The following is a 57671-nucleotide window of genomic DNA, read 5'->3' on the forward strand; positions in this document are numbered from 1 at the left end:
TTGTTCAGAGTATCAACAACTGTGATTTTTTACAAATGATTTAGGATTGCTATAGGTGAGATTCCTAATAGCTGGGAAGTTAGTAAATTTTCTAGCCTAGTTGATATTGTACATGGACAAGTTAATCCCAAAGAAGAACCTTACTCTTCTATGATTCATATTGGCCCAGAAAATATTGAATCAGACACAGGCAGGCTGTTGCTTAGTAAGACAGCTAAAGAGTTAGGTTTGAGAAGTGGAAAATATTTATTTCATGATAGACATATTTTGTACTCAAAAATTCGACCATATTTAAATAAAGTTACCCTACCAAGCTTTTCAGGCATATGTAGTGCTGATATGTATCCTCTCCAATCAAAAAGTGATGATTTGATACGTGAATTTATTTTCTACTTCCTGCTTAGTGAAAAATTTGTATCGCAAGCAGTATCTTTTCAGACTAGGACAGGAATCCCTAAAATCAATCGTCAACAACTTGGCTCTACTCTTTTGCCAATACCTCCAAAAGACGAACAGCAGCAAATATCAAAGATTTTAAGTGTCTGCGATCGCAAAATTCAAGCCCTAGAAAAAGAAATCGCCCTTACTGACGAACTATTCCACGCCATGCTAGAACAACTGATGACAGGTAAAATTTCTACCCAACCCTTAACTGAGACTTACGTATGAGCGAAGCTTCCGCCGTGCAAAGACCGATGCTGAAATATGCCTATGATATAGGCTGGGAATACCTAACTTCAAAAGAGGCATTACAACGGCGGGAAGGCAAAGAAGACGACAAGCGAAAAGAACGCTACTTTGCCGATGTTCTTCGCAGTCAACTAATTAAACTAAATCCTGGCGTTGTCACCGATAACAACGTTGATGAAATTCTGCGCCGCCTGCGAAACATTGACAGCACCATCGAAGGCAACCGCGAAGCTTTAAACTGGTTGCAAGGCAAACAATCTATTTTTGTCGCCCAAGAAAACCGCGACAGAAACATTACCCTCATCGACTTTAATAACCCGGAAAATAACATCTTCCAAGTCACAGATGAATGGTCGCAAAAAGGCGTAAAATTTCCCAACCGCGCCGATATTATTTTTCTAATTAACGGTATTCCCGTTGCCATTGCTGAAACCAAGGGAGAAAAGAAAACTGATGGTTTAGCACTAGGCATTGACCAAATTCGCCGCTACCACAACCAAACCCCAGAATTGCTAGCCTTTCCCCAAGTTTTTGAAGTCACAGAATTGTGGAATTTCTGGTATGGCTTAACCTGGAATACCAACCGCAAAAACTTGTTTGAATGGAAACTGACCTCTCCCCTAACCCCTCCCCTACAAGGGGAGGGGAACAACAATATTACTCCCCCTTCCCTTGTAGGGAAGGGGGCTGGGGGGTTAGGTTCGATTATCCAAGAAGGCGACTACGAAGAGAAAATCAAAACCTTCTTCGACCATCAACACTTTTTAGAAATTCTCAGATATTACATTGTTTTCCTCGAACGCGATGACGGCTTAACCAAAGTAATTTTACGCCAACACCAAACCCGTGCAGTCAAAAAAATCCTGCAACGCATCCAAGACCCGAATAAAAAACGCGGACTGGTTTGGCATACCCAAGGCAGTGGTAAAACCCTCACCATGATTACAGTTGCCGCCCAACTCCGCAACATTAGCGGCGATAATACTGTAATCATGATTGTTGACCGCAACGAACTAGAAAACCAACTAGACAAAAACCTCAAAGCATACAGCATCAAAAGCTATGAAGTCGCAACCAGTAAAGCTGACTTAGAAAAACTCATCCAAGATGATTATCGCGGCTTAATCGTTGCCATGATTCACAAATTTGACAAGATGAAAGTAGAAAATAAGCGTTCTACGATTACCGTCTTAGTCGATGAGGCACACCGCAGCACAGGCGGTAATTTCGGCATATATTTGATGGCTGCCCTCCCCAACGCCACATTTATCGGTTTCACAGGTACACCCGTCAGTAAAGCAGCTAAAGGACAAAATACCTTCCAAACCTTCGGCGAACCTAGTGACCCGAAATACAGCCTAGATTTGTATTCAACCGCCGACTCGGTACGAGATGGCACAACCCTGAAGCTAAATTATGCCCTGGCGAAATCAGAGTTTCGCGTTCCCCAAGAAATTTTAGAAAAAGAATTTCTCCAACTCCAAGCCGCAGAAGGCATTAACGACATAGAGGAACTTGATGGCATTCTCGATCGCGCTGTTAAATTAAAAGAGTTTCTCAAAAGTGCAGATAGAGTAGATAAAGTAGCAAAATTTGTCGCCGCACACTTCCGTGACTACGTTGAACCAATGGGCTTTAAAGCTTTTATGGTTGGTGTAGATCGGGAAGCTTGTAGACTTTATAAACAAGCTTTAGATAAATATCTCCCTAGCGAATACTCAACCGTCGTTTATTCTAGGACTACAGCCGCAGGACTGCGGGAGTACAACCTGAGTGATGCCGAAGAGAAAGAAGTCCGCAAAGCCTTTATTAAAAAATCCGTCGTTTCTGCCAAAATATCCTTACCAAATGCAGTCATCGACTTTATCGAATCTCGGCCGAAAGATTTTAACTATGACACCAGCAAAACCCTAACTTTTACAGGTTATTGTTCTGCTGAAGATGCCCAAACTTTAGAAATTCTTTGCGGTGGCGATGCTGATGCTGTAACCAAAATTCGCCAACTTTACGAAGACTACCGCAAAGCCTTGCCGAAAATTCTCATCGTCACCGAGAAACTATTGACGGGATTTGATGCACCGATACTTTACTGTATGTATCTCGATAAACCGATGCGCGACCACGTTCTCTTGCAGGGAATCGCCCGTGTGAATCGCCCCTATGAAGACGCAGAAGGTTTAGTTAAGCCCTACGGCTTTGTTCTAGATTTTATCGGTATCTTTGGCGACAAACTAGAACAAGCCTTGGCCTTTGAGTCGGGAGAAATTAACGACATCATCCAAAATGTAGATGTGATCAAAAACCTCCTACAAACGATGATGGAAAATACTGCACCAGAGTATTTACCGCTAGCTAAGGGATGGGACGACAAAGCAAAAGAACGCGCTGCGGCTTATTTTGCAGACAAAGATTTGCGCGAGAAATTCTTTAAATTTGTCCGCCAACTCCAATCAATTTACGAAATCCTCTCTCCTGACCCTGACCTGCGCCCCTTCATGGAAAATTATCAAGCGATCGCCAGGCTTTACGGAACGATCCGCGCTGCTTATAATACCAGTCCCTACATTGATATTGAACTCACCGCCAAAACCAAAGAACTGGTACGCCGCAACGTCACAATCGGCGAGTTGGAAATGCCCGGAACTATCCACGAACTCAATGCCCAACAATTAGAACAACTCCGTAAAAATAGCACCACAGATACAGTAAAAGTTCTAAACTTGAGTAAGGCATTGTTGAAAGCAGTACACGAGCAAAGTCAGCGATCGCCTTTTTTGATTTCCATTGGCGAACGTGCCGAAATTGTCCGCGCCAGCTTTGAAAACCGCCAAATAGAGGCGCAAGAAGCTTTAGCTAAACTAGATGAAATTGCCAATGAATGCATAGAAGCAGAAGTCTTACGACAACGGCTCAAAGTTGATGAAAACACCTTTGCGATTTACACTGTCATCAAGCAAGCAGTTACTCAGCTGGATATCAACCAAGCCGAAATTATCAACGTTATTTATGGCAACTTCCCTGATTACTGGTGGGATGCACGTCAAGAAATTGATTTAAGAACCGAACTTTACGCTACTATTTATCCTATTACAAGCTCAGTTGAGCAAACAATAGAAGTCACCAACAACCTGCTGAAACTCGAACGAGTCGAATCATGATTGCTAGCTGCGACAATCGAAAATGGAAAGACGCGCAAGCACTTAAAGATGCTGTAGGAGAATGGAGCGATCGGATTAAAGTCCAAGTCAAACAAATTCAACTGCGTCCGATGAAGCGCAAGTGGGCATCTATTTCTACCACAGGACGCTTAACTTTAAATACTGAACTGCTAGACTTACCAAAAGAATTGGGCGAATTTGTCATTGTTCACGAACTCGTACATCTTCTCGTTCCTAACCACGGTAAACTATTTAAGTGTTTTATGTTTGCTTATCTGCCTGACTGGGAAGAGTTAGAGATAAAGTTACAGAAAAATTGTCAGCAATGACTACTGATTTACGAGCGGCCTAAATTGTTTATTAATTCTTCTATGGCTCTATTTTTTGTATTTTCGTCAGGCAGAAAATAAAAAACTTTTCCCATTGGGCGCTCGCCTAAATGACAAGCAAATCTCAACTGCACACCAATCTGTTGCAAATGGTTGGAGGAAATTCCTAAAGTAGAGGGAGAGGCTAAATCTTCCCTATTAGCAGCAGATGGGTTTGATACAACTAGGATATTATGGTCGAATGATAAAAGAATACAAGCCCTAAATTTATGGGGATTGTAATGCGTGAATTTTGAATTTTGAATTCGGAGCGACACGACGTGACTGCTTTAACCTTACAATTACCTCCTAATTTACAATTTAGTGATGAGGAATTCGCACAAATTGTAGCCGTGAACAAAGAATTACGACTAGAGTTAACTGCTGAAGGGGAATTAATTATCATGTCACCTACTGGGGGTGAAACGGGAAACCGTAATTTTGATTTATTAGGTCAGATATGGTTTTGGAGCAATCAAAATAATTTGGGAAAAGCTTTCGATTCTTCTACTGGGTTTAAACTGCCAAATGGGGCAACTCGTTCACCTGATGCTTCTTGGGTAAGGATAGAAAGATGGGATGCTCTTACTCCAGAACAGAGAAAAAAGTTTATCCCTTTGTGTCCTGACTTTGCAGTGGAATTAGTTTCTGAAACTGATGATGTGGAAGATACTAAAGCAAAAATGGAGGAATACTTAAGAAATGGCTTACAACTAGGTTGGTTAATTAATCCTAAAGATAAACAAGTAATCATTTATCGCCCAAATCTTGCACCAGAAGTTTTACAATCTCCCACAAGTTTATCGGGTGAAGATGTTCTCCCTGGTTTTGTTTTAAATTTAGAGCAGATTTTTGCATAGCTCGCTGATTATCTTGATTTGATTTCTACAATCACTGAACGTTCTCAAATTCGCCTAAACCATCGGCATTTCCTTTAAACATCAAAAGCCCTGCTGACGTGGGCTACTGGAACTATACTTACAATTTAATCGCGATGCCTGCGGCGGGCTATGCCTACGCACGATCAGAAATCCCCTTCAAGGAACTTGTAGTAATAACTTCCAATCTTTGACACTACAGCTTTCTTGATGCTTAAATTTATGCTGGCCAAATTCCCATTATCTGTATTCACACTTTTATTAGGACTTGCCATAACTCAAACCTTTGAATGCACAACTCAAAAAGATAATTCAGCGATCGCTCAAACTTCACCGAAGCCAGCGCCTCAAGAAATTGTGCAACCAGGAGAAGTTCGAGCCTTACCAGGCAAGTTGGATAACATACCCGTTTTTAACAGCAATAGCCCAGAATGGATTAAAACTGAGGGTATTTTACTTTCTACCTTTCCTCCAAACGGTAAAAAAGTTCCAGCAGCACACCTTAATTTTCCCTTTCAGGGACGCTTTGACTTATTTGCCCACCACTACAGCCACACTCCCAAGGATTTACAAACGCTATATTTGGGCGTAATTGTGCATAACCCTGGTAAAAAACCAGTAACAGTAGATGTATTGCAAGCGGCGAGTTATTTGATGCAGGATGCGCCCTTTGTTACCTTATCCCCCTACATAGAAAATAACGATGGTAAGGCTTATTCCGGGCCAGGCGATCGCGCTGTTGGGGATGTACTCCGAGGTGTTCGACAAGCAGATTTTCCCGCAAAGCTGATAATTCCTCCAGGACAAAGCCGGATGTTGTTAAATCATCCGATTCCTGTACGAAATCTAGAAAAGCCGGTGAATGGTCGCTCTAGCTTTATGCGGCTGCGTAGTAGCGATCAAGTTTATGCAGCAAGTTTAGCAATGTTTGCCAAGAAAAATTCTGATAATACAGAACGCCCACCCACTCTTGCAGAATGGCAAGCTTTACTAAATACCGGGAACTTCGCTGGGCCGCGAGATAAAACCCCTACTCCTCCAAATGCTACCAGTGGCGCACTGATTTATGGGCGTGTAGCTGGGGTGTCTAGTGGTTCCCAGTGGCAAGCAAAGTTGGTAGATAATCCCCAAACCACAATTCTAACTATTCCCCAGCCTGGCAAAGCTATTTCCTATACTTTAGACACATTGCGAAATGGTCGATTGGGCACTGAACAAATCCAAACGGCCAAAATGCTGGTACGTTATCCAGATACGGCATACGAAGCACATGGCAATTATGCGGTGGAATATAAACTCACCTTACCCTTAAGCAACAATACCAACCAAAATCAGACCGTGACTGTGACTTTGGAAACACCTTTGAAGGAAGATAAATTATCCCAAGGTGGTGTGCGTTTTCGCAAACCATCTCTAGATTTTCCTTTCTTCCGTGGTACAGTGCGGCTACGCTACTTTGATGACCAAGGTCAACAAAAGACGCGCTATGTACATCTATGGCACAGAACTGGTCAGGTCTTAGAACCATTGGTGCAGCTTGTACTTCCACCTTCGACTAAGCGGATAGTACAGGTAGATGTGATTTATCCACCAGATTCGACACCACCGCAAGTGCTGAGTGTAAGAACTTTAGAAAAGTGATCTCAAAAAAATCAAATAACTTTAGGTTTATATGGTTTTCCAGTACACTAACGCATTTGTCACCATAGCATCGGTTAATTGTGAGGAGTTAGTGAACTTCTATACTAGATTTCTGCAGCAAAAACCAATTATTTTGATTCCGAATATCTATGCTGAGTTTAATTTGGTTGGTATGCGATTAGGTATTTTTAAACCCAAGAACACAAACGAATCAGAATTTGAAGCGATCACCAAAAGTAAGATAAGTTTGTGTTTAGAGGTGAGTAACTTAGAAGATGCGATCGCTCACCTAACTGCTTTAGGCTATCCTCCACCAGGAAAGATTTCCATTGCTAACCACGGCAGAGAAATTTATGCTTATGACCCTGATGGCAATCGTCTGATTTTACATCAAGCCATAGTGAATGATAATTGATAAGTGATAATAATTTATTTGGTAATTGACTATGGCTATAACTCAAAACTATAGATTAAACCTGATTCAATGGTATCCAGGTCACATTGCTAAAGCTGAAAAGAAGCTCAAAGAACAGCTTAAGCGCGTAGATGTGGTGTTTGAGGTGCGAGACGCCCGGATTCCCTTAGCGACTCACCATCCCCAAATAGGCGAGTGGGTGGAGGGTAAAAAACGGGTGTTGATACTTAACCGAGTAGATATGATTACGCCACAAATGCGATCGCTGTGGATAGATTGGTTTAAACGTCAGGGAGAAGTCCCTTATTTTACCAACGCTCAACATGGTAAAGGTATAGCAGAAGTGGCACGGGCAGCGCAAGCCGCTGGGGTAGAACTCAATCAAAGAAGAAGCGATCGCGGCATGTTACCCCGTCCAGTGCGGGCCGTGGTGATTGGTTTTCCTAATGTTGGTAAATCAGCTTTGATTAACCGTCTGTTAGGAAAGCGAGTAGTGGAAAGTGCAGCCCGTCCTGGGGTGACTCGCCAACTGCGCTGGGTGCGAATTTCCGAACATTTGGAATTGCTAGATGCTCCTGGTGTCATCCCTGTAAGGTTGGAAGACCAAGATGCAGCTTTGAAATTAGCCATTTGTGATGATATCGGTGAAGCATCTTACGATAATCAGCTAGTAGCAGCAGCCCTAGTGGATTTACTAAACTATTTGGAAGCTGTAGCTACAGATTTGTTACCAAAAAAACCATTACAGTCTCGCTACCAACTCGATTCGGTATCAGACACCGGAGATGTTTATTTACACGCCTTGGCGGAGCATCGTTACAAAGGTGATATAGAGCGAGCTGCAAGGCAACTTTTAACAGATTTTCGCAAGGGGTTGTTGGGTGAAATGAGTTTGGAATTACCCCCTAATTAATGAATAGCCTTTTCTAACCATTTTTGAGTAGCTCTTGAGTAGCACTCAAAAATCTGGGTAGAGTATTAGACAACAAATCAATTAAGCTGGGAATTCAAGCACCTGACGGCAGAAAACTTAACCTAGAAGCCAGTAGTTGTCATGATTTAGAATTCGCTAGGCAGCTAGCAGAGGATTTTGTGAACAAGACAAATAAATACACAAGATAGTAAAGATGGCGAAGGTAGCACTGCTAATCGGGGTTAGTGAATATGAGCCGGGGTTGAACTCGCTACCTGGTGCTGTTAAAGATGTTGAAGCGATGCAGCGAGTTTTGGTCAACTATGCCTGTCGATCTTAGATGATTTGTAAGAAAATTCACCCCCCGGCTGTCGCCGTCCCCCCAATGCCTTGGGAAGCCAGTGCGTTGGGCGGTGCCGACTTGAACCATCACAAGGGGGTATCGACAGTACAAAATTCTCATGAATGATTTAGGATTGCTATATATTGTCAAATTGCCAAAAGATATACTTACCTTTAGAGGTTGTTTGAAAAGTCTAATTTATTACTGTTTCTTTTTGATATTAGGCTAGTTGACTATCTGTGGAAAACTTGTGGAAAAACTCAGGTAATTTTCCACAAGGTAATTATACTTAATTAAGTTTTAGCAGCAAAATATCAAGTTTTGCACAGAATCTTCCACAAAAAGTAAGATTTTTTCACAATCTAAGTTAAATTTAATCAATTTTTATACGTTACTTAATATTTTCGACTAATTATTTAGCCGTTAACGCTAATGATCGGAGCACTGGTTGTGGAAAACTTAAAATACATCTTCAGGATGGTTTTTGGGAACGGCTAGTCATATTAATGCGATCGCTCAGTTGGCGTAGTGTTTGTGCTAAAGTGCGATCGCTCTCGTGGAGTTGGGTAATTTTATCGCAACTATAGATTACCGTTGTATGGTCTTTACCACCAAACTCCTCGCCAATTCTCGGCAAACTTAGGGATGTATGTTGACGCATTAGATACATTCCTATTTGACGCGCCCAGCTAATCTCTCTTCGTCGTGAGTTACCTTTGAGGTCGTCTATTGAAACATCAAAATTATGCGCCACAACCTTTAAAATTGCTTCTGGGGTAGCTGCCATTTTTTCATTAGGCGGTTCCAAAACTGGTGTAATATTTTCCACCGTCATCGGTAAGCCCCAAATAGAAATATAAGCCACCGCCCGAATTAAAGCCCCTTCTAATTCTCGAATATTAGAAGTATAGTTAGAAGCAATATATTCAATCACGTCGCGGGGAAGACAAATATTTTCATCCTCGGCTTTTTTCTGCAAAATTGCCATTCTAGTTTCTAAATCCGGCTTTTGGATGTCTGCAATTAACCCCATAGAAAACCGAGAACAAAGACGTTCTTGCAAGCTAGGAATTTGGTTAGGAGGACGATCGGAAGCAATGACAACTTGTTTACCAGCTTCATGTAAAGTATTAAAAGTATAAAAAAATTCTTCTTGAGTGTATTCCTTTCCTTCCAGAAACTGAATATCATCAACTAATAAAACATCAGCGGCTCGGTAATGTTCTCGAAAACTTTGCATACTATCTTTACGAATCGCTGTAATTAAATCATTAGTAAACTGCTCAGTAGAAACATAAAATATTTTACAATCTGGACAAATTTCCCAGCGATAATGACCAATAGCCTGCATCAAATGAGTTTTACCTAAACCTACGCCACCGCATAAAAATAAAGGATTAAACTCCCTACCTGGAGATTCTGCAACTGCCAAAGAAGCAGCGTGAGCCATCCGATTGTTAGCACCAACTACAAATCGCGAAAATACATATTTTGAGTTTAATTCAGTAGTTTTTTGGTTATGATTAGGAACAGCTTCAGAAATACTGCTAGGATTTGGTGATTCCCAAGAAATCTCTCGTTCACTAAAATGAGAAACTTCATCGCCTTGAGCAACGGTAATGTAAATACCCACCGGATGACCCAGAATATCTTGTACTACATGAGCAATGGTATTGATGTAATACTTCTGTAACCAATTACGAGCAAATGGGTTAGGAGTACGGATTACCAAACAATTATTTTCTAATCGCTCCGCACTAGCAGTTTTGATCCAAGTTTCAAAGGTAGGTCGGGATAGTTCAAGCTGTAGGCGCTCTAGTACCTGACTCCACAGACTTTCTATAGGAATTTCCATTATCCACCACCTTTACTACTAATCGTCACAATAGAAGATAAAGCACCAATTTAGCATTGAGACACGCTAGACCTAGAATAAGCTTTTAAGTTGTAATCATTTTGGGACATACCCGGTAGGCACACCACCGATTGATACGGAGAAGCAACGACACATGAAGACAACAAACCATGATTTAGCGCCCAAAAAGATTGATACCAGGGGTTTTCCCCACAGGTTGTGGATGCTCTCATATGGGGTAGTAGTGGTGTTCTTGGGGAGCTGCTCTCTTCTACCAACCAAGACCTTTGAGACTCAACAAAGCCAGACTCAAGACCAAAAAACAATAGAACCTAATCCGGTAATTGTCCCCCCGCCGATTTTCTCGTCGTCTGGAGATCCTAATTTTGTGGTAAAAGTAGTGCAAAATGTAGGGCCTGCGGTAGTTCGCATTGATTCTTCCCGAACAATCACTTCTCGCGTACCAGACGAATTTAACGATCCATTTTTCCGGCGGTTTTTTAAAGACGCAGCGCCACAGCCTAGACAACGGGTAGAGCAGGGTAGTGGCTCTGGATTTATTATTAATTCCTCAGGTCAAATTGTGACCAATTCTCATGTGGTAGATGGTGCTGATAGAGTGACTGTCATACTCAAAGATGGCCGGACTTTTGACGGGAAAGTTTTGGGTGAAGATCCAGTAACAGATGTGGCTACGATCAAAATTGACGCTAATAATCTGCCAACTCTATCTGTGGGTAACTCTGATGCCTTACAACCAGGAGAAGCAGTAATAGCTATCGGTAACCCGTTAGGCTTGAATAATACTGTCACTTCTGGGATTATTAGTGCTACAGGTCGCTCTGGTAGCGATATCGGTGCTAGTGACAAGCGGGTTGATTACATCCAAACGGATGCTGCGATTAATCCTGGTAACTCGGGTGGCCCATTGTTAAATGCTCGTGGCCAGGTAATTGCGATGAACACAGCTATTATTCGAGGCGCTCAAGGCTTAGGATTTGCTATTCCCATCAACACTGTGCAAAAAATTGCCCAAGAATTAATTGCTAAAGGTAAAGTCGATCATCCTTATTTGGGTGTTCAGATGGTAACATTGACACCAGAAAATAAAGAAAGAATAAAAAATGTAGCAGGCGATGGCTTAAATATTACAGCAGATGACGGCGTTTTGCTGGTTGAGATTGTGCCGCGATCGCCTGCATCTGTGGCTGGACTACGAGTTGGCGATGTGATTAAAAGCATTAATAACCAGCCTGTTACTAAAATTGAAGAAGTACAAAAGCTAGTAGAAAAGAGCAAAATCGGTACTAAGTTACCAATAGAAGTGGAACGCAATGGGCAAATTGTTCAAGTAGGAGTCCAACCTGCTCCTTTGCCCGTGAGACGTGAAGGATGATGTTAGAAGTAAGGAGTAAGAAGTACTGAGTGCTGAGTGGGAAAGAATAACTAATGACCAATACAACTCTACCAGAGGCTGCGCCCTAAGCGTAGCTATGCCGCAGGCTTTACGACGCCAGCTCCATTTAGCGAACGCAAGAGCGTCTCGTAGAGAAGCCGAGATGCTCAGTACAAGTGCCCAATGCCCAATGCCCAATGCCCAATTACCAAAAGGAGTTTTTATCATGACTGAATTAGCGCCAATAATTCAATTAGGCAATCCAACATTGCGCCAAAAAGCTGCTTGGGTTGAGAATATTCAAGATGAGCATATCCAAAAATTAATTGAAGACTTAGTCGCCACTGTTGCCAAGGCTAACGGCGTAGGAATTGCTGCGCCTCAAGTAGCACAATCCTATCGTTTATTTATTGTGGCTTCCCGTCCTAATGCCAGATACCCCAACGCCCCGGAAATGCAACCTACTGCGATGATTAATCCCAAAATCATTGCTCATTCAACTGAAGTTGTCAAAGATTGGGAAGGTTGTTTAAGTGTTCCAGGAATTAGAGGGTTAGTTCCTCGGTATAAATCTATTGAAGTGGAATACACTGACTGTCAAGGCAACTTACAAAAGCAAGAATTAACCGATTTTATCGCTCGGATTTTTCAACACGAGTCCGATCATCTCGATGGTATCGTATTTGTAGATCGTCTAGAGAACACTCTCGATATGATCACTGAGCAGGAATATCAACAACGAGTCGTTAACAATTAATAAAAGGAACTAGTACCGCAAGGCGGAAGTCAAAAGTCAAAAGTATTACGGAATAAGCTTTTTAGGGTTTTTAAATCGTTGCTCTATTTACGCGGTGTTGTACTAGTACAGCACTTTAACTCATGATGTATCACTAAGAACATCAAACTAAATGTTCTTAGTGATACATCTGATGCTTCTTTTTTGCTTAATAGCGATCGCTTTTCAGGAAAAACTTTTTGGTTTAGTGACATTGATTCAATACTCCGAATCAGTGTATGGAGGATGTCACCATCAAATCTTTCTGGTGCATTTCCCAAGCTAGGGTACTGTACACAATTTGATCTAAGTCATTATATTTTGGTTGCCAACCCAGTAATTTAGAGATTTTATCAGCATCAGCGATCACACAAGCAGGATCACCAGGGCGACGTTCTGTTTCAATAACCGGAAAATCTACCCCAGAAATAACCTTAACCCGTTCGATAACTTGACGGACACTGTATCCTTGTCCATAACCACAGTTGAGAATTTGGCTTTCGTTACCTTGCTCTAGATAGGTTAAAGCATCTAAATGTGCTGCTGCTAGGTCTTCAACATGAATGTAGTCTCTAATTGCCGTTCCATCTGGTGTAGGAAAATCTGTACCGAAAATTTTTACTCCTAGTCTGCGTTTAAGTGCAGCATCACACGTAACTCGAATTAAATGAGATGCTCCTTTTGACATCTGCCCCAATCGCCCACCAGGTTCTGCTCCAGCAACATTAAAGTATCGTAAAATTACGTAACGTAAATCAGAAGCCTTTGCATAGTCACGAATCAACCATTCACAAGAAAGTTTTGATCGCCCATAGGGGTTAATAGGTTCAGCCGGTGTAGATTCAGTAACAGGACTCGTTTCTGGTTGTCCATAGACAGCTGCTGTACTGGAAAAGATAATTTGGTTCACACCCATGTTGCTGCAACAACGGAGTAAATTCAGAGTGTTGCGAGTATTGTTAGCGTAATAGTCTAGGGGACGAGAAACAGATTCAGGTACATTCAGACTGCCAGCAAAGTGTAAAACTGCCGTAAATTGATGCTGACAAAATACCTGACAGAGACATTCTAAATCTTTTAAATCACCAATAATTAACTCACCATGCAATACTGCTTGGGCTGAACCTGTAGAACAATTGTCATAGACCACAACATCGTAACCTGCTTCGCCCAACTTACAAACCACGTGCGAGCCAATATATCCTGCTCCACCAGTAACTAAGACTTTTTTATTCATCTGCCTTTACCCAGTAATACTACCCGAATGGTTTTGAAGATGATCGCTAAATCTAAAGCTAGGGAATAATTTTTGATGTAGTAGAGGTCGTAAGCTAATTTCTCGTAAGCATCTTCTACTGATGCGCCGTAGGGATACATTACCTGCGCCCAGCCTGTGATTCCGGGTTTGATGACATAACGTAAGTCATAGTAGGGAATTTCTTGTCGCAGCTTGATATCAAATTCTGGCCGTTCTGGACGGGGGCCAATGAGGCTCATTTCTCCCCAAAGAACGTTTAAAATCTGTGGTAGTTCATCGATTCTAGTCAGGCGTAACCAGCGTCCGAATCTAGTAATCCGAGGATCTCGTTCGTTCGCCCACTGCACTCCCCGTTTTTCAGCATCCTGATACATGGAACGAAATTTGTAAACTCTAAAGGGCTTTCCTTCCAAACCAGTCCGCATCTGTGTGTATAACACTGGGCCTGGACTATCTAACTTAATTGCTAGTACTACTAGCAACATCAGTGGAGATAAAAACAGAAATAATAACCATACCAGAATAATGTCTAATAACCGCTTGAGCTTTTGACTAATGCTGTCACCCGCTAAATTAAAACCAGCACCAAAAGCCAGCCAGTTATCCTGAAGCAGAAATGAGGGAAGTTTGTGCCACAAGGTTTCACAAATATCGGGAATCCCGTAGATGGAGACACCAGATAAACGTAACTGCATCAACTGCTGTATCTCTGCACCAGATAATTCCATTGGAGTCGTTACTACTACCCCTGACCAAGGTTGTTGACTCCATTGGGGTAAGTCATTAAGGCTCCCCACAAAAACTCGATTACTTTTTGCTAATTCATTGGTGTTTGGCTCTGCTGTTGCTAGAACAACCAAGCGCCCTAATGAACTGTGTTCTAGAAAAGTTTTGCTAAATAAAATGGCTTTTCTACCTGCACCCAAAATTAGCCAACGGCTGTGTTGAGCTTGTGATCGCACCCACTTGGCTGCCCATATTCTTGATCCCATAGCCCAGATGGTAAATATGCCTAAGCTAGGGAGCAAAATTCCTCGTTTCAAGACCAAATCTTTCCCCCAAACACCAGTAAAGTAAATGAGAGCCGCAATAATGCTACCAACAACAACATTACTAATCAAAATGCGGAATGGAGCGCGTAACCCTGCTATTTGGGTATCTGGATGGTAAGTATCTGCTAAATACAGCCCTGCCAAAACTAGGAAAAAAAATAAATAAATTAAAGGGTCAAAACTATTCAGATTTTGATTAAATCGTAACCATAAAGATAGAGACAAACTCAACAATAAACCCACTATATCCCCTACTAACAGTAATACACAGAGAAGATTATCTGTCTGAGAGAATTTCTTGGTTTTTTTGCCAATAGCAAGAGTAATAGTCATTTGCAGAGATTAGTAAAAATTAGAAAAATTACAGCATAGATATAACAAAAATGGACGCAAGCAATAATTATCCTGAAATTTGAGTATGAGATTTCAATAGTTAAAAATATTTAAAACCCGTCAGCAAACTAAATGATAAGCTATCGAAAACAAAAGCCTGGTTTTACTAAAAAAACCAAGTTTCGTGAACTTAATCAAAAAAGTCATATTGTGTGTTTCACCATATCTTTATTAACCCTTTATTTTTAATCCTTATTTTAGCTATCCAACCATGTAGAAATTACGTAAATATTTGGATTTATATACAAATAGTATTTGATTTTTGAAAAAGCTCCGTACATCTGGAAAAACATAAAATCAGATGAGAATTCAATTCCGCTAAACCTTGCTGTAAAAAGCTTATGACGAAATTTGCTGTTCATTTATCACTATATATTTATTGATTTACTTGGGGCAGTAGTCACTGAGCGAACCTGTCCTGAGCGCAGCCGTAAAGCCTGCGGCATAGCTACGCTTAGGGCGTAGCCTCTCCAAGAGTTGTATTGCCTTGAGCGACTTGTGCCGAGCGTACCCCCCGTAGGAGTACGCTATCGGCGTCGCTAAAATATTCCTTGGGTAAATACATTACCAGTGTTTATAGTAAATTATACATTATAAGTTAAGTAATATAATCAATAAAAAACCGTAAAAATACGTAGGTTTTTTCACAGAAAAACCTTGATAATCTTTAACTAAATCTTTATGGATTATTCAGATCCAGTTGCAATCAATAAGGAGCAATTTTAGAGAACATTAGACTAGTTGATAAGTAGGTAGGCATAATTAAATGTAAATATGTCATTGCGTTTGCGTAACAAATCCAATGACAGTCCATATTATATTTATTTACACCCATCCACTTATATCACCTTTCCTGTTCCACTTCTTTGCTCTATATTCAGTTCTCACTTCGGTGCAATACAGTCGGAACGTCACCCTGAATTTGCTGACACAAACACTTCCCTCTCCTTGCCAAGGAGAGGGTTAGGAGTAAGGTTGAAAAATGTACTTTATGCAAACGAGAACTGCTTTATATCAGTACAAATGAGCCAACTAAATGTTTAACAGTTTCCATATATAGAGTATTAGGTGAATTATGCCTTCTTATCAAAACGAGCAAGACCTGATTAATTTTCAACACTATTGGCTAACTGTAAAAAGACGTTGGTTACTAATAATAACCATTATGGGGTCGGTCTTAGGAGTCACAGTGTTGATTACTTTTAGTCAAAAACCAATTTATGAAGCCGAGGGCAAACTCCTTTTTAATAAGCAAAGTGGTGTCTCTTCCCTTACAGGTGCAAGTGAGCAGGTGGGACAACTGGGACAACTCAGTGGAGTGACAAGTCTCTCTAACCCTTTGGAAACTGAAGCCGAAATCATTCGCTCCTACCCCCTAAGTCAAAAAACTATTGCTAAGTTGCATCTCAAGGATAGTCTGGGACAACCATTAGAAATAGATAATTTTCTACCTAACTTGAAAATCAAGAGTATCCGAGGGACGGATATTTTACAACTTTCTTACCGTAGTGCTAATCGTCAAGAAGCCACAGCTATCGTCAATACATTGATGAGTGCTTATCTGGAAAATAATGTTCGGATTAACCGTTCCGAAGCCACAGCAGCACGAAAATTTTTAAGCAAGCAATTACCTCTAATCGAGGCAAAAGTCACACAGGCGGAAGCAGGACTGCGTCAGTTTAAAGAAAAATACGAGGTTATTTCCCTAGAAGAAGAAGCTATACAAGGAGTCAAAAGGCTGAATGACTTATCCAGCCAGATAACCCAACTACGCGCGCAGTTAGTTGATGCTAAGAGCCGTTCTAGTGCTTTCCAAAATCAATTGGCATTGAACACACGGCACGCTATGGCACTCACTAGCTTAAGTCAATCCAAAGCAGTACAACAAGTGCTATCAGAATATCAGAAGGTTCAAGACCAGTTAGCAGTGCAGAGGTCACAATTTACCGATGAACACCCAGTCATTACTAGTTTGTTAAGTAAAGAACAAGCTCTCAAAAAGCAGTTAGAAGGAAGAGTGACCCAAACTCTGGGTAGTTCACAGCCTATCCCAGAGCAAGATTTACAAATAGGAGAACTCAAGCAGACTCTAACTGCTAATTTGGTGCAAGTGGAAGTAGAACGGTTGGGATTGGAGAATCAAGTTGGTGTGTTGATGAAGGAATTTGTACATTATCAAGCACGTCTCAGAAGCCTACCCAAACTGGAACAACAACAGTTACAGCTAAAACGACAGCTACAAGTAGCACAAATAACCTATGAACAAATATTGAAAAGATTGCAAGAAGTTGAATTAGTAGAGAACCAAAATGTAGGCAACGCCACGATTGTTTCTGAGGCTTTAGTTCCTAAGAAGAAAATTTCTCCTCGTATTAGCTTGAATTTGGCACTAGGGGGATTTTTAGGATTCTTCTTAGCTATTGGAGCAGCTTTATTGCTAGAAGCTGTAGACAAGTCTGTGAAGACAGCAGAAGAAGCCCAAGAGTTATTGGACTATCCCTTGTTGGGTACGATTCCGGTTTTTGATCAAAAAGCTAGACTGGCTCGTGGTGAGAGTCCAACCGAATTAGTGGTACTCAATAACCCTTATTCATCGGTTAATGCAGCCTTTGAAATGCTCCAGACTAACCTGGGTTTTACCCTTTCTGATAAGGAACTGAACGTGATTGTGGTTAGTAGCTCTGTGATGAATGAGGGCAAGTCTTTTGTGGCAGCTAACTTAGCAGTTGCTACTGCCCAGATGGGACGGCGAGTGCTATTGATTGATGCAGATATGCGTCGCCCTCGTCAACACGAAATGTGGCAGCAATCTAACTTAATGGGGTTAAGTAATGTTTTAGTAGGGCAGGCTACGTTAGCAGAAGCTGCCAAGGAAGTGGTGATAAATCTAGAATTGCTCAGTTCTGGCACCATACCGCCCAACCCTGTTGCACTACTAGACTCACAGCGGATGAATGGGTTACTGCAACAAGCTGCCCAAGATTATGACTGCGTGATTATTGACACTCCGCCTTTAAGCCTTTTGGCAGATGCCTCGATTATAGGCAAAATGGCAGATGGAATTTTGCTAGTTACACGTCCTGGTGTAGTTAATTCTGATACGGCTAAGACTACAAAAACACTATTAGAACATTCGCGTGTGACTGTGTTGGGAATGGTGGTGAATTGTATAACTACTGATCATAATGACTACAGCTACTACTACTCCAATACAAATACTGGAGAGAATAATTCAAGGAAGAAGGATAAGATTAAGTCTAACTTAAGTAGAATCACTGGATTAAGACTGCTTTAACTGGTTAATAATTTGGCTAAATCAGTGTTTTTTCTGAGGTGGTTCCAGATTTAGGTTGTGTAAAGTTATAGGCGCAATATGAAGTTAATGTGGATGATTTAGGAATTCAATCATGGATTTTAATATTCATAGAGGATTCTTATTTACTTTTTGAAATATGCCAATGGTGTTCAACAAACACCATATTTTAACTTCTAAACTACTTAATTTTTTATAAAAGTAATTTAGAACCCCTAAAAAATACTGGATAAAGTAAATAAAATGTTAAGAAAACTGGCAATTCTCCTTACTCATCCAGTTCAGTATTTTGCACCTGTATTTCGTGAGTTAGCACAGCAACCAAATTTACAATTAAAAGTATTTTTTGGGTGTAATCATGGGGTAATACCAAGAGAAGATCCTAACTTTGGCGTAGTGTTCCAATGGGATTGTCAGCCAACAGCAGGTTTTGAACACGAGTTTTTATCTCACAATTATTTGGAAGATTTAAAAGGCTTAAGAGGCATCAGATTAGCGGCTAAAGCTTTTACTGCTATTAATCGCTATCAACCTGATGCTGTACTGATTTTTGCTTATTCACCTACTTTTATTACCGCTAGTACTTTGTTGCTATGTCTAGCTGGACACAAGTTAATGCTCAGGGCAGACACAACAGATGAGGCATTATCACGTTCTTATATTAAGGACAAAATACGTCAACTATTCTTGTCTTTTTATTATCGTCAATTTACTCATTTTTTCCCTATTGGAACAGATTCTATAAATCATTATTTGCGGATGGGAGTAGATAAGAGTCGTATGACCTTAGCTCACTACGCCATTGATACAGAGTTTTTTCAAAAACAGGTGGACTTTTGGCTACCACAGAGGGAAACTTTACGAGCCAACGCAGGTATTAGAGAACAAGACCATGTTCTGATTTATTGTGGCAAGATGTTTCCACCAAAAAATCCTTTAATAATTCCTGATGCCTTAGAAAATCTATCACCAGTAGAAAAAGAAAAAATTTGGTTTTTTGCTGTGGGAGATGGGGAATTAAGAGAAGAATTTGAACGAAGAATAAAAGTACAGCTAGGTGAAAGAGCAATTTTTGCTGGTTTTAAAAATCAGTCGGAATTAGGTCAATATTATGCAATAGGAGATACATTAATTCTACCTTCTAAAAGTGGAGAAACTTGGGGATTAGTTGTTAATGAAGCCCTTCACTTTGGCTTGAGAGTTATTGTAAGTAATAAGGTTGGTTGTGCAAAAGAATTGATAACAGATATTAAAATTGGTAGAATTTTTTCATCTAGTAACTTCCTTGAATTGGCAAATATAATTTCGCAAGAAATCTTGCAAAATAACTTAAAATCTAAAGAATTAAAATTATTGTTTAATTCAAGTAACCTAGCTAAAAATGTTTATGTAAATTTAATTGTATAGGTAATATATGATTGCATTTAATTTTAGTAATATTCGCTCAAACAATCCAATTGGGAAACTTATTCGTTTTCCTTTATCTTTATTACCTACAAAATCTATACTTCCTATTCTACAAGGGCCAGCAAAAGGAATGAAGTGGATTGTGGGAAGTGGAGTACATGGAATGTGGCTAGGCTCATATGAAGCAGATAAGCAAAAGCTAATGACTGAGTTATCGCTTGAAGGCACTACTGTTTTAGATATTGGTGCGAATGTAGGTTTTTTTAGTATCTTCTTGAGCCGTTTAGTTGGAGCAACAGGTAAAGTAATATCTTTTGAACCATTACCTAGAAATATTGAATTTATTCATCAGCATATACAGTTGAATAAAATAGATAATATTGAGGTTATTTCAGCAGCAGTAAGTGACAAATTAGGGAAAAATAACTTTGCTAGTTCTCATTTATATGCACAAGGATATTTGACAGATAACGGAGATTTAGAAGTTTCTGTAATTACTTTAGATTCCTTACATAATTTAACTAACTTAGTTAGTTTAGTGAAAATAGATGTTGAGGGTGCTGAAGCAAATGTATTAAAAGGCGGAGAAAAATTTTTTCAAGAACATAGACCAATTATATTATTAGCTACACATGGAAAAAAGCAAACTAATGATTGTCAAGTTATTTTGCATAAATATAACTATTTTATGACATTAATAAATAAAGATTTATATGGATTTGATTGCGATGAATGGTTGGTCAAGCCTAACAAATGCTCATTATGAATTATAAAATAATAATTATTGGCAATACTTCCGAAAGTTCTCAATTAGGTTCTATATTGATCAGAGCATTTCAAGAGTTAAATATTTTGTTTGATACCAGCGATACAAGCTGGAATTCCTATGCTCCATCTATGAAAAATTCCTGGGGCAAAATATTTTTTAAAATATCAGGAAAACGTCCTTTGGAATGGTGGTCGTTTAATAAAAAAATAGTTAACTGTATAAATGAGTTTAGTCCACAAGTCGTTTTAGTAACAGGAATTTTTCCTTTAACAAATGAAGTATTCGATATCTGTTCTCAAATAGGTACAAAGATTGTTAATTACTTAACTGATTATCCGTGGAATCCCAACCATAAGAGTGCATTTTTTCTATCCAATCTTAAAAAGTATGATTTAGTTATAAGTACAAAAACCAAAATATTATCAGAGCTAATTAAACATGAAGTTAAAAAAGTTCATTTTTTGCCATTTGGCTATGATGCATTTCTTTGTCACCAACCGATAAAAGTTTCTCAAGTTGAGCAAGATTTATTTAAAGCAGATATTTCCTTCATAGGTACAGGTGATAGTGAACGTATTCCTTTTTTGGATGCTATAGCTTCATTAAATGGATTTAATTTAAAAATTTATGGCAGAGCTTGGCATAAATTGAATTTAAAAAAATGGCAAAAGCTACCAGCAGTTTTTGAACATGAATTACGGTTAGCCACTTATTGTTCTAAGTTGTCACTTGGTATTGTTAGAAAACGTAATAAAGATGAGTCAACTATGAGAACATTTGAAATAGCTGCCTGTGGTGGATGTGGTATTTATGAGGACACCTCAGAACATCGTAAAATTTTGTCCGGCTATCCCGAATATGGATTCTTTTCTTCACCTGAAGACTTAGCAAATAAATGTAAGTGGCTCTTGGATCATCCAATAGAAAGAGAGCAAATGAGGCAACTAGGCATCCAGTTTCTAGTTAAAGAATCAAACACTTATACTGCTAGATTGAAGACTATTTTACAATGGTGCGCTCAGGATTAAATATGCTCATACTACTTTTAAGTATTGTAATATGATTAGTGCTGTTCTTGTTACATATAATCGTGCAGAAAGACTGAAATTAGCAATACAAGATATTCTAAATCAATCTTTTGCCAATTTTGAACTTATTATTTGTGATGATTGTTCGCCAGATCATACAAAGGAAATTTGTGAGGAATTTGCTGCCAAAGATAATCGGATTCATTATGTTAAACGCGATCGCAATTTAAGAATGCCTCACAATCTTAACGAAGGTATCAGAATAGCAAAATATGAATATGTTGCTATTTTACATGATGCTGATAGGTACGAGCCAGAACTGTTTGCTCTATGGTACGAGGCATTAGACAAATATCCCAATGTAGCATTTGCTTTCTATCAACATACAACTATTAATGACACCGAAAAAATTGTCCGCATATGTAAAGAGTCATTTGAAGGAGTAGTATCAGGTAAATATCTACTACGTCAAATATTTTTTCGTCGTTGGGGATTTGATTCACCCGTATTTGGTATTGCGATAGGCCGAAAATCACTATTTGAAAAATTGGGAATGTTTAACTCAATATATGGCTTTTATGCCGACGTTGATATGTGGATGTCGCTTCTCCATGACTGGGATGCATTTTATGTTGCAAAACCTGTTGTCCGAAGCTATATAGAAACTCGACAGTTTGATGATAATACCTGGAAGATCAGTTCGATGATAAAAGAGATGCATCTCAAGCATCGGGAAATTGAGTTTTTTCAATCTGGTTGGTTACGTCTAACTATCGAACGACTTATCTATTATGTTTACTCCTACATAGTTAACATTTATTATCTTTTGCTAAATTATAAGCATAAAGACTTGAATAATCTAGTTTTAGCTAGAAACTTTCTTAAAAAAGATACCTTTTTTTTACTTCCTTTTTGGTTAATTCTGATTGTTTTATACCCTTTTAGAGGGATACTTAATTTTCCTAGTTATATTCCCAGTAAAAATAATTGAGCGCTCAAGGAGAAGGTAGAGAAATAGTATTGATAATAGCATCAAATGCTGAAATTGCTTGATGTTTGCCAGTATTGACAGCAGTTTAGGTTTAAGGAGAAGACTTATGACTTCATTTTTAAGTTTTCTTTCTAAGAAAGTAGAAAGATATATTGAAATATTGTTTAAAATCGATAACTTTCGCCGAGTCAGAATGATTAAGGGTAAAGTATTTGTTTACTTACCATTTATTAAAAAATTAGATAAACATCTTTCCAAAAGAAGTATTAGCAATCTGAGTAGGGAAGCACTCAATTCGACAGATAAGATTTCTCCTTGCTTTTTAACTGCAATCCCTCATCCAACAACTGGGATAGGTCATGCTTTTTCGGAATGGAATACGGGTCGAATTATTGCTAAAATTTGTGGACTTCAATTTGTCCATATATCCTTACCTTCTGGATGGAATAAATTTCTTGCATTTGAAGGTAATAATATTTCTCTTAAGGAAGTACTAAAAATACCCAGCATTAGGATTGTTAGGTTACCTGAGTTTAATTATAGAACAACAGATCCATGTCTCGAAATTAAAAATATTATTAGTTCCTACAAGCCCAAATATCCAACTCTATTTGTTTTGGCAGATGGACAAAATCTATATCAACATCATCTCTTTTTGAATGAGCTAAAACTCTGCTACTTTAGCTCGCATTTACCGTCTAAAATTTTATTAAAGATGAAGTCTGGTAATAAAAGAATGCTTACAGTTGCAGTTCACATAAGAAGAGGCGATATAGAATTAATGCGCCAAAAGCATCACAGCAATTGGAAGGAACGTTATCTAGAATTAACATTCTTCTCAGAGCTATTGGAAGTTGTCAGAAATTCTCTTCCAGCTTATGATATGACCTTTAATATCTACTCTCAAGGTAACGAAAAAGACTTCTCATCTCTGTTATGTTTCAAGGATACGAATCTGTTTATCAACTATGATCAGTATGAGACGATGAATGATAAGGTATTTAGTGACATACTTGTTTTAAGCCCTAGCGGATTCTCATTTATGGCTGGCTTAATTTCAAACAGCTTTAAGATAGCAAGATACCCCTGGTGGCATGATATCCCTGACGATAAAGACTGGTGCAGAGTGTCTAATAAACCATCTCAAGACTCTCAAAATATAGCTAATAAACTTTTATCTTTTTTTAGCAATCAGTTAGTTTAGCATTGCATTAAATTCTGAGTAACTTTCGACTTTATAAATTTATGCAAATAGTCAAAGTTTTGAAGCCGTTAGTTGATCGGTTTCCAAGTTTAGCACAGATGTATCGAATCTCGCGAGATAGACAATTTCTTTCAGAAACACCCAAAGATACACCAATGGGTTTCAAATTTTCTGGTGATCCAGTTATGCAACAAGGACTATTTGAAACTAGAGAATGGAATGTAGCAGTCAAATGTTTAGAAAAAGTAGATGTTTTTATTAATATCGGTGCAAACATTGGCTATTACTGTTGTCTAGCTCTAAAGTTAGGTAAATATGTTTTTGCTTTTGAAGCAATTGATTTGAACGTACAGTATCTTACTAAGAATATCAGTGCTAACAAATGGGATGAGAGTATCGAGATTTTTCCAGTTGCTTTAAGTAATAAAGTGGGTTTAGTAGATATTTATGGTGGTGCGAAAGGAGCATCGTTGGTTAAGGGATGGATGGGGATACCGGAGCACTATGTCAGGACTATTCCTACTACAACCCTAGATAATATTCTGTGCGACAGGCTTTCAGGTAAACAATGTTTTGTTCTAATAGATGTTGAAGGTGCAGAAAAAAATGTATTAGAAGGTGCAACCAAGCACTTATTACTAAAACCTAAACCCATTTGGATGGTAGAAATTGCAACTAAAGAGCATCAGCCTCAGAGCATTAAGATCAATCCAAATCTTATTGCCACGTTTGAGTTATTTTGGAGAAACGGTTACGAATGCTTTACTGCGGATGGATTATTTCGTAGAATTTCCAAACACGAGGTTGTCGAGGTTAGCGAAACTGGTCATGATAACTGGTCAGTACATAACTTCTTGTTTATGGATGACAGTATAGCTAATCAAATACGAAATACTTTATAGATTGCTGAGTTAATCACATATGTCCTTAATTAAACGCAGACTTGCAGAATTTATCAATCAGTTGGGATACGAAATTAGTCGAAAACCTTCCTTCAAAGTAGTAGGTGAGGTACAAGATGCTTTTAATGAACAAAAGAGAATTTGTCAATTTTTGGCTAAAGATGTTAAAGTTGTCTTTGATGTTGGTGCAAATATTGGACAATCAGCAGCTAAGTATAGAAGTCTATTTTCTTTGGCAACCGTATATTCTTTTGAACCTTCTAAGAGTTGTTATAGCGAGATAGTAACTTTAGCCAAGAAAGACTCAATGATAATTCCTTTCAATATTGCTCTGGATTGTGAATTAGGAAGTAGCGATTTTTATGATACAGGTGGTCAAACTGCTTCACTTCTAGCACCATCAGATCAGGTGTCTTACTTCTATCCAGAAACTTACTTTGAAGTAAAGCGCGTAATAAATGTTCCTGTCAACACGATTGATAACATATGCACAGTCCATAATGTGCTTAATATTGATATTCTTAAAATGGATACTCAGGGGACAGAAGACAAGGTATTGATTGGTGCTGAGAATATGCTTAAAGGTGCTCATATTGATTTAATTTATACTGAAGTGTCTTTTACTGAAATTTATAATGATCAGGTTATCTTTTATGAGCTTTGCCGCCTACTGAGTCAATATGGTTATTATCTTTTTAATTTATATGACTTTGTTAGAGGTTCTAATGGTGTGATAGTCGGTACTGATGCACTTTTTCTAAGAAAAGAACTATATGAACTTGTTATTAGAACTAACATAGGAGATGAATAAAATGATAGGAGCAGATTTTGAATATATTAAAAAATTACTTAATGCTGGTTTGATTTCTTCTCCATGTTTAGACCTTGGTGCAGGTGGTGGCGGTGAAGGAAATAATTGTAAAAATTTACTCCAAAATGCTGGATTAAAATACATTGGAACCGATATGTATCCAGGGGAAGGAGTTAATATTGTTGCTAATTTTGAAGATTCAAAAACTGAAATTAATAAAGCATTTGGAAATAAATTTCCTTCCATTTTAGTTCTTAATGTTCTAGAGCATACTTTTGATCCAATCAGAGTATTAGATAACGTATTTTCTATTTTAGAACCTAATGGAACTTGTGTTATCATCACTCCAACAGTATGGCCAATTCATGATTATCCAGTTGATTGTTGGCGAATTAATCCTACTTTCTATAAAGAGTATTGTAAGCGTCGTTCGGTTGATTTGTTAGAAGAATATTTTGAATATGTAGGATTTTATAATGTTAAAACTAATTTGAACAAAATTGCTCATACATACGTATTGCCAAAACCAGAAAAAAATAAATTTGGATTGATGTACTCTAAGACTATTCACAAGCTTTTTAATACCTATGGAAGGTCAATGTCATGCGCTTCACACATTGCAGTGGGTGCTGTTATTAAAAACAGTATTAAATAGATTAAAACTTAGCTCGACTTTATCTAAATCAAAGAACGCAACCCCTATATTTGACAAAAGTTATAGCCCAGAGAGCAAAACTTTTTATATTGTCATTAATTCTAGTAGCATCTAAAAATTCAAAGGTACTGATAAATCAGGATTTCAAGTTAGGTGATCGCTGCTTTGGCAAATAGATAAAGTCGAGTTGAGAGAAGATTTAAAATATTGCTAATCATACTAAAGTTATCCTCAAATTTATTGCAAAATACTATATTTCTCAAGATGTTACATTTATTAAATCTAAAAATAATACAGTATGTTGATGTTTTCTTATCAGTAATCCGTGAAATGAACCCCATCAAGGTATTTATGTATGAATGTAGAAAGACGTGCTTTAAATGGCATTGTTGTTAATATTTTCTCATTTGCTTTCAATTTGGGTCAGACTGTTTTAATTGTCCCAATTCTCATTAAATTTTGGGGTGTCGAGAGTTATGGATTATGGCTAACGATATCTGCATTTCTAAGTTTATTGCAAACTATTGATAATGGTCATCAAAACTATGTTGGTAACGAGTTAACTAAGTTTTACATAACTGGATCTGATACAAAAAAATTAAAACAGACATTAGCTTCTAGTATTTGGATGGCGGGAATATTAGGCTGTTTGCAATTAATAATATTAATTGGAATAATAGCTTTTGGTTTTATAGAAAAAATTTTAGGAAGTAATTCAGTAATAACAGAAAATCAAGAAATTGGAGTTGCACTTATTGTTTTAGTAGTGACATGGATATTAACTGGTTCTGTTGGGGGTATTCTATCTCGTCTTTACTTACCACTTGGAATGTATGTAAGGTTTACCACCTGGGGAATAATTATACAGTTTTTTAAAGTAACTAGTATTTTATTGACTGCTATATTAGGAGGAAAACTACTGGTAGCTTGTATCGCTAGCAGTTTGGTTTCCTTAATTGTATACATATTTTTCTTTAGAGAAGTATATCAAATTTTTCATAACCTTTATCCCTTTTGGACTAATGGTAGTTGGAGAATAGCATTTACTAATGTTTCTAAATCGTTTTTTATTACAGGTGTAGGATTTTTATCACAATTACAAAATAATGGGTTAACTTTATTTGTGTCTGGCATAGTTGGAGCAGCATTTATTCCTGTACTTAGCACTATGCGAACTATTACTAATATTTTTTTAGCGGGAACTGCAATTGTAACCATGTCATTAATACCTGAGATGACCCGCTATCATACTCAGGGTGAACATAAAAAATTAGCAGATATGATTTCTACGGCTTGGTGGTCAGGGGGCTTATTAATTAATCTTGGCTTAGTGATTACACTACCATGTATCGAGCCAATATATTTACATTGGACAAGAGGTCAAATCAGCTTTAATTGGGTGCTTTACCTAATATTAGCTTGGTCAATTTCGCTAAAAAACTTTGGTAATCCTCAAAGCATTTATCTAATGGGGATTAATCATATAAAAGCACAAACAACAATTGCGGTTGTGCAAACGGCAATTATTTTAGGCATAACTAGCCTTTTTTTGGCTAAATATGGCTTGGTTGCGGTAGGTATAGCAATAGTCTGTAGTGAAATCATTGGTTCAGGAATAATGGCAACAATTTACACCATCTTAGAACTGAGAAGTCTGGGTGGTAACTTACTCTTTACTAGAATTGTTTCAGCTTTTTTTGCTGTTGTCATAGTGGGGTTGACTTATATGTCTGTAGGACTATATTGGTTGAGTCCCTTAATTGCATCAATAGTTGGAGGAATAATTTTGATAGGACTATATTTATGGCAATGGCAATATTTATCTATAGATGTGCGTTATAGACTAATTAAACTATTTTATAAATTTACATCTTTAAGCTATAAGCATCCGACTTGAGTCTTGCTAAGTATACTGAAAACCAAAGTTTTCTTCGGCAACCTTTTAGTCAGCTTGGATTTTCAAAAATCAAATGGATTTTTATAGTCAAGATTAACATCAAATCTAAACTAGAAGTTGACGAATTCTAGTTTTTTGTCCAACTAAATGGATATGGGATGATAAGTTACAGAACTACTACATTCACAAAAATGAATAAACTTTCTTATTTAGACACAACATTAGTATTTCTACTAATATTTTCAGTTATTCCAGGTTTTTTTAGCCTTTTTGAATTGTCTTTGGGAATTTTTGCTGCTATTCCTTTAATTCTGATGATGCGATTGTCAGTGTTAGATGGAAGTTTGGAAACTCGGATGCTATCAATAAGCTATTCAATCAGTCAATTTATTTGTTGGGTCATTGGGTTCTTAGGTTGCATATATTTTCTATCTCCAAAAGGCTTCAATATTGGGACTCATACCGTAGTTACAATGGTTTTGATTAACCTAATAATGTGGGGAAGTTTAATAGGTACTTTAATTGCTGAACCTTTTAAAAAATCTCAGTCGAAAAGCTTAAATTATAATGAACCAATCACAAATGAATTAACCTCTAAAGGATTTCAAATAACTGGTGCAATTTTTGTATTTTTTCTTGTTGTCAATTATTTAAGTGGTGGTTTTTTCGCTAGGCAACAGATTGGAAACATGGTGGAGCCTGGAACCATATTATACTTTTTAAGTGCTTTTAGTACATTGCAGTATTTATTTTTTGTATTCTTAGGATTTCGCTTAAATCGACCACTTCTGAATCAATCAAATATTGTTAATCTAATAATTGTGCTTTTCTGTATGCTAATAGCTAGTCTAACTGGTGGACGTGGCATGAGTATTCGGATGCTTATTTATACCATTTTAGGAAGCTTTTATTCAAAGCTTAAGTCTAAAGATATCAAAAAATTTATTGTAATTTCAATCCCATTTGTTTTGTTTTTTACTATTATAATTGGCAATGTTAGAGGAAACTTAGATTTTAGTGAATCTATAAATCTAGTTACTCGTATAACACTTATAGGTAAAGCTGCCACTGGAAATTTAGAAGCAACAGGATCTGATTATGATGATCCTCTTTATAGTACTTTTACGAGAATCGCAGAGCCTACAGGACAAATAGTAATCGATCATGTTGCTGAGACTGGATCTTATATTGGGTTACGCAACTTTGAGCGTATTGCAACAGCATTTATGCCTAAAATTATAGGCGACAAAGAGCCTATGGATGATGGAGGGGAAAGATTAAGAGATGAATATGGTGTATATATCACTCAATTTACTAACGCACCTATAACTTCTATGGCTGATGCTTTTGAGAGGGGAGGTTATGTAGCAGTTTTTATGTTTTCACTAATTATGTCTTTCTACTTAACAAAACTAAGTGGATATATTGGCAGGTTAAAAAAACAATTACTAAAAATAACTTTAAGGATATCTTTTGCTTACACTTGCTCTGTACTTTATGCTCCAAGTATTCTTGGATGCATTAGCGTTGTAACTTACAATTTTATTAGAGATGGTTTGTTGATATGGGCTTTGATATTTGTGCTAGAAGCAACAACAAAAAAAATTAAAAGTGTATAGTAAAAAACCTAGCAAGAAATTCTATAAAAGTAAGCTTAACACTTTTTATCAAGACTTTAATTAGGAATTTTTATCATTTCTTTAAAAAAATGAGGATATTTTTTTTGTTAACAGATGCCTTTGGAGGGCGCGGGGGTATCTCACAGTACAACCGAGACTTTATTAACTGTCTCTGTAGTGCTGAGAACTGTCATGAAGTAGTAGCTATTCCCCGGAACGTTGTTGATCGTATAGAAACTTTGCCTCAGAAACTCACATATATTACTTCAGGAATAAAAGGTAAGTTGGCTTACATTTGTACCATTTTTCATACTATCAGAGCCAACCCCAAATTCAATTTAATTGTCTGTGGTCATCTTTATATGCTACCACTTGCCTGGCTAGTTAAACTGTGGACAAAAGCGCCTATCCTTCTAGAAATCTATGGCATCGAAGCCTGGAAGCCTCATAATAGCCTAGTTAACTATTGTCTTCCAGCAGTAGATTATGTTGTCTCTATCAGCCAAATTACATTGGATCGCTTTCAATCTTGGGCAAATATACCCAAAGTGCAACAATTTTTACTGCCAAATGCGATCGCTCTTGACCAGTATAGGCATGATGACAAAAATTATGAACTTATTTCCCAGTATGGACTGAAGGAGAAGATAGTTCTGATGACATTGGGACGCTTGGACTCTTATGAACGATATAAGGGGTTTGATGAAGTAATCGAGTTGCTGCCTAAATTGAGTGAAATAATTCCTAATTTATCCTACTTAATAGTGGGAGAAGGATCGGATAGAGAGAGATTAGAAGAAAAAGTGCGATCGCTTAATCTTCAGGCAAAAGTGATTTTCACAGGATTTATTTCTGAAGCCAAAAAAGCCGACCACTATCGCCTAGCAGATGTTTATGTGATGCCGAGTAAGGGAGAAGGATTTGGCTTTGTTTTTTTAGAAGCAATGGCTTGCGGTATTCCCGTAGTTGCGAGTAAAGTTGATGGCAGTCGTGAGGCAGTACGAAATGGTTTACTAGGCATTCTTGTTAATCCTGATGATCCAGAAGAAGTAAAGGCGGGAATTCTAGAGGCATTAAAGCGTCCCAAAGGAGTAATACCACAAGGATTAGAGTATTTTTCCTATGAAAATTTTGAGCGGAGGTGTCATCAGATTTACGACGAAATATTGCAAGCATTTAACGTGTGAAAAGTTTTCTGAATTGCAATTCAAGAATCACTCAAAAACTCTGCTCAAAATCACAGTTATATTGCTCAATTTACCAATCAAATCCTTAAACACATGTGCGGTATATACGGTTACATAGGCAGAGGAGACTTTAATTCATCAAATGTATTAGCTGCTCTGCATCATCGAGGCCCTGATTCCCAAGGTACATGGCAAAGAAATGTAGGAGCAAACCACATTCACTTACTGCATACTCGTCTGGCAATTCTTGACCTTAGTCCTGCTGGGCATCAGCCTATGGTAGATGTAAAAACAGGTAATGTGATTATTTTTAACGGGGAAATTTATAACTTCTTGGAACTACGCCAAGAATTGAAAGCACAGGGTATAGAGTTTACCTCTCATAGTGATACAGAAGTTTTGTTATTAGGTTATCGTGTCTGGGGTGAGCAAATAGTAGAACGCCTAGACGGTATGTTTGCTTTTTTATTGTTTGACTCTATTCAACAACGCCTGTTAGTAGCACGGGATCACATTGGAATTAAACCACTATACTATGCTCAAACTCGCGGCGGAGGCATTGCTTTAGCATCGGAAGTACGGGCATTAATTACGTCTGGATTAGTAGCAACAGACTGGGATGAACAGAGTATCTATGAGTATTTAATATCTGGCAGCATCCAAGAGCCACGGACTATCCGACAAGCGATTAAGGCTTTTCCCCCTGCTCATTATGCTTATATTGATTTGCAGACAGACTTAGCCACTATATCTACCCCTATTCGTTATTGGAATTTAGCCCAACACGTATGCAATCACATAGGAAAACCGACATCTCACATAAGTCATACCGAAGTTTTGCTAGATACTCTTAAAGAGCAACTCATTGCTGATGTTCCTGTGGGTTTATTTTTGTCAGCCGGGATAGACAGTACAGTGCTTGCTAGTATGCTAGCTCCAGTTATGCAAGGTCATCTCTCCACTTTTACCTTCGATTTACAAGACTCTACTAAAGATGAGAGTAATTTGGCAGCTATGACTGCACAAAAACTCCAGCTAAAACATCATGTAGCTTATCTATCTCATAAAACGCTAAGTACTTGGTTAGTTGATAGCTTTACAGCAATGGATCAACCATCATCAGATGGTACAAATACTTATCTTATTTCTAGAGCTTCATTACAACATGGTATAACCGTTGTTCTTAGTGGTTGTGGTGCAGATGAGTTACATGGTGGCTATCGTCATTTTGTTTCCATACCAAAGTTATATCAACTAGGAAAGTGTTTGGGTGGCATGAAGTCTCTACTTCTGCCTTGGATAGAAAATATCAAGGGCTGGCGTAAGAATTCTATTTATCAAGAAAGATTAAATCTTTTATTCCAGCAAATAGATTCACCTTCCAGAATGTTAAGAGAAACGCGGCGTTTCTTTACCCCTAAGCAAATATCTGACTTTTGGACTGTAGCACCAGATTTTTACAATCCAGTGGCAAATTGGGATGATGATACAGATAACAAACTTAATCTTGATGTGGAGACTTTAATTTCTCTTGGTGAAATTAAAGGCTATCTGAGAAATACCTTACTAAGAGATAGCGACTGGGCTACAATGGCGAATCAGCAAGAACTACGCGTACCCTATTTAGGTAGGCGCTATATAGAAAAAGTAATGCAAATTCCTTGGAGTGAGAAACGAACAACTAAAAAACAGAAAAAGCCCCTTTTATCTGGTCAGATTCCACCAACCTTACAGCACGCTCTGAACCGTCAGAAAACAGGCTTCGATTTAGATTATGCAATGTATTTAAGCGGGCCTCTGCGAGACTGTTTACACGCAGCTTTTACTCACCTTAATCAAGCTCACGGCTTTCAACTAAATGCTGACCGAGTAGAACATGATTTAAAAATTAGCGACCCGACAAAACAAGTTCGTCGTTACTGGGCGCTGACGAGCCTTGGGTTTTATCTGCAAAATCATAGCTAGCTAGTAATGCAAAACCAACTCAAGATTCTGCACTACATCCCCGTTTACGCCCCCGCTTGGCAGTTCGGTGGCCCTGTACTTAGTGTTAGCCAACTTTGTGAAGGATTAGCCGCCCTTGGTCATCAAGTAGAAGTGTTTACTTCTAATGCTGGGTTAAATAATCAATCAGAATTGCCCCTCAATCAGCCAGTCATCCGTAATGGAGTCAAAGTCACATATTTTCAGCAAGAACCAGGAATTGGTATTCATTGCCCAGGTATGGAGGAAGCAGTAACAGCAAGAGCCAGGGAATTTGACATTATCCATGTCACAGGTGTTTGGCAGCGTACTAGTGGAGCGGCTTGCAAAGCAGCCAAAAATCAAGGTGTTCCTTATGTTGTTTCCCCTAGAGGCGCACTTGGACCTTACTCCTGGCAGCAGAAAACAGCTAAAAAAATACTGTATTATTTATGGCAAGAACGCTTCAATGTGACAAATGCAGATGGTATCCACTACACTAGCAAGCAAGAATTACAGGAGTGTCGTTGGCTAAAACTACCAGGAAAATCTTTTATCGTTCCCAATGGCTTAAACACTGAATTTTGGCAACCTGCTTTAGAAGCAGCAAAAGCATGGCGTAAATCTCAAAACCTTAATGAAGATGACTTTATCCTTTTGAATATAGGCCGTCTCCACCATAAAAAAGGGTTAGATTTATTACCTCAGGCTTTAGCACCGTTACGACATCTCAAATGGCGGATGGTTTTTGTCGGCGGTGATGATGATGGTACTAAAGCAAAACTACAGCAGCATTTTCAATCTGCAAATCTATCAGACAGAGTTATCTTTCTAGAAAGATGCGAACCTAAGACACTGCCAGCAATATACTCTGCTGCTAATTTGTTTGTCTTGCCCAGCCGTCATGAAAATTTTGGTAATGTCGTTGTCGAGTCTCTAGCCTGTAAATGTCCTGTTTTAATTTCCGACAAAGTTGGGCTACATGATGAGGTAGCTGAAGGTGGCGTGGGGTGGGTACGTTCTAGAGTTGCATCAGAGTGGACTGAGGCTATTGGGGAATTGATTCAATTTTCTTGCAAAATGCAAACCCTAAAATTTAAATCCAGAGCATGGATAAAAAATATTTTCTCAATTGATAAAACTTCTATGGACACAAAAAATTATTATATTCGCATCAGAGATAACCATTGTGCTTAATAATTTATATCGTTTCTCTAATGAGCTACTGATAGTTAAAAAACTTCTCCCTTTACCTTTATATATTCGTTGGATATCAGGAATAACAAAATATTTTAATGTTTTAATAAAAACCAAAAGTTTAGGAGTATTAGATAAAAGTTTAAATGAATCATTTAGTATAACGTTTAATGATAAAAGACTTTATTTCAAAAACATTGATTTTGGAGTTATACGTGAAGTATATGGTCATTTATGTTACACTGAAACACGTAAATTAAAAGATGCAAAATACATATTAGATTTAGGAGCAAATGGTGGAGCATTTACAATATTTGCACTTGCTGAAGCACCTCAAGCACAAGTTTATGCAGTAGAAGCACAATCAAAATTTGTCAATATCATTAAACATAATGTTAAACAAAATTTATATGAAAATCGTCTAGTAGTTAAATGTGCCGTAGTTGGTGGATTCTATGATGATTGGACACAATCCTTATTAAAATCCACTCCTAAAATACAAAAATTTAATATTTATGAATATATAGAAACTGTAGGAACTTGTGACTTTTTGAAATGTGACGTTGAAGGTGGTGAATTTCATTTATTCCAAGGAGATTTATCTTGGACTCAAGCTGTTAAAAGTATGGCATTAGAATATCATCCAGATAAAGGTAATCCAGATGAACTAGAGAAGATTTTACAATCACAGGGCTTTCTAGTGAAGCGAGCAGATCACAAACACCTTGGCTACTTCTATTGTACAAGAGAATAACTACCTATGAATTCAGATATTAGTGCAGCTATTCTTACTAAAAATGAAGTTTGCAATCTTAAACGGTGTATAGAATCTTTACAGTGGTGTGACGAAGTTATTGTCTTAGACTCAGGCAGCACTGACGGAACAATACAATTGGCAGAATCACTGGGAGCCAAAGTGTTTACCCATATTCCATCTCTACCGTTCAAAATTTCTGAGCAGCGCAACTGGGCTTTACAAAATTGTAATTTAAAGAGTGAATGGGTGCTATTTATAGATGCTGATGAGGTTATTCCATCCAATTTAGCAACAGAAATTCAGCGTGTATGTTCTGCCAGTAATCAACAATATAATGCTTATGAGCTACCTGCGCGTTATCTGTTTTGGGGTAAATGGCTCAAACTTACACAAGGATATCCTAATTGGCATTCCCGTTTACTTAAACTAGGAGAAGTCACTTTTATAGGTGGTGTTTGGGAACACTTTGCTTCAGGTGCTAAAGTTGGGAAAATTAATATTCCTTATGATCATTATGCTAATTCTAAAGGATTTAGAGATTGGTTAGAACGGCATGATCGTTATTCTTCTTGGGATGCTCAAAAAGTTGTGGAATTTTTGGAAACAGGCAAAGCATCTGCTCTAGGAACTGAACGCAAACTAAAACTTAGATTATTAGCAGCTAAACTTTGGTTTATACGCCCCATTATCAGATTTATACAGATGTATTTTATAAGATTAGGTTTTTTAGAAGGAATAACGGCTCTTATTTTCTGTCTCCTCTATGCCATGTATGAATTTATGATAGTAGTCAAAATCATAGAACTGAGACGTAAAAAATCTGGATTAGCTCTTTGATGATTCCACAATAAATACATGGAACAAATTACAATTATCACTCAATACTTCTACCCTAGCCATGCTGCTACTGCCCAACTAATGACCGATTTAGCCAAAGGACTTTCCCAAAAAGGCTATCAGATAAATATATTCACAGGGACTCAGGCAAAAGACACTACTCCTGAATTATCAAATCAAGCCATAATCAACCGTGCCTTCTCTCCTATTGCAGCCAGCACTAGCATTTTAAGTAAAATTATTAGCTCAATATTTTTTCTTTTAGATGCTTTAAAATATGTGATATTACTACCTCGCCCTACGCCACTTTTAATCGCTTCTAATCCACCATATGCTGGAATTTTAGGCACTATTTTTAAAATTGTTCGTGGTGGAAAATATCATTTTTTACTCCAAGATATCTTTCCAGAATCTGCTGTGATGTCTGGCATTATTCAGCAAAATAGCTTTTCAGTTATATTTTTAAAAAAATTAATTTATTTAACTTACAAATATGCTGACAATATTATTGTCCTCAGTACTTCCATGCAGTGTTTTTTGGAGAATAAATATCCGGAGTTAAAAGAAAAAATCAAAGTAATTGAGAATTGGGCAGTAGAAGATATTATTAGTTGTGATAAACAAGCAAATGATTTTGCTCAACAGTATAACCTTGACAAGGTTTTTACAGTTTTATATTCAGGTAATCTGGGTAGATTGCATGATATAGAAACCATTGCTGAAGCAGCCAATATACTTAAAAATACTCCTATTCAGTTTGTCTTTATTGGTGATGGGGCTAAAACAAAAGTAGTAAAGCAAGCAATTCAATCCAACAAACTAAAAAATATCCTCTTATTACCTTACCAGCCCAGAGAAATATTACACCTCTCTCTTACCGCTTGTGACCTTTCATTGGTCAGCTTAATACCAGGCGCAGAATCAATAGTAGCTCCTTCTAAACTCTACGGTATGTTAGCAGCAGGAAGGGGAATTATTGCTATCTCCTCAGCAAACTCATACATTGACCAATTATTAACAAATTCTGGTTGCGGTATTAATACCTCTCCTAATAACCCTCAACACCTTGCCAATTTAATCAATGAATTAGCTAGTGATAGTATAAAAGTTAAGTTGATGGGAGAGAAAGCACGTCAAGTCTACGAAAGCAAATATACTTTCAAACGGGCGCTGGCTGAATACGAAAAGCTCCTATTTGGTATTTAATCAAACCTGTAACTTTGAGCTTATTAAGTAAGTGGGCGGGCAAATGTAGATACACCACGGGATAGGGGCGCACAGCTAACTGTGCGCCCCTACTTATTGCCGCACAATAAGCCAAACCGAATTAACCCACGCTGATAACCGCGACGCATTAATCCTAGTGATAATGCCCCTTGGATGGTAGCCCAACCAGCATTTAGTAAGCCCCAAAGCGCTTGGGGAGTGAATGCGGAATCAATCACCACATTCCAAAAGGGGGCGACAGCGGTTGACCAATCAGCAGTGCGGATATTATGTAATGGTAGTTGATGGGCGATCGCTTCGTACTCTGGCAAAGAAATCACATAAGGCAAACAATACACCCGATAAATATCCTGCAAGTGTTTTTGTTCATCCGCCGTTAGTGGGGACTCATCAGTTGGTCGATGACACCAAGTCACCATAATTAACTTGCCACCAGGCTTCAATACTCGGTAGCATTCCTGGAGAAACTTCTTTTTGTCTGGCATATGTTCACCGCTTTCCAGTGACCAAACTAAGTCAAAAGAATCGTCAGCAAAAGGCATTGCTTGAGCATTTGCAACTTGGAACTGTGTTCTCAGACTCAAATTAGCCTCCAGGGCGCGTTCCGTTGCTCTCGCGGCTTGCACAGAACTCAGTGTAATTCCTGTAGCCTTAGCATTAAACTTTTGTGCAAGGTATAAAGAACTGCCGCCAATGCCACAACCCACATCTAGGATATTTTCTGCTGCTTGTACCCCTGCCCAATTGAGCAGTTCTTCGATTAAATCAATTTGAGCCTGACGGCGGTCTTTTTTCTGGGTACCATCGACGCCGTAATAGCCGTGGTGCATGTGTTCGCCCCAAATCTGTTCCCACAGCCCGGAGGAAGCATCGTAAAATTCCTGGATTTGCTGGTAAAGTGTTGCACTCATGAAAAAAGCAGTGTTAAAACAAAGCCGAATTAAATAAAAACATACAGATAGGCTACCATGTGTGTTTTTATTTAAAATAGAGACTTTCGGTTTGCAGGGATAATAAACTCCAGTTTCTCTTGCCTGGAAAAACCTACTGATTTTACCTTAATAAGCTGCCTTTGCTCTCACTTGCATACCGCATGTTTCCGGGATGCCTAGCATGGCTGTAAGGCTTGTCGATAAGTGGCGATCGCAGGCTCTATTTGACCTTGCTTTTCCGAGGCGATCGCTAAGTTAAAATAAGCATTGGCATTGCTGCTATCTAAATTAATTGCTTTTTGGTATGCTGCGATCGCTTCCTCTAGCTGTGCTTGTTCATACAGCGCTGCTACGCTTGTGGGATTTATCACAAGGCTTTGGCAATAAGCCGTAATCGCTGCTTCTTTTTCTCCTTGTCGGTGCAACACATTGTGAAATTACGCATAAAATTACTTGTCTTCGATATTGCAATTCTCTAAAAAAAGTAAGAGTTACTGAACAGCAGCAACTCTAAACTAACTCAAGTAGAATATACCGAAATAGGTAATTTCCTCATTTTCCTTGTTTACCAAAGTTTATAGCTTTTCATAACAGTTCAAACCTCAGGAGCATTTCTAGAAAACCCACAAATAATCGCAGTGGACGGATTAAAACTTCAGCGAACTGTATTGCCCTCACGCCTGACTTAGGATTCTTATGGCTTCTGGCAAAATTAGCATGGCATCGCCGAATGAATAAAAGCGATACCCTGAAGCGATCGCTTCGTTGTATATATTCAATAACCGTTGTCTGCCAATTAGCGCACTTACCAACATCAGCAAACTGGAACGCGGCAGGTGAAAATTGGTAATCAGACCATCAACCACCCGCCATTGGTAGCCGGGATAAATAAACAAGTCTGTTTTCCCACAAAATGGTTGTAAATTCCCAGATTGAGCCGCCCCTTCTAAAGCTCGTACTGCCGTTGTTCCCACAGCAATAATCCGACCGCCATCTGCTTTAGTGGCGCGGATTTGCTCTACTGTGGTGGCGGGGACTTCAATCCATTCTTCATGCATGTGATGGGTAGTTACATCCTCCACTTCCACAGGGCGAAATGTGCCGACACCAACGTGCAGCGTTACAAAAGCTTGATTGATTTTGCGATCGCGCAACTTTTGTAATAATTCTGGAGTAAAATGTAGTCCTGCTGTCGGAGATGCGATCGCTCCTGGCTGTTTGGCATAAACTGTCTGATATTGATCATCAGCTGCTGACGAGGCAGTGATGTACGGTGGTAGCGGTACTTCACCAAATACCTCTAACAGTTCCACCAAAGACTTTCCCTCTGGCACATCAAATTGCAACAAACGCCCCCCGGTTGCTGCGTCTGTTTCTAGAACCGTAGCTGTGAGTTGGGGATTGGGGACTGGGTAGGAATCTTCCCAATCCCCAATTCTTAATCCCTGATCCCTAATGCCCAATTGCCTTGCTTCAAAAATAATCTTCGCTCCCTGTTTGAAGCTTTTTCCTGGCTTAACTAAAGCTAACCAACAGTTATACTGCCGTTCTTCCAACAGCAAAACTTGGATTTTAGCACCAGTGGATTTATGGCCATAAAGCCGCGCTGGAATAACTTTTGTATTGTTCATAACCAACAAATCACCAGAGCCAAGCAGTGCAGGCAAATCATGGAAAATGTGGTGTAGGGGTGCTGTTTCGGTGGTTGTAGTAAGAGAATTAACCACCAGTAACCGTGAGCTATCTCTAGGAACTGCTGGGTTTTGGGCAATGAGTTCTGGAGGTAGTTTGTAGTCATAGCCAGCTACCGAGCAATCTAATTCCAAATCTTTTTCTTGTGGGCTAGAGGTGTCTTTCAAATTGGCTTCAACTAATTTTTGGTTTATTTAGTATTTATACTCTCTTAAAAAAGCTGGTTTGAGCTTTCCCTTCTAAAGGAACTTTAAGGCATCTTCGCCCAATTTTCTCGCTAGGCTATAAGATTGATACTATTAAGTAACACGGAAAACTTAACATAAAAATTGGGTAAACCTCCCCATCTAAAAACGGGGGATTTTACCCTACCGGGAACAGGTACTGATTGACGAAGATAGATATGTAGGATTGGCTTTGATCCCAAGCACCAACAAACATGGAATACTTGTATTATCTGGCAAATGCCAGTCTAACCCTGAGGGTCGTTCAACACCTGCACGCTAGACCCCAGACACCAGTTTCTTTCGTCACCGTAATTCATCAAATTGATGGCTGGGTGGTTAGGATCAAACTCAAAGGTCAAGTCTCGCCTCAAGAAGATGGCGACTTTCGGGCTTTTCTAAATGAATTAGGAATTAGCTACGAGCCGCCAATGAGGGTACAAATGGCACTTTGGAGTTTGGAAGCGGGACAGTGCCCTGTGGACGTGATGCGTCGCTATCAGGTAGCGATCGTCTCTCATGGTAGTCCAGAGAGAGACGAAATCGAAGCTTTCCGGCAACAGTTTGTCCGGGGCTTGGGCTACTGTCCAGAAACTTTGGCGTGATCCGATCTTGGTTGTAACGCCGCTACAAAATTATTGGTAATCAAGATATTTTTTCCATTACCAATTAACCATTATCAATTGAAGAGTCGAAAGCTGCCAGAATGTATTCTTGCAGCTTAAACTTATATCCGGCTGCTGATGAAGTAGCTAGAGCTTCCTGAGTTGCTCTAACCCCAGTCAGATTTTTTGATATCCTTTGACAGTAAACAATAGCAACATCAAATCGGCAAGAATAATCTGCCTTCTCAGGGCACTGGGCTAAGAATATTCCAGCTGTCCGCCAGATTTTTGCTTGCTTTTGTGGGGTGATTGCGCTTCTTCCCCCTGCATCCCAACTACCTGAACTGCGAGTTTTGACTTCAACAAATGCCAGCATCGAGTGCTGAGTCCTGAGTTCTCTTACTGCTTTTCTGCTCTCCTGCTCCCCTGCAACGCCAGCTTCCTCTACTCTTGCATCATGTTGGGCAATAATATCGATTTCTCCCCAGCGGCTAGAAAAGCGGCGATGGAGAATTATCCAACCTGTAGATTGCAACCATTGGGCTACTAGGTCTTCTCCTAATTCACCACTATTTGGACAATGCATATAAACTTTAGTATTCTGGGTTATTTGATTACTCAATTCAACAGGAAAATAAGAGTTTCTAGCAGTTAGCCGAAATCATACTCCCATGATGTGCTTATTCTTCCCTGAATGGCGTGGCATTCCCAACAGTCAAAATGAAGTCAACATAATTGGGGTAAATATCCATAAAATAGTGATGCTCGACATATATGCCACCACCGCATTCCAGAAAAGTGATGAATGGCTCATAAGGGTCAGGAAGACCATTTGCAGGGACTGCATCAAATTCCCGTAGACGACACCAAAATAAGTAATTTATTACCCCTAAAGCAACATAGCTTCTGCCACGTACTAGGGGTATCCGCTCGCTATTGCATAACTCCTCCAACCATTGCATTAGAGGAGATGGGAGTTGCATGTCAGGACGAATCTGGAGAGCAAGATTTTCAAAAATATGCTTCTGTTCGCTGTGCAAAAACTTTGCCCATTGTCTTACCCGCGACAGAAATTCTAACATCAGTTCTGTAAGTGCTTCGTCTTTCTCCCCCATTCCCAGCGTATCCCACTGAATAGCCTGAAGTCGTGCGAAGGCAATGTTCAAATCGTCGTATGAACTTGAATTAGTATTCATAAAATTTTGAAGGATTTTTGCGCTAACATCTCTGACTCAAGGATAATGAGATGGAGGAGGGTTCGCCATTGGCTAAAAATAGCATGAATTCTAAGTTAAGCGCCCGGATTTGGGCAAACATACTCAGCTTATTTCTGTGGGGAATAGTTGGCATCACCGCAACCGTAGGTTTTGCTCCAACAGCTTTGGCACTCGAATATAATAAAGAAATTTTGGTCGATACTGATTTCTCCGGACGTGATTTAACAGACTCCAGCTTTACCAAAGCTAATCTCCGTCAGAGCAACTTCAGCCACGCTAATTTGCACGGTGTCAGTTTCTTTGCAGCAAATTTGGAGTCTGCTAATTTGGAGGGTTCTGACTTGACAAATGCCACTTTAGACTCAGCTCGTTTAGTCAGAGCAAATTTGACAAATGCACTGTTGCAGGGCGCGTTTGCTGCTAACGCCAGATTTGATGGTGCAATCATTGACGGGGCAGATTTTACTGATGCACTGCTGCGTTCCGATGAGCAAAAAAAATTGTGCAAACTTGCCAAAGGAACTAATCCCATTACAGGACGAGATACGCGTGACACGTTGTTTTGTCCTTAGTATTTTCTACCTGTACATTTGGTAGGGGCATTGGGCATTGGTTATTTCCCCTCTGTTCCTCTGCTCCCCCTACTTATAATAATAGTGATATATCTTTATGCATCTTGGGCGATTGCACTGCCATTACTCAATAAAATAGCGATCGCTCCCACTATGCCGCCTATTTTAAAAGACATACACTTTCAAAATATAAGATTTATAGGACTTACGCACTGTTCCACGTCAGGCGACTTCTTGGCTACTGAGCGTAGGGTGGGACATAAATAAATCCCCTGTTTAAGCTGCTAGATTCTTCACTTCATTGTAGAGCAGAGGCTACAGAGGTTAGAGAGCAATGCTTGATTCTGTATGGAGGTAGGAGAGCGATCGCCTCAAAGTAGCATAGCAAATGGTAAAAAAGCTTGAACAAAGACTAAAGTAATGAAATTTTAGCGCGGCATTCCTTACCAATGATCGCCACAGTCCAGCGATATCAAAGGTTTTGAGAGCCTTTTCTTATTCGGACAACAACGCCTTAAGTTACTGTTGAAGCAGAAAATAGGACTGGGTAACGAGTTTTCAGCAGAGCATTACGCTGAGTAAGCAGTTATTGACTATGCTTAAGAAGCTGTTTACCGTCAAAAGACTCATTAATAATCTACTTGAGTTACTTTTCGGTTATCTTAATCATTAGCTACTGGAACTTGTAGTTATGTTGCTAGGCGATCATTTGAATTCAACTAAGCTAAAATCATTTTCGATTAATGGCTTGTTTGGTTTTAAGAATGTAAAAATTCCTTTTGAGAAGGAAGCCGTTATTCTGATTGCAGAAAATGGTTCCGGTAAAACTACTATTTTAAATGCCTTATACTACTCAATCTCTTGCAATTTCCACAAGTTAAGCGCCATAGATTTTGACTCAGTAGTTCTTGAGTTTGAATCTGGAGTCAGTGTCGATATCAAAAAAAGTGATTTAAAATCATATAATCAAGATGATATTTTTCAATTCATTTCTTTGCTCAGACCGTATTTACCTAGCCGAGAAATAGATAGATTTAAAATGGAAATTAAAAAAGGTTCATCGTCTGAACTCGTTCGCAGAGATTTGTTTAAACTGATAGCTAAATATGGCTTACCCTCCAGATATATGGAAATAGCAGAAGAAATTAGTTTGAGGCTTAGAAGTGATAAAGAAGGAGATCAAAAAAGTAAAATAGATAGAAATATAAAAACTATTCAAAAAAATCTAAATGAATCTATTCTATATTTTCCAACATATAGGAGGATCGAAGAAGATATAAAAAACTTGGGGTATGAAGAAGATAAATTTGAACGCCTGAACTTTAGTGAGGGGGAAGGTAAGCTTATTCAATTCGGAATGAATGATGTCATTAGCAAGTTTGATGAGATAAAAAAAGCTATTAAAGACTCAGCACTTAATCTCTTTTCAAAAGTTACGGGTGAAATTTTAACTCAGTTTGTTGAGGGTATTGAAATTAATCAAGAAATGAGAGACAGCATTAAGCCTGACACGTTGAATATAGTTTTAAGTCGTGTTGGCGAAAAAAATATATCAAAATCTGATAGAGAAAGAATTGAAAAGCTAGTAAGTTCAGGAGAAATAAATTCTCCTCAATATGATCAGCTCGTCTATTTTTTATCAAAATTAGTTGGTTTGTATGAACAGCAAAAAGAAAAAGATGAGTCCATAAACCAATTGGCCACAATCTGCAACGAGTATTTAAATAAAAAACGTATTATTTATGATGAAGCTAATGTAGATATATCTATAGTCCAAACCAGAAATAGCAGCCCGATTGAGATTAGAAATCTTTCATCTGGAGAAAAGCAAATCATCTCCCTCTTTTCCAAGATTTATTTGGAGTCCTCTGAGGACTTTATTTTACTGTTTGATGAGCCAGAATTATCACTATCTATTGAATGGCAAAAGCTTTTACTTCCGGATATTTTGAAGTCAGGGAAATGTAGGCTACTTTTAGCAGTCACTCATTCCCCGTTTATCTTTGATAACGAGTTAGATTTGAATGCCAATGATCTAGATATTTTTGTGCGAGAGGAATGAAGGTCAGTAGACAATTTAAGAGCTTCCCGTGGTAAACCTGTCGTCATTTTCACTGAATTTACTAGACTTTACAAGCAGTATGAGTCTGCACTTTATTGCTTCTTTGAGGGAGAAGACAGTAAGTATTATGGGATTAGAATAAAGAACATCACAAGACCTGAGAAAGATATTTACCTTAGCTGCAATGGTAAGGAGGGTGTTTTAGGTATTCACAGAATGCTCTCATCCCGTAAGCATTATGCAAATGTTAAAGCGGCTTATTTTGTAGATAAAGATTTTGATATATCAATCAAAGAGACGAGTTTGAGTAGGATATATGAAACACCTTGTTATTCAGTAGAAAACTTCTATACATCGGTTCAATGCTTTTCTGAAATTTTGAGAAGTGAATTTAAGCTAACCGAGTCAGATGAAAACTTTCAAAGATGCATTTCTCTTTATACTAAACTACAAGAAGACTTTCATAACGCAGTTGAATTGCTAAATGCTTGGATAGCTTGTCAAAGAGATCAGTCTAGTGAGCTAAACATTTCGGGGCTTAGTGTGTTGCGCTTTGTGAATATTGACTTAGATCAAATCACAGTAAAATATACAATTGATGATTTATATGAGAGGTTTACGAATGTACCTATTATTCCTCAGCAGAAACTAGATATTAAGATATCTGAGCTACAATCCAATATTCGACAAAAGAGTTTTAGAGGTAAGTTTGAAATTGAGTTTTTATTTTATTTTCTTCAAAAACTTATGAAGGAAGCTAATGAGGGCAATTATCCATATTTCACTCGAAAGGTGAAAGTTGTACTATCTTTATCAAAAAGGACGATAATTTCTGATTTGTCTCAATACGCTGATACATCAACCTGTCTCTATAGCTATCTTGAGTCTTTTCAAGTTGCCTGTTGAAACGTTAACTGCTCGTGTTACTCTACTACATTCATTTTGAAATCAGGAGAGTAAAGCACATTTGTACGAAGTATAGACGGCATAATCCTCTTGTGTCAGTCAAAAAGCTTAAACAAAGACTTATCACAACATTGAGCAGGAACTAGCTAAAAAATAGCTATTTCTTTGTTGATCAGATAGATATCAATCTCTGTCAGGAATGCTTGAACAAAGACTTATCACAACATTGAGCAGTAACTAGCTAAAAAAGAGCGTTGGCGCTAGCCTTGTCGTCAGACATCGCACTCCACCAAATACAATAAGGGCACAACACTAGTTGTACCTCCAAATTTATTTAACACTCATAAACCACTCAGTAATTCCCTGAGCGATCGCCTGAGCTATCTTTTTCTGTTCCTCTGGGTTCACCACCTGCTCAAATTCATCGGGATTGCTCATAAAACCCAATTCCAGCAACACTGATGGCGCAGCCGTTGGACGTGTCAGCGCCAGGTTATCCCAAAACACACCATAGTCAGGTCTGCCGAGTTTTTTGATTACATAGTTATGTAAAAACATTGCGAGATTGTGGGCTTGGGGTTGATACCAAAAAGCGGCAAATCCCTTGGTTTTTTCGGCATCGCCATCATCGGGTAGTGAATTGTGATGTATAGAAAGAGCAATGCATGGTTCTTCTTGACTGATAATTGCCTGACGTTCTGCTAGGGAAACCTCCTTATCATCCTCCCGCGTCATTACCACCGTTGCTCCTTCCTTCACCAACTCGTCGCGCAGCAACTTGGATACCACCAAATTCACATCTTTTTCTAAATATCCAGTTGGGCCACTGGCACCAGATTCTTTACCGCCATGCCCTGGATCGAGTACAATCTTGAAATTAGCTAAAGGCTTTCGTCTTGTGTTCCCAATTTTAGGCGGATGACGCAAAGCCAAAACCAGGGTTGTACCGTCGTATCTTAGCTTATATCCCCACTGTTGAGCTTTTTTGAGGTTAAAGGTGTATTTTACTTGCTCTGGAGCCACCTGTTGCCAGTCTAGGCGAGAAATTAGGGGGTCATCATCCAGGCGAATTATGTCCGTTTGGGCAGTAGTATTGTAGAGAGTGAGAGCGAGAGCTTGCTCACTTTGTTGTACGCTCACAGGTACGGGAACTTGCAAGGGGAAAACTATCTCTGTCGCACCAGGGAGTTGACGGTATCCGACACTGCGAATTATTGTCTGTGGCGGAATGGCACCAGGTAGAATGCGGGTTTCTTGACTATTAATCCAAGCGCCGTAGTCTAGGCGCAACCATTCACCTTCCCTACCTGTTACTGTTGCGCGTGTGCCTTTGGGCAGTGGTGTGAGTCGAGAATAATCGCTACTTGGGCCAGTCCGAGCAACGCCTGAATCTACTATCACCTCAGAAACTGGCAACTGTGCTCTTGAGAGGATTTGAATTTTACCAGATCCTGGTTGAGTTATCGTCTTGCCATTGAGCGTCAGTTGAAACTGAGGTTGTCCCAGATCGGCGGCTGTTGCCACTGTGGTGCAACCTTTATAATTGCCTACGCTAGACTGGGCATGAGGCTGATTTTGCCCTGTCAAAGCTGCCAAATTACTTGGTAGTTGTCCCTGTTGAGGTTGGGGTGAAAGGGCAATAGTTTGATTAGCCAGGTTGACAGATACATTGGCATTGGGGGGTGCGATCGCGCTAAAACAAATTAGTTCTCCTGGTAATCTGGCAATGTCAGATGCAGGAGTCAGGGAATCTTTAGCAAAGGCTAACCCCTGTGGTAGCTCAGGGCCAGCGGTAAGTCTTGTTACCTTAATCTGGAGTTCTTGATTGTGGTGACGTACAGTAAAAAGATTCTCCCCCAACTGCAAGGGGAAACTAGGGGAAAAATGACCAGCCTTGCTGCGGGTAATTGGCTTACTATTGATCAAAACCTGACCATCTGGTGGTGCAGTGCCCAGAAAAAAGATTTTTTGGGCACTTGTCTGGTAGTTTGTTTGGGGAAAAACGACTATAAGAGATGGCTCTGCCAATGCTATTGAGGAGGTGAGAATACAGCCTAATATTACTAATCCTAGAAAGTTTTTCACAGGAAAATCATAGAAAACTACACCACAACAACTGTGGCACAATGACGGGATGTATTTTTAGAAGTTGTTAGAAATTCAAACGACTATGACTAAGTTTATCTTTGTAACTGGAGGCGTAGTCTCCAGTATTGGTAAAGGCATTGTAGCAGCAAGTCTAGGGCGTTTGCTCAAGTCGCGCGAATATTCCGTGTCGATTCTCAAACTTGACCCTTATATCAATATCGATCCTGGCACGATGAGTCCCTTTCAGCATGGGGAAGTATTCGTTACCCAGGATGGTGCGGAGACAGATTTGGACTTGGGGCATTACGAACGCTTCACCGATACCTCAATGTCACGATTGAATTGTGTTACTACTGGCTCGATTTACCAGGCAGTAATCAATAAAGAGCGGCGCGGAGACTACAATGGCGGTACTGTACAGGTGATTCCCCATATTACCAATGAAATAAAAGATCGGATTCTGCGAGTTGCTAAAAGTACAAATCCCTCTGTAGTGATTACAGAAATCGGCGGTACGGTGGGAGACATTGAATCACTGCCGTTTTTGGAAGCAATTCGCCAGTTCCGCAAAGAGGTGGGACGGCAGAATGTACTGTATATGCACGTAACCCTGGTGCCGTGGATTGCCTCTGCGGGTGAGATGAAAACTAAGCCAACACAGCATTCAGTTAAAGAACTGAGATCCATTGGCATTCAACCAGATATTTTAGTTTGTCGGAGCGATCGCCCCTTACCCAAGGGATTAAAGCAGAAATTGTCTGGATCTTGCGATGTGCCCGAAGAATGCGTCATCACTTCCCAAGATGCTAAAAGTATCTATGAAGTACCGCTGAATCTGGAACGGGAAGGAATGGCAGAACAAGTGCTGAAGTTGCTGCAAATGGAACAACGTAAACCAGATTTGACGCAGTGGCAAACCCTGGTAAAACGGTTACATAGTCCCAAGCACGAGGTAGAAATTGCCATCGTTGGTAAATATGTGCAGTTAAGTGATGCCTACCTATCTGTAGTGGAAGCACTGAACCATGCTGCAATTTCCACCTATGGTGAACTGCGCCTACGTTGGGTGAACTCAGAAGATTTGGAAACTGAACCAGCCGAAAATTATCTTGCGGGTGTCGATGGCATAGTTGTGCCAGGAGGTTTCGGTGTTCGGGGAGTGGATGGCAAAATTGCCGCCATTAAATATGCCCGCGATCGCCAAATTCCCTTTTTGGGTTTATGCCTGGGAATGCAATGTTCTGTAATTGAATGGGCCAGGCACGTAGGGGGATTAACAGATGCCAACAGTGCCGAATTTGACGCCTATACAATTGATCCAGTAATTAATTTATTGCCAGAACAGCACGAAGTAGTGGATTTAGGGGGTACAATGCGCTTAGGACTATATCCTTGTCGTGTTCTTCCTGATACTCTGGCTTTTAAGCTTTATCAAGAAGATGTAATTTATGAACGACATCGACATCGATATGAGTTCAACAATGCTTACCGCGATCTGTTATTAAAGTCTGGCTATGTGATCAGTGGTACTTCTCCCGATGGACGCTTAGTTGAAATTATAGAATTACCCAAGCACCCATTCTTTCTTGCTTGCCAATTTCATCCAGAATTTCAATCGCGCCCCAGTACCCCTCATCCCTTGTTTAAAGGGTTTATTCAAGCAGCGATCGCTCTTTCTCTCTCGACATCTGGTAAACCAACACCATTAGAGGTGTCATAAAAATTCATAATTCATAATTATTTTTTTTAATTTTGAATTCGTGCATAGCAAGATTAACTTAAGGCTTCAATAGACTTGGACATACAGGGTGCATCATTCGTAAATTTCGGACTTGAGGAGATGTTGTGGCGTACTGGATGAGAATCCTTTACGAGAGGAAAGAATATGTAGTGAATTTTGAGCGTGTCCATGCTTTTTGTTATGAACTGAATGGCAGGGTTACTTTTTGGTTACCCGATAGTGCAATTCCAGTAGTAATTAACCCGCAAAGTAACTTGGAAGATTATCAAAAGATTCTTGATTATTTACAATGTGTGACGGCGTTGGAATTAGATCATACCCACTGGGTGAAAATTATTTACGAAAAAAACGAATATGTAATTAATCTCAACTGCATCAGTTCCTTTTGTCATGAACCAAACGGCAGGATAACTTTTTGGTTGCCAGATGGCACTATCCCTATCATCATCAACCCTGTGAGTAATCCGGAATCTTATGAAAAAGTCGTGAAATACGTTAAGAAAGCAACAGGATATTCTTTGTCTTAGTATTAATTAGTAAGGTCTGCCCAACTTTTTGTTACTGCTGGGATCTGTTTACTCTTATGTGTCGTGGGTTATCGTATTTTGATCAGTACTGGAATTACTAAGTGGCATTTGGCTATAACCTTGAGATTGGGTTAACTTTTGATCAGGCTATGGTTCACAATTTGGTCATTTCGGAGGTAAAGGCACACTTAGAGAATAGGGTTTCAGGGCAACGCCTACGCCAAAAGCCTATAAAGGATCAATGTTAATACTTAATAATATAAATGATTTTGCGTAAGAGTTATTGAAGTATTCAAATATTACATTTTGAAGCGTGAAATGTGGATTTTACAGTTGATTTTGATTTCGTCTGAATACGCAAGGGTTTAATCTCAAGCATAGACAAGAGATTTGAGTTACTTCAAGGAAAATACAACGTAGAGAAGAATATCGAAACTCCTGTGATTTTTGATAAAATGCCGACAGTTTTGGAGATCGGTTGAGACGGTAGTTTGAAGGCTATCTGCTGGTGTTCGGGATCAAGCTGAATGACAGAGTTTTTCTTAAAAAAGAGGAGATTTGATTGTGAGCGAAACCGTTGTTGTAATTGGTGGGACATCAGGTATGGGGCTGGCAACTGCACAGGTACTCAGCAGTGAAGGGTATCGCGTCATCATTTCTGGTCGTTCTCAAGACACGATCAACAAGGCACTCTCTCAAGTTGCGGGGGACAGTACGGGATTTCCACTTGATTTCACAGATGCTGCCTCGGTTGCATCCTTCTTTGAGCAAGTGGGTTCTCTCGACCACTTAGCATTAGTTGGTAGCGGGAAAGCAGTGTGGGGCAATTTTCGTGATCTGAAACTAGAGGATTTAAAAGTTGCATTCGACCAAAAATTTTACGGTTTTTTGCTATGTACTCAAGCGGCTCTAAGCAAACTTCGTGCTGATGGTTCGATCACGTTTGTCATCGGTGGTGCAAGCCGTTCAGCAATCCCCGGTACAACTGGGGTGGCTGCGGTGAATGGCGCAATTCAAGCAATGGCATTCACGATGGCAAAAGAGCTTGCTCCTCTACGTGTGAATATTCTCTCTCCTGGTCTGTTTGACACTCCGGTTTATGATCGTGCATACCAAGGATCTTCTTGTTGAATCAATTTGACAAAAACAAATTCCCTACCGTTGATTAGTAAACCAAAAGTCGGTTGTGCAGGATTTGGACGATCAAGCATATAAGCTAGTGCTTGAGGTAGGGCTGTCATCACATCAAATTTACTGCTTTTAGATTCAATCGCAAGTACCCAAAAACGTTTTTGGATGACAAGAACATCAATGTTTCCTTTAACGATAAAGCTCTCGTCTTCAGCAGAAATCTCAACAGAAGTCTCAGTTTCAATCTCAAAAGGAAGTTGATAAAACCCAGCTAAATCGAGTAAAGGAGACAGCACTACCATCTTTACCGCCTCTTCTGACATCAGACGGTGCTTATTCAAGTTTAAATAGTTGCTTTTGACTCGCGCGATCGCTTGCTTTTCACCATCAGTCAGAGTTGGTAAATTTTCTGTCCATTCTGTAAAAAAGCTGGTGTCTGTAGCAAGTTCCAAACCAAATTTTTCTTCTAATTCGTAAAGACTGATGTCTCTAGCTGGGATTTTTTGAACCATAATCTAAAACCTTGAATAGCATTGCCATGCCAACTTTGCTGCACCCACTATTCCAGCAAAATTGCCTAACTCGGCTGGCAAAATTTGTAAACCTTCTCGTGATAAAGGCTGCACTCGCTTCTCAATTTCTGCCTTCACTGCTGGGAAGAAAAACTCAAAGCTGCCACTGATCCCACCACCAATGACGATCGCTTGCGGTGTGAGGACATAAATCAAACTTGTCAAACCAATTCCTAAATTCTTACCATATTCTTCCCAAAAAGTCAATGCTGTGGGATCTCCTTGTTGGGCAAGAAAACCCAATTCCGCGGGTTCCTTGAGAGTGCGGCGGCGAATTGCAGTCACACAGGCATATTGTTCCAAAGAGCCTTGATTGCCACTATTACAAATTGGCCCATCTGGGTTGAATGAAATTAAACCCAATTCTCCGGCGGCTCCTTGATGTCCAACAAATAGTTTGCCATCTAGGATAATTGCGCCACCAACCCCAGTTCCTAAAGTGAGCAGAATCAGATTTTGAAAGTGGCGACCGGCTCCCAGCCAAGCTTCTCCCAAAAGAGCGCAATTAGCATCGTTAGCGATCGCAGTAGGTTTGCCAGTTTTAGCTTCTAGCCAGTCTGCTAAAGGCACATCGCGCCATCCAGGCAAGTTAATCGCGATTTTGGCAATGCGTCCAGTTGCATCAGATGGGCCAGGAGTCCCAATACCAATAGCAACAGTTTGATTATCTGGATCAATTTGGGCGATCGCATCTACAATCACCGCCAGCACAGCCTCTGGTGTTGTTGGTTGGGGAGCTGTCACAGTCAAAGATTGCAGACAAGTACCATCAGCTGCAAAACGTCCCAGCTTAATTGCTGTTCCCCCCACATCAATACCAATTACTTGAGAACTCACCACTTTAAAATCCTCACACCAAGCCGCAAATTTTCGACTTTAACAAGCATCGTAGTACAGCTTTGCACAAGTTCGTAGCAAATAAAATAGCCACCAAGCAAACCTTCGCGTACCCTCTGCGCTTACCTCTGCGTTTAAATTTCAACCCTCAATTCGCCACTATTTTCTGCAAATCTGTACTTAGGGTCTTAGGGCGAAAAAATTCTAGATTTTCTGTCTAATTAAGTGCGAGTCGTTTTCATCGCCTATTTGTTCGCGCAGCGTCTCCCCTTTTCCCAAAGGGAGAGGCTAGCGTTAAGGGAGAAGACACCGGGCTTTCAACTCCGATCTCTGTGACTGGCATCCCCACATCTAGAAGGAGTGGGCTTTCTGCTCTAATAACTGTAAATTAGCAACAGTCGTGGTCCGAAAACTCGATTGCTCCTGCCAAGCTGTAATTGGCGCACCTCGTAAAATACCAGCAAGGGCAACGGAAAGGATAAACCCGCCAGTAGCGGCAGCAATTAACGTTAGGTTATCTTTCATACAAATCTCTCTATTGTTATTTGTAATTTGTCAATGGTTTTTTGCTATTATCCACTGACCATTGACTAGTGATTAGTTTCGGATTCTATTTTCTCTCCGTAAACGAGGATTGACAAATTCGTTTAACCCTTCACCAAGTAGTGATAACCCTACCACCATGCATGTCATCGTTAAACCGGGGAAAAGCGTAGTCCACCAAATGCCAGTAGGTAAAGCTTCTAGAGCTTGTTTTAAATCATGTCCCCATTCTGCCACTTCTTCGGGAAGTCCTAGCCCCAAAAAACCCAAACCGCCCAACACCAAAATCGCATCAGCGGCGTTGAGTGTGAATAGGACGGGTACGCTTTGAATGACGTTGAAAAACAGATAACGAGAAAGCACAACCCAAGTGGAAGCGCCCATTGCTTGAGCAGCTTCGATGAAGACTTCAGTTTTCACGCTCACGGTGTGGTTGCGAACAACGCGGTAATATTGGGGGATGTAGGCAATGCTAATAGCGATCGCTGCATTTAATATCCCACGCCCCACCACAAACGCCAGTGTCACAGACAGCAGTAGTCCCGGTAGGGTGTAGATGCTATCCATAATGAACAGCAACACTTTATCCAATTTACCGCCGAGATAACCACTCAGCATCCCCAAAGGTACACCGATAATCATACTCAGCCCTGTTGCCAAAATTACCACCTGCAAAGCAGCTTGAGCGCCGAACAATGTCCGGGAGAACACATCATAGCCCAGGCGACTAGTACCAAACCAATGTTTAGCTGAGGGTGGCTCGTGAATTGGATTAGAGAGAAAATCTTTGGGGTTTTGCAGCCATCCCCAAGCCTGGAATACGGGAGCGAAGAATGCCAGGAAGATGAAAAATAGGGTAATGGCTAACCCGATGAGCATGAGTTTCTGAGAAAGATTGGGACTTTTGGCAAACTGTAAAAATGTCGGTAGCCGCCGTTTTGTAATGGCCATAAAGCGATCGCCTGGATCAAGCAAGATACGCTGACCATTTTACATATCAGATTGGGGATTGAGTAAACATCCTGGATAAAAGTCCAATTTCTTGAGTGGTGGTTACAGAGCTAGACTGAGTAAGAGGTGAGATTATGCCTTATTTTTGCTAGAGATAAATTACCAGCCAGTGTTACCGCAAAGGTTAATCATTTCCAGTAGAGAAAGACCAAGTTAATGGAGGAATTATGAACGCTTATAAAAAATACATCACTATCACAGATCCAAGTCAATTAATATTATCTAATTTACCTTTTCCGGTCGGACAGAGAGTAGAAATAATTATATTAGCTGAGGATAACCCAAGAGCGGAAATCAGTAAAAAGCTGAAAGATTTATTTGAAAAAACACAGTCTTTACCAGGAGTGCAAGATATTACAGAAGCAGAAATTGAAGCAGAAATTGAAGCTTACAAACGCGGAGAATGAAAGTTGTTATTGATACTAATATTTTAGTTTCTGCTGTCCTTAAGGGTAGAGTCCCAAGGGATGTTCTTCAGTTTATTTTTGATAATCCTGATTGGCAATGGATAGCTTCTGAAGAAATTGTTGTGGAATATAAGGAGGTATTAAGTCGCAGAAAGTTTAAGTTGACGGATGAAGTGATATGTGAATGGGTTGAAATTATCGATACATTTATAATACTAATTGATGTCAATTTGGAAGTTTATTTTCCCACAGATAGAAAAGATGAAAAGTTTCTAGCTTGTGCTATGGCAGCAGAAGCAGATTTTTTCATTACGGGTGATTCTGATTTTAATCAGGTGCAAACCTTGGTAAATACAACGATTATTTCTGTCTCTTTATTTAACAGGTTAGTTTGCGATGTAGGGGAGTGAGTATTGGACATTACTAACTGTCCCCCATTCCCCACTCCCCATTCTCTTACAGATTGCTCTCAATCAACTGGCGGTATTCGCTCTTTTGCTTGACACCTTTGACTTCCTTGACCAGTTCTTTATTTTTGAACAATTGAACAGTTGGCGTTCCTGTCACACCAGCATTTTCAGCAATATCTCGGTCTTTGTCGATGTCAATTTCCACAAAGTGAATTTTGCTGTCAAATTCATCCACCACTTTATTTAAAATTGGCTTCAGGGTATGACAAGGGCCGCAACCAGGAGAGACGTATTTAACAAGAATTAAGCGATCGCTTTCATGGAACAATTTCCGTAAGGCATAACCTCCCTCATGGCGTGTCGCATTCAAATTAAATCCAGCTTCTTCCTCGGCTTCAGTCTTTTTGGCTGGCTGATGTTCTAATTCATTATCTGCTGTTTCTGCCTGTTGATGGAATTCTTGAATTAAGCCAGTAAATGACAACCAGCGTTCTGCCAACATCGCCGCCATACAGCCAGTACCCGCAGCCGTAATTGCTTGCCGAAACTCATGATCTTGCACGTCACCAGCAGCAAAAACGCCCTCTACACTGGTTTCCACTGTACCGTGCTTAGTGACAACGTAACCGATTTCATCCAGTTCTAACTGACCTTTAAATAGAGAGGTATTGGGACTGTGACCAACGGCGTAGAATAAACCCTTAGCGTGCAGTTTGCTCTCTTCACCAGTTTTGGTATTGCGGACTTTCACCCCATCCATATGACCGTTACCGAAGATATCCACGGCTTCTGTGTTCCAATGCACCTGGATTTTTGGGTTGCTCAAAACTCTGTCTTGCATGGCTTTAGAAGCCCGCATTTTATCGGTGCGTACCAACATATTTACCTTAGAGCCGTATTTTGTGAGGTAAATTGACTCTTCCGCCGCCGAGTCGCCAGCACCAATTACAGCCAATTCTGCGCCGTGAAAAATTGGTGTTGCACCATCGCAAATTGCACAAGCGGAGATACCCCGACTCCAAAATTCATGTTCGTTGGGTAAACCCAAACGCTTTGCTGTTGCGCCAGTAGCAATGACGATGCTATTGGTTTTTATTTCTCTTTCTTGCGATCGCACTGTAAAAGGACGCTGACTCAAGTCAACTGATATAACATCTTCAGTATATAGTTCAGCCCCCCAGCGCTCCGCCTGCGCCTTCATCTGATCCATCAGTTCCGGCCCGGTAATCCCTTGGGGAAACCCTGGAAAGTTCTCAACTTCCGTCGTTGTCATTAGTTGCCCACCAGGCAAACCCCCGGCTTGGAAACCTTCAAATACAACGGGTTTCAGGTTAGCGCGTCCGGCATAGATGGCGGCTGTGTACCCTGCTGGGCCTGAACCGATAACTACTAAGTTTTCTACTGTGGGGTTAGTCATGATATTTATATGAACTCATAACGACTACGGTTAATATAGCATAACAAACCGCTATTGGCTACGCCAGATGGTAAGCGATCGCAAAATGCCTACGGTACTATGCGGTTCGAGGAAATTGGCGCTCGTCTAATTACCTTCTTGAAGAACTGGGTAATGTCGCGCAAGCTAGGACATATAACTGGTTTTAGTGTCGGGTTTATCCTGCCGAGTATAGAAGAGGACAACTCGGAAAAAGAAACCTGCGATGCCTGATGTGTCTTTTGTTCGCGCTGACCTGAATAAAGCACTCTCACAAATGAAATCGAGAATCTAGCCCTTGGGTCTATATCAGGGGCTTATTAATGTTTGTGCCATTTGGGATGCAAGGATTGTGTAACCGCATCTCGCCAAACTTTTTTTCTCAAGGTGATAGGAAAGCGATCGCAGGTGGGTAAGTTACATCTAGAACACCCAAGCACTTCCTACCCCCTGGAAAACACTTATGAAAACTGAATTAAAAGCCAAATTTCTCCAACACATCCTCGCCAAGAAGAAGGGAGATGAGGGTTTTACACTTATTGAATTACTAGTAGTAATTATTATCATCGGTATTTTGTCTGCGATCGCCCTACCTTCTTTCTTGAACCAAGCTAACAAAGCTAAACAATCTGAAGCTAAAACCTATGTAGGTTCTTTGAATAAAGGTCAACAAGCTTACTTTACAGAAAGAGGTTCCTTTGGCGCTCTTGCTGATTTAGGAGTTGGTATTAAATCACAAACTGTTAACTATACATATTCGAGTGTTGCTCAAAGTGGTACCGGCACAGCCGCGACTGCATACTCCAACTCTTCTTTAACAGGAACTAGTAACGTAATTAGAAACTATAGCGGTAAAGTTTCCCTACTTACAGAAGGATCAAGCAGTGATGCAACTAGTATTGCCATTCTTTGTGAAACTACTACTGTTGCTGGAGCCGCTCTAGAACCCACTGATGGTCGAACCTGTGCTAGTGGTTCTACCGCGGTAGGTAGTAGATAAGTAATTAAGCAATCAAATAATCAGGAATGAGGATTGCATAAAAACCCAAAAGTTGAATTGAGAAAGTTAAAGCTGCTAATTTAAATCAACTTTAAAAGAGGTTAACGTATAATATCTTCATTCTCACCCCAAAAAAGTAGAGAAGTTCTATAGAACTTCTCTACAATAGTTGTTATTCATTATTCACTTTTATTACTATCAAATGCTACAAGATACACAACCAAAAGATTATGCTCAGGCTATTCAATATTATGAAAATGCTATTGAAACAAAACCTGATGTTAAATCTCATTATTGGCATTTAGGATTATATTTTTTACTGCAAGGTAAAGAGCAAGAAGCACAATTAACTTGGTTAATGGGTGTTGGAGAGGTAAATGAGGAAGAAAATCAAGATTCTATAGCAGAATTAAGTCAAGTTTTATTCCAAGAAATTCAGAAACAACTAAAATCAGAAAAATATCAACAAGCATGGATTATTAGTCAGCATTTGCGAGAAGTTAATCCTTACCATATTAATAATTTACTATTAAATTTATATTTATCACTCGAAATAGAGTTATTAAATCAAGAATATTTTGAGCAGCTAAATTTGACTCACGTGCTACAAGAAATAGATATATCACCGGATATAGAAATTTTTTCCCAAGTGCTTTATAAACTTATAGAGTTTCCTTCATTTCATAGTTTAACTTTAGATTTTTCTAAAACTATTCTGGCATCGTTAAAAAATCTCAATGATTTTAACTATGTGATGGCATCTGTATCAGTAAAGTTAGAATATGCTTTCAGGAATTCCCATTTTGCTGCTCAGTTATTGGAAACTTATATAGATTTAGATCCTGATGATCGAGAGCTTTT

The 57671-nt window shown here is 39.3% G+C and carries 51 protein-coding genes and 2 pseudogenes (1 of these 53 running past the window's edge); 39 read left to right on the top strand and 14 right to left on the bottom strand.

Annotated features, from left to right (window positions below; translation table 11 throughout):
- Window positions 1–60 precede the first annotated feature (60 nt).
- The 8 genes and pseudogenes from Q0541_RS31910 to Q0541_RS31945 all read left to right on the top strand — a co-directional run.
- Window positions 61–669 carry a restriction endonuclease subunit S gene (locus tag Q0541_RS31910; protein WP_298920746.1) on the top strand — a complete coding sequence of 203 codons (609 nt, stop codon included), beginning with the start codon at window positions 61–63 and terminating at the stop codon, window positions 667–669.
- Window positions 666–3848, top strand: a complete 3183-nt coding sequence (locus Q0541_RS31915; RefSeq protein ID WP_298920592.1) for an HsdR family type I site-specific deoxyribonuclease — start codon at window positions 666–668, stop codon at window positions 3846–3848. Before Q0541_RS31910 ends, Q0541_RS31915 begins: the two co-directional genes overlap by 4 nt.
- Window positions 3845–4177, top strand: a complete 333-nt coding sequence (locus Q0541_RS31920) for a M48 family metallopeptidase (protein ID WP_298920594.1) — start codon at window positions 3845–3847, stop codon at window positions 4175–4177. Before Q0541_RS31915 ends, Q0541_RS31920 begins: the two co-directional genes overlap by 4 nt.
- Before the next feature lie 320 nt (window positions 4178–4497).
- On the top strand, window positions 4498–5076 hold the full coding sequence (locus tag Q0541_RS31925) for a Uma2 family endonuclease (protein ID WP_298920596.1): 579 nt from the start codon (window positions 4498–4500) through the stop codon (window positions 5074–5076).
- A gap of 240 nt (window positions 5077–5316) precedes the next feature.
- Complete coding sequence (locus Q0541_RS31930; RefSeq protein ID WP_298920598.1) at window positions 5317–6735, top strand: DUF3370 domain-containing protein; 1419 nt, start codon at window positions 5317–5319, stop codon at window positions 6733–6735.
- Window positions 6736–6766: 31 nt separating this feature from the next.
- Window positions 6767–7150: a VOC family protein gene (locus Q0541_RS31935; RefSeq protein ID WP_298920600.1), complete on the top strand. Its 384-nt coding sequence runs from the start codon at window positions 6767–6769 to the stop codon at window positions 7148–7150.
- A gap of 31 nt (window positions 7151–7181) precedes the next feature.
- Window positions 7182–8063 carry a ribosome biogenesis GTPase YlqF gene (ylqF, locus tag Q0541_RS31940; RefSeq protein WP_273762691.1) on the top strand — a complete coding sequence of 294 codons (882 nt, stop codon included), beginning with the start codon at window positions 7182–7184 and terminating at the stop codon, window positions 8061–8063.
- A gap of 214 nt (window positions 8064–8277) precedes the next feature.
- A pseudogene (locus Q0541_RS31945) lies at window positions 8278–8385 on the top strand (caspase family protein); the annotation flags it as partial.
- A gap of 493 nt (window positions 8386–8878) precedes the next feature.
- On the opposite strand, the gene dnaA reads toward Q0541_RS31945, so the two are convergent.
- Window positions 8879–10261, bottom strand: a complete 1383-nt coding sequence (dnaA, locus tag Q0541_RS31950) for a chromosomal replication initiator protein DnaA (protein WP_298920605.1) — start codon at window positions 10259–10261, stop codon at window positions 8879–8881.
- Between the two features lie 154 nt (window positions 10262–10415).
- Here dnaA and Q0541_RS31955 point away from each other — a divergent pair, with 154 nt between their 5' ends.
- On the top strand, window positions 10416–11657 hold the full coding sequence (locus Q0541_RS31955; RefSeq protein ID WP_298920607.1) for an HhoA/HhoB/HtrA family serine endopeptidase: 1242 nt from the start codon (window positions 10416–10418) through the stop codon (window positions 11655–11657).
- 226 nt (window positions 11658–11883) lie between these two features.
- A complete protein-coding gene (gene def / locus Q0541_RS31960) occupies window positions 11884–12414 on the top strand; it encodes a peptide deformylase (RefSeq protein WP_298920749.1) in 531 nt (176 codons plus the stop codon).
- A 250-nt stretch (window positions 12415–12664) separates the two neighbouring features.
- On the opposite strand, the gene galE is transcribed toward def, so the two are convergent.
- Window positions 12665–13669: a UDP-glucose 4-epimerase GalE gene (gene galE, locus Q0541_RS31965; RefSeq protein WP_298920609.1), complete on the bottom strand. Its 1005-nt coding sequence runs from the start codon at window positions 13667–13669 to the stop codon at window positions 12665–12667.
- Window positions 13666–15075, bottom strand: a complete 1410-nt coding sequence (locus tag Q0541_RS31970) for a sugar transferase (RefSeq protein WP_298920612.1) — start codon at window positions 15073–15075, stop codon at window positions 13666–13668. Before Q0541_RS31970 ends, galE begins: the two co-directional genes overlap by 4 nt.
- Before the next feature lie 1135 nt (window positions 15076–16210).
- Here Q0541_RS31970 and Q0541_RS31975 point away from each other — a divergent pair.
- From Q0541_RS31975 to Q0541_RS32055, 17 genes are all read left to right on the top strand, one after another.
- Entirely contained in the window at window positions 16211–18430 is a 2220-nt protein-coding gene (locus tag Q0541_RS31975) for a polysaccharide biosynthesis tyrosine autokinase (RefSeq protein WP_298920614.1), read from the top strand.
- A gap of 261 nt (window positions 18431–18691) precedes the next feature.
- On the top strand, window positions 18692–19855 hold the full coding sequence (locus Q0541_RS31980) for a glycosyltransferase family 4 protein (RefSeq protein WP_298920616.1): 1164 nt from the start codon (window positions 18692–18694) through the stop codon (window positions 19853–19855).
- A gap of 7 nt (window positions 19856–19862) precedes the next feature.
- Window positions 19863–20621 (top strand): FkbM family methyltransferase, encoded by a 759-nt coding sequence (locus tag Q0541_RS31985; RefSeq protein WP_298920618.1) that lies wholly within the window; start codon window positions 19863–19865, stop codon window positions 20619–20621.
- A complete protein-coding gene (locus Q0541_RS31990) occupies window positions 20618–21652 on the top strand; it encodes a glycosyltransferase (protein ID WP_298920620.1) in 1035 nt (344 codons plus the stop codon). The genes Q0541_RS31985 and Q0541_RS31990 overlap by 4 nt, the downstream gene beginning before the upstream one ends.
- A gap of 31 nt (window positions 21653–21683) precedes the next feature.
- Window positions 21684–22643 (top strand): glycosyltransferase family 2 protein, encoded by a 960-nt coding sequence (locus tag Q0541_RS31995; RefSeq protein ID WP_298920622.1) that lies wholly within the window; start codon window positions 21684–21686, stop codon window positions 22641–22643.
- Window positions 22644–22749: 106 nt separating this feature from the next.
- A complete protein-coding gene (locus Q0541_RS32000) occupies window positions 22750–23847 on the top strand; it encodes a hypothetical protein (protein WP_298920624.1) in 1098 nt (365 codons plus the stop codon).
- 41 nt (window positions 23848–23888) lie between these two features.
- Window positions 23889–24749: an FkbM family methyltransferase gene (locus Q0541_RS32005; protein WP_298920626.1), complete on the top strand. Its 861-nt coding sequence runs from the start codon at window positions 23889–23891 to the stop codon at window positions 24747–24749.
- 19 nt (window positions 24750–24768) lie between these two features.
- Entirely contained in the window at window positions 24769–25560 is a 792-nt protein-coding gene (locus Q0541_RS32010; RefSeq protein ID WP_298920628.1) for an FkbM family methyltransferase, read from the top strand.
- Between the two features lies 1 nt (window position 25561).
- Window positions 25562–26215, top strand: coding sequence for a methyltransferase domain-containing protein (locus tag Q0541_RS32015; protein WP_298920630.1), 654 nt, complete (start codon window positions 25562–25564; stop codon window positions 26213–26215).
- Between the two features lie 355 nt (window positions 26216–26570).
- Window positions 26571–28112: a hypothetical protein gene (locus tag Q0541_RS32020; RefSeq protein WP_298920632.1), complete on the top strand. Its 1542-nt coding sequence runs from the start codon at window positions 26571–26573 to the stop codon at window positions 28110–28112.
- A 191-nt stretch (window positions 28113–28303) separates the two neighbouring features.
- A complete protein-coding gene (locus Q0541_RS32025; protein WP_298920634.1) occupies window positions 28304–29731 on the top strand; it encodes a hypothetical protein in 1428 nt (475 codons plus the stop codon).
- 89 nt (window positions 29732–29820) lie between these two features.
- The gene (locus tag Q0541_RS32030; RefSeq protein WP_298920636.1) at window positions 29821–30918 is read left to right on the top strand and encodes a glycosyltransferase family 4 protein; all 1098 of its coding nucleotides are present in this window, start codon (window positions 29821–29823) and stop codon (window positions 30916–30918) included.
- 93 nt (window positions 30919–31011) lie between these two features.
- Window positions 31012–32883 carry an asparagine synthase (glutamine-hydrolyzing) gene (asnB, locus tag Q0541_RS32035; protein WP_298920638.1) on the top strand — a complete coding sequence of 624 codons (1872 nt, stop codon included), beginning with the start codon at window positions 31012–31014 and terminating at the stop codon, window positions 32881–32883.
- A gap of 6 nt (window positions 32884–32889) precedes the next feature.
- On the top strand, window positions 32890–34077 hold the full coding sequence (locus tag Q0541_RS32040) for a glycosyltransferase (protein WP_298920640.1): 1188 nt from the start codon (window positions 32890–32892) through the stop codon (window positions 34075–34077).
- Entirely contained in the window at window positions 34070–34831 is a 762-nt protein-coding gene (locus Q0541_RS32045; RefSeq protein WP_298920643.1) for an FkbM family methyltransferase, read from the top strand. Before Q0541_RS32040 ends, Q0541_RS32045 begins: the two co-directional genes overlap by 8 nt.
- Before the next feature lie 6 nt (window positions 34832–34837).
- Window positions 34838–35671 carry a glycosyltransferase family 2 protein gene (locus tag Q0541_RS32050; RefSeq protein WP_298920645.1) on the top strand — a complete coding sequence of 278 codons (834 nt, stop codon included), beginning with the start codon at window positions 34838–34840 and terminating at the stop codon, window positions 35669–35671.
- Window positions 35672–35689: 18 nt separating this feature from the next.
- The gene (locus Q0541_RS32055) at window positions 35690–36877 is read left to right on the top strand and encodes a glycosyltransferase family 4 protein (protein WP_298920647.1); all 1188 of its coding nucleotides are present in this window, start codon (window positions 35690–35692) and stop codon (window positions 36875–36877) included.
- An 89-nt stretch (window positions 36878–36966) separates the two neighbouring features.
- Here Q0541_RS32055 and Q0541_RS32060 read toward each other — a convergent pair whose 3' ends face one another.
- The 3 genes and pseudogenes from Q0541_RS32060 to queA all read right to left on the bottom strand — a co-directional run bounded on the left by Q0541_RS32060 (window position 36967) and on the right by queA (window position 39716).
- A complete protein-coding gene (locus tag Q0541_RS32060) occupies window positions 36967–37809 on the bottom strand; it encodes a methyltransferase domain-containing protein (RefSeq protein WP_298920649.1) in 843 nt (280 codons plus the stop codon).
- Window positions 37810–38015: 206 nt separating this feature from the next.
- Window positions 38016–38255: pseudogene (locus Q0541_RS32065) on the bottom strand (tetratricopeptide repeat protein); the annotation flags it as partial.
- 249 nt (window positions 38256–38504) lie between these two features.
- A complete protein-coding gene (gene queA / locus Q0541_RS32070) occupies window positions 38505–39716 on the bottom strand; it encodes a tRNA preQ1(34) S-adenosylmethionine ribosyltransferase-isomerase QueA (RefSeq protein WP_298920751.1) in 1212 nt (403 codons plus the stop codon).
- 245 nt (window positions 39717–39961) lie between these two features.
- On the opposite strand from queA, the gene Q0541_RS32075 reads away from it, so the two are divergent.
- The gene (locus Q0541_RS32075; protein ID WP_012412259.1) at window positions 39962–40351 is read left to right on the top strand and encodes a hypothetical protein; all 390 of its coding nucleotides are present in this window, start codon (window positions 39962–39964) and stop codon (window positions 40349–40351) included.
- A 64-nt stretch (window positions 40352–40415) separates the two neighbouring features.
- On the opposite strand, the gene Q0541_RS32080 is transcribed toward Q0541_RS32075, so the two are convergent.
- Together Q0541_RS32080 and Q0541_RS32085 are read right to left on the bottom strand one after the other, a co-directional pair.
- Window positions 40416–40937 (bottom strand): YraN family protein, encoded by a 522-nt coding sequence (locus Q0541_RS32080; protein ID WP_298920662.1) that lies wholly within the window; start codon window positions 40935–40937, stop codon window positions 40416–40418.
- 94 nt (window positions 40938–41031) lie between these two features.
- Window positions 41032–41547, bottom strand: coding sequence for a hypothetical protein (locus tag Q0541_RS32085; protein ID WP_298920664.1), 516 nt, complete (start codon window positions 41545–41547; stop codon window positions 41032–41034).
- A gap of 83 nt (window positions 41548–41630) precedes the next feature.
- Between Q0541_RS32085 and Q0541_RS32090 the strand changes: the two genes are divergently transcribed.
- From Q0541_RS32090 to Q0541_RS32100, 3 genes are all read left to right on the top strand, one after another.
- The gene (locus tag Q0541_RS32090) at window positions 41631–42140 is read left to right on the top strand and encodes a pentapeptide repeat-containing protein (protein WP_298920666.1); all 510 of its coding nucleotides are present in this window, start codon (window positions 41631–41633) and stop codon (window positions 42138–42140) included.
- A gap of 691 nt (window positions 42141–42831) precedes the next feature.
- On the top strand, window positions 42832–44202 hold the full coding sequence (locus Q0541_RS32095; protein WP_298920668.1) for an AAA family ATPase: 1371 nt from the start codon (window positions 42832–42834) through the stop codon (window positions 44200–44202).
- 45 nt (window positions 44203–44247) lie between these two features.
- Window positions 44248–45108: a DUF4435 domain-containing protein gene (locus Q0541_RS32100; RefSeq protein WP_298920754.1), complete on the top strand. Its 861-nt coding sequence runs from the start codon at window positions 44248–44250 to the stop codon at window positions 45106–45108.
- 330 nt (window positions 45109–45438) lie between these two features.
- On the opposite strand, the gene Q0541_RS32105 is transcribed toward Q0541_RS32100, so the two are convergent.
- Complete coding sequence (locus Q0541_RS32105) at window positions 45439–47193, bottom strand: N-acetylmuramoyl-L-alanine amidase (protein WP_298920671.1); 1755 nt, start codon at window positions 47191–47193, stop codon at window positions 45439–45441.
- Window positions 47194–47278: 85 nt separating this feature from the next.
- Here Q0541_RS32105 and Q0541_RS32110 point away from each other — a divergent pair, with 85 nt between their 5' ends.
- The 3 genes from Q0541_RS32110 to Q0541_RS32120 all read left to right on the top strand — a co-directional run bounded on the left by Q0541_RS32110 (window position 47279) and on the right by Q0541_RS32120 (window position 50595).
- Window positions 47279–48916, top strand: a complete 1638-nt coding sequence (locus Q0541_RS32110; RefSeq protein WP_298920673.1) for a CTP synthase — start codon at window positions 47279–47281, stop codon at window positions 48914–48916.
- A 125-nt stretch (window positions 48917–49041) separates the two neighbouring features.
- Entirely contained in the window at window positions 49042–49464 is a 423-nt protein-coding gene (locus tag Q0541_RS32115) for a hypothetical protein (protein ID WP_298920674.1), read from the top strand.
- A 564-nt stretch (window positions 49465–50028) separates the two neighbouring features.
- A complete protein-coding gene (locus Q0541_RS32120; RefSeq protein WP_298920676.1) occupies window positions 50029–50595 on the top strand; it encodes an SDR family NAD(P)-dependent oxidoreductase in 567 nt (188 codons plus the stop codon).
- On the opposite strand, the gene Q0541_RS32125 is transcribed toward Q0541_RS32120, so the two are convergent.
- From Q0541_RS32125 to Q0541_RS32140, 4 genes are all read right to left on the bottom strand, one after another.
- Window positions 50562–51107, bottom strand: coding sequence for a type I restriction endonuclease subunit R (locus Q0541_RS32125; protein WP_298920678.1), 546 nt, complete (start codon window positions 51105–51107; stop codon window positions 50562–50564). The genes Q0541_RS32120 and Q0541_RS32125 overlap by 34 nt on opposite strands.
- Before the next feature lie 3 nt (window positions 51108–51110).
- On the bottom strand, window positions 51111–52007 hold the full coding sequence (locus Q0541_RS32130) for an ROK family protein (protein ID WP_298920681.1): 897 nt from the start codon (window positions 52005–52007) through the stop codon (window positions 51111–51113).
- Window positions 52008–52355: 348 nt separating this feature from the next.
- Window positions 52356–52529, bottom strand: coding sequence for a hypothetical protein (locus tag Q0541_RS32135; protein ID WP_273762828.1), 174 nt, complete (start codon window positions 52527–52529; stop codon window positions 52356–52358).
- A 72-nt stretch (window positions 52530–52601) separates the two neighbouring features.
- Complete coding sequence (locus Q0541_RS32140; protein WP_273762827.1) at window positions 52602–53498, bottom strand: ABC transporter permease; 897 nt, start codon at window positions 53496–53498, stop codon at window positions 52602–52604.
- Between the two features lie 227 nt (window positions 53499–53725).
- Between Q0541_RS32140 and Q0541_RS32145 the strand changes: the two genes are divergently transcribed.
- Window positions 53726–53965: a hypothetical protein gene (locus Q0541_RS32145; protein ID WP_298920686.1), complete on the top strand. Its 240-nt coding sequence runs from the start codon at window positions 53726–53728 to the stop codon at window positions 53963–53965.
- Complete coding sequence (locus tag Q0541_RS32150; protein WP_298920688.1) at window positions 53962–54375, top strand: putative toxin-antitoxin system toxin component, PIN family; 414 nt, start codon at window positions 53962–53964, stop codon at window positions 54373–54375. Before Q0541_RS32145 ends, Q0541_RS32150 begins: the two co-directional genes overlap by 4 nt.
- A gap of 46 nt (window positions 54376–54421) precedes the next feature.
- Here Q0541_RS32150 and trxB read toward each other — a convergent pair whose 3' ends face one another.
- Window positions 54422–55792, bottom strand: coding sequence for a thioredoxin-disulfide reductase (trxB, locus tag Q0541_RS32155; RefSeq protein WP_298920691.1), 1371 nt, complete (start codon window positions 55790–55792; stop codon window positions 54422–54424).
- Between the two features lie 54 nt (window positions 55793–55846).
- Here trxB and Q0541_RS32160 point away from each other — a divergent pair, with 54 nt between their 5' ends.
- The 3 genes from Q0541_RS32160 to Q0541_RS32170 form a co-directional block, all read left to right on the top strand.
- Window positions 55847–56044 carry a hypothetical protein gene (locus Q0541_RS32160; protein ID WP_298920694.1) on the top strand — a complete coding sequence of 66 codons (198 nt, stop codon included), beginning with the start codon at window positions 55847–55849 and terminating at the stop codon, window positions 56042–56044.
- Window positions 56045–56273: 229 nt separating this feature from the next.
- Window positions 56274–56810 carry a type IV pilin-like G/H family protein gene (locus Q0541_RS32165; RefSeq protein WP_298920696.1) on the top strand — a complete coding sequence of 179 codons (537 nt, stop codon included), beginning with the start codon at window positions 56274–56276 and terminating at the stop codon, window positions 56808–56810.
- 202 nt (window positions 56811–57012) lie between these two features.
- Window positions 57013–57671 carry the 5' end (the start) of an O-linked N-acetylglucosamine transferase, SPINDLY family protein gene (locus Q0541_RS32170; RefSeq protein WP_298920698.1) on the top strand. Its footprint extends 1513 nt past the window's final position, so the window shows 659 of its 2172 coding nt (coding positions 1–659); the start codon lies at window positions 57013–57015; its stop codon lies beyond the right edge, outside the window.

Origin of the sequence: uncultured Nostoc sp. (assembly GCF_937863485.1) — a bacterium.
Classification (GTDB): domain Bacteria; phylum Cyanobacteriota; class Cyanobacteriia; order Cyanobacteriales; family Nostocaceae; genus Nostoc.

Coding starts and splice junctions, on each gene's coding strand:
- Q0541_RS31915 (WP_298920592.1), top strand. CDS start 666: ATGAGCGAAGCTTCCGCCGTGCAAAGACCGATGCTGAAATATGCCTAT.
- Q0541_RS31920 (WP_298920594.1), top strand. CDS start 3,845: ATGATTGCTAGCTGCGACAATCGAAAATGGAAAGACGCGCAAGCACTT.
- Q0541_RS31930 (WP_298920598.1), top strand. CDS start 5,317: ATGCTGGCCAAATTCCCATTATCTGTATTCACACTTTTATTAGGACTT.
- Q0541_RS31935 (WP_298920600.1), top strand. CDS start 6,767: ATGGTTTTCCAGTACACTAACGCATTTGTCACCATAGCATCGGTTAAT.
- ylqF (WP_273762691.1), top strand. CDS start 7,182: ATGGCTATAACTCAAAACTATAGATTAAACCTGATTCAATGGTATCCA.
- dnaA (WP_298920605.1), bottom strand. CDS start 10,261: ATGGAAATTCCTATAGAAAGTCTGTGGAGTCAGGTACTAGAGCGCCTA.
- Q0541_RS31955 (WP_298920607.1), top strand. CDS start 10,416: ATGAAGACAACAAACCATGATTTAGCGCCCAAAAAGATTGATACCAGG.
- def (WP_298920749.1), top strand. CDS start 11,884: ATGACTGAATTAGCGCCAATAATTCAATTAGGCAATCCAACATTGCGC.
- galE (WP_298920609.1), bottom strand. CDS start 13,669: ATGAATAAAAAAGTCTTAGTTACTGGTGGAGCAGGATATATTGGCTCG.
- Q0541_RS31970 (WP_298920612.1), bottom strand. CDS start 15,075: ATGACTATTACTCTTGCTATTGGCAAAAAAACCAAGAAATTCTCTCAG.
- Q0541_RS31975 (WP_298920614.1), top strand. CDS start 16,211: ATGCCTTCTTATCAAAACGAGCAAGACCTGATTAATTTTCAACACTAT.
- Q0541_RS31980 (WP_298920616.1), top strand. CDS start 18,692: ATGTTAAGAAAACTGGCAATTCTCCTTACTCATCCAGTTCAGTATTTT.
- Q0541_RS31985 (WP_298920618.1), top strand. CDS start 19,863: ATGATTGCATTTAATTTTAGTAATATTCGCTCAAACAATCCAATTGGG.
- Q0541_RS31990 (WP_298920620.1), top strand. CDS start 20,618: ATGAATTATAAAATAATAATTATTGGCAATACTTCCGAAAGTTCTCAA.
- Q0541_RS31995 (WP_298920622.1), top strand. CDS start 21,684: ATGATTAGTGCTGTTCTTGTTACATATAATCGTGCAGAAAGACTGAAA.
- Q0541_RS32000 (WP_298920624.1), top strand. CDS start 22,750: ATGACTTCATTTTTAAGTTTTCTTTCTAAGAAAGTAGAAAGATATATT.
- Q0541_RS32005 (WP_298920626.1), top strand. CDS start 23,889: ATGCAAATAGTCAAAGTTTTGAAGCCGTTAGTTGATCGGTTTCCAAGT.
- Q0541_RS32010 (WP_298920628.1), top strand. CDS start 24,769: ATGTCCTTAATTAAACGCAGACTTGCAGAATTTATCAATCAGTTGGGA.
- Q0541_RS32015 (WP_298920630.1), top strand. CDS start 25,562: ATGATAGGAGCAGATTTTGAATATATTAAAAAATTACTTAATGCTGGT.
- Q0541_RS32020 (WP_298920632.1), top strand. CDS start 26,571: ATGAATGTAGAAAGACGTGCTTTAAATGGCATTGTTGTTAATATTTTC.
- Q0541_RS32025 (WP_298920634.1), top strand. CDS start 28,304: ATGAATAAACTTTCTTATTTAGACACAACATTAGTATTTCTACTAATA.
- Q0541_RS32030 (WP_298920636.1), top strand. CDS start 29,821: ATGAGGATATTTTTTTTGTTAACAGATGCCTTTGGAGGGCGCGGGGGT.
- asnB (WP_298920638.1), top strand. CDS start 31,012: ATGTGCGGTATATACGGTTACATAGGCAGAGGAGACTTTAATTCATCA.
- Q0541_RS32040 (WP_298920640.1), top strand. CDS start 32,890: ATGCAAAACCAACTCAAGATTCTGCACTACATCCCCGTTTACGCCCCC.
- Q0541_RS32050 (WP_298920645.1), top strand. CDS start 34,838: ATGAATTCAGATATTAGTGCAGCTATTCTTACTAAAAATGAAGTTTGC.
- Q0541_RS32055 (WP_298920647.1), top strand. CDS start 35,690: ATGGAACAAATTACAATTATCACTCAATACTTCTACCCTAGCCATGCT.
- Q0541_RS32060 (WP_298920649.1), bottom strand. CDS start 37,809: ATGAGTGCAACACTTTACCAGCAAATCCAGGAATTTTACGATGCTTCC.
- Q0541_RS32075 (WP_012412259.1), top strand. CDS start 39,962: ATGGAATACTTGTATTATCTGGCAAATGCCAGTCTAACCCTGAGGGTC.
- Q0541_RS32080 (WP_298920662.1), bottom strand. CDS start 40,937: ATGCATTGTCCAAATAGTGGTGAATTAGGAGAAGACCTAGTAGCCCAA.
- Q0541_RS32085 (WP_298920664.1), bottom strand. CDS start 41,547: ATGAATACTAATTCAAGTTCATACGACGATTTGAACATTGCCTTCGCA.
- Q0541_RS32090 (WP_298920666.1), top strand. CDS start 41,631: ATGAATTCTAAGTTAAGCGCCCGGATTTGGGCAAACATACTCAGCTTA.
- Q0541_RS32095 (WP_298920668.1), top strand. CDS start 42,832: ATGTTGCTAGGCGATCATTTGAATTCAACTAAGCTAAAATCATTTTCG.
- Q0541_RS32110 (WP_298920673.1), top strand. CDS start 47,279: ATGACTAAGTTTATCTTTGTAACTGGAGGCGTAGTCTCCAGTATTGGT.
- Q0541_RS32125 (WP_298920678.1), bottom strand. CDS start 51,107: ATGGTTCAAAAAATCCCAGCTAGAGACATCAGTCTTTACGAATTAGAA.
- Q0541_RS32135 (WP_273762828.1), bottom strand. CDS start 52,529: ATGAAAGATAACCTAACGTTAATTGCTGCCGCTACTGGCGGGTTTATC.
- Q0541_RS32140 (WP_273762827.1), bottom strand. CDS start 53,498: ATGGCCATTACAAAACGGCGGCTACCGACATTTTTACAGTTTGCCAAA.
- Q0541_RS32145 (WP_298920686.1), top strand. CDS start 53,726: ATGAACGCTTATAAAAAATACATCACTATCACAGATCCAAGTCAATTA.
- Q0541_RS32150 (WP_298920688.1), top strand. CDS start 53,962: ATGAAAGTTGTTATTGATACTAATATTTTAGTTTCTGCTGTCCTTAAG.
- trxB (WP_298920691.1), bottom strand. CDS start 55,792: ATGACTAACCCCACAGTAGAAAACTTAGTAGTTATCGGTTCAGGCCCA.
- Q0541_RS32165 (WP_298920696.1), top strand. CDS start 56,274: ATGAAAACTGAATTAAAAGCCAAATTTCTCCAACACATCCTCGCCAAG.